The 51,071-nt window shown below is 66.7% G+C and carries 42 protein-coding genes and 1 pseudogene; 27 read left to right on the plus strand and 16 right to left on the minus strand.

What is annotated here, in order from left to right:
• Positions 1-1,870 (minus strand): YadA family autotransporter adhesin (locus tag WBB14_RS08225; protein WP_424239394.1); only part of this gene is annotated, 1,870 nt, incomplete at its 3' end.
• Between the two features lie 668 nt (positions 1,871-2,538).
• Here WBB14_RS08225 and WBB14_RS08230 point away from each other — a divergent pair.
• The 16 genes from WBB14_RS08230 to WBB14_RS08305 all read left to right on the plus strand — a co-directional run bounded on the left by WBB14_RS08230 (position 2,539) and on the right by WBB14_RS08305 (position 15,853).
• Positions 2,539-3,447: a LysR family transcriptional regulator gene (locus WBB14_RS08230; RefSeq protein WP_424239395.1), complete on the plus strand. Its 909-nt coding sequence runs from the start codon at positions 2,539-2,541 to the stop codon at positions 3,445-3,447.
• Positions 3,448-3,683: 236 nt separating this feature from the next.
• Positions 3,684-3,842: a periplasmic nitrate reductase, NapE protein gene (napE, locus tag WBB14_RS08235; protein WP_013393095.1), complete on the plus strand. Its 159-nt coding sequence runs from the start codon at positions 3,684-3,686 to the stop codon at positions 3,840-3,842.
• A 23-nt stretch (positions 3,843-3,865) separates the two neighbouring features.
• Positions 3,866-4,183: a chaperone NapD gene (locus tag WBB14_RS08240; protein WP_332014771.1), complete on the plus strand. Its 318-nt coding sequence runs from the start codon at positions 3,866-3,868 to the stop codon at positions 4,181-4,183.
• A complete protein-coding gene (gene napA, locus WBB14_RS08245; RefSeq protein ID WP_424239396.1) occupies positions 4,167-6,662 on the plus strand; it encodes a periplasmic nitrate reductase subunit alpha in 2,496 nt (831 codons plus the stop codon). The genes WBB14_RS08240 and napA overlap by 17 nt, the downstream gene beginning before the upstream one ends.
• Before the next feature lie 20 nt (positions 6,663-6,682).
• Positions 6,683-7,159, plus strand: coding sequence for a nitrate reductase cytochrome c-type subunit (locus tag WBB14_RS08250; protein WP_332014769.1), 477 nt, complete (start codon positions 6,683-6,685; stop codon positions 7,157-7,159).
• 16 nt (positions 7,160-7,175) lie between these two features.
• Complete coding sequence (locus WBB14_RS08255; protein ID WP_424239397.1) at positions 7,176-7,814, plus strand: cytochrome c3 family protein; 639 nt, start codon at positions 7,176-7,178, stop codon at positions 7,812-7,814.
• Positions 7,801-8,475 carry a heme ABC exporter ATP-binding protein CcmA gene (ccmA, locus tag WBB14_RS08260; RefSeq protein WP_424239398.1) on the plus strand — a complete coding sequence of 225 codons (675 nt, stop codon included), beginning with the start codon at positions 7,801-7,803 and terminating at the stop codon, positions 8,473-8,475. The genes WBB14_RS08255 and ccmA overlap by 14 nt, the downstream gene beginning before the upstream one ends.
• Positions 8,441-9,106, plus strand: coding sequence for a heme exporter protein CcmB (gene ccmB, locus WBB14_RS08265; protein ID WP_424239429.1), 666 nt, complete (start codon positions 8,441-8,443; stop codon positions 9,104-9,106). The genes ccmA and ccmB overlap by 35 nt, the downstream gene beginning before the upstream one ends.
• Positions 9,107-9,113: 7 nt before the next feature.
• Positions 9,114-9,902: a heme ABC transporter permease CcmC gene (ccmC, locus tag WBB14_RS08270; RefSeq protein ID WP_424239399.1), complete on the plus strand. Its 789-nt coding sequence runs from the start codon at positions 9,114-9,116 to the stop codon at positions 9,900-9,902.
• On the plus strand, positions 9,899-10,069 hold the full coding sequence (gene ccmD, locus WBB14_RS08275) for a heme exporter protein CcmD (protein WP_332013968.1): 171 nt from the start codon (positions 9,899-9,901) through the stop codon (positions 10,067-10,069). The genes ccmC and ccmD overlap by 4 nt, the downstream gene beginning before the upstream one ends.
• Positions 10,066-10,521 (plus strand): cytochrome c maturation protein CcmE, encoded by a 456-nt coding sequence (ccmE, locus tag WBB14_RS08280; RefSeq protein WP_424239400.1) that lies wholly within the window; start codon positions 10,066-10,068, stop codon positions 10,519-10,521. The genes ccmD and ccmE overlap by 4 nt, the downstream gene beginning before the upstream one ends.
• A complete protein-coding gene (locus WBB14_RS08285; RefSeq protein WP_424239401.1) occupies positions 10,518-12,524 on the plus strand; it encodes a heme lyase CcmF/NrfE family subunit in 2,007 nt (668 codons plus the stop codon). The genes ccmE and WBB14_RS08285 overlap by 4 nt, the downstream gene beginning before the upstream one ends.
• Positions 12,524-13,045: a DsbE family thiol:disulfide interchange protein gene (locus WBB14_RS08290; protein WP_424239402.1), complete on the plus strand. Its 522-nt coding sequence runs from the start codon at positions 12,524-12,526 to the stop codon at positions 13,043-13,045. Before WBB14_RS08285 ends, WBB14_RS08290 begins: the two co-directional genes overlap by 1 nt.
• Complete coding sequence (locus tag WBB14_RS08295) at positions 13,042-13,566, plus strand: cytochrome c-type biogenesis protein (protein ID WP_424239403.1); 525 nt, start codon at positions 13,042-13,044, stop codon at positions 13,564-13,566. The genes WBB14_RS08290 and WBB14_RS08295 overlap by 4 nt, the downstream gene beginning before the upstream one ends.
• A complete protein-coding gene (gene ccmI, locus WBB14_RS08300) occupies positions 13,563-14,897 on the plus strand; it encodes a c-type cytochrome biogenesis protein CcmI (protein ID WP_424239404.1) in 1,335 nt (444 codons plus the stop codon). Before WBB14_RS08295 ends, ccmI begins: the two co-directional genes overlap by 4 nt.
• Before the next feature lie 167 nt (positions 14,898-15,064).
• Positions 15,065-15,853 (plus strand): hypothetical protein, encoded by a 789-nt coding sequence (locus WBB14_RS08305; protein ID WP_424239405.1) that lies wholly within the window; start codon positions 15,065-15,067, stop codon positions 15,851-15,853.
• Positions 15,854-15,984: 131 nt separating this feature from the next.
• Here the strand turns inward: WBB14_RS08305 and WBB14_RS08310 are convergent, their stop codons facing one another.
• The 3 genes from WBB14_RS08310 to dsrO form a co-directional block, all read right to left on the minus strand.
• Complete coding sequence (locus WBB14_RS08310; RefSeq protein WP_424239406.1) at positions 15,985-19,185, minus strand: tetrathionate reductase subunit A; 3,201 nt, start codon at positions 19,183-19,185, stop codon at positions 15,985-15,987.
• 63 nt (positions 19,186-19,248) lie between these two features.
• Positions 19,249-20,283, minus strand: a complete 1,035-nt coding sequence (gene nrfD / locus WBB14_RS08315; RefSeq protein ID WP_424239407.1) for an NrfD/PsrC family molybdoenzyme membrane anchor subunit — start codon at positions 20,281-20,283, stop codon at positions 19,249-19,251.
• 19 nt (positions 20,284-20,302) lie between these two features.
• The gene (dsrO, locus tag WBB14_RS08320; RefSeq protein WP_424239408.1) at positions 20,303-21,073 is read right to left on the minus strand and encodes a sulfate reduction electron transfer complex DsrMKJOP subunit DsrO; all 771 of its coding nucleotides are present in this window, start codon (positions 21,071-21,073) and stop codon (positions 20,303-20,305) included.
• Between the two features lie 369 nt (positions 21,074-21,442).
• Between dsrO and WBB14_RS08325 the strand changes: the two genes are divergently transcribed.
• From WBB14_RS08325 to WBB14_RS08340, 4 genes are read left to right on the plus strand one after another with little or no spacing between them, the layout of a single operon-like run.
• Positions 21,443-22,645, plus strand: coding sequence for a hypothetical protein (locus WBB14_RS08325; protein ID WP_424239409.1), 1,203 nt, complete (start codon positions 21,443-21,445; stop codon positions 22,643-22,645).
• Entirely contained in the window at positions 22,639-32,400 is a 9,762-nt protein-coding gene (locus WBB14_RS08330; protein WP_424239410.1) for a hypothetical protein, read from the plus strand. Before WBB14_RS08325 ends, WBB14_RS08330 begins: the two co-directional genes overlap by 7 nt.
• On the plus strand, positions 32,397-34,685 hold the full coding sequence (locus tag WBB14_RS08335; protein WP_424239411.1) for a S8 family serine peptidase: 2,289 nt from the start codon (positions 32,397-32,399) through the stop codon (positions 34,683-34,685). Before WBB14_RS08330 ends, WBB14_RS08335 begins: the two co-directional genes overlap by 4 nt.
• A 9-nt stretch (positions 34,686-34,694) precedes the next feature.
• The gene (locus WBB14_RS08340; protein ID WP_424239412.1) at positions 34,695-35,258 is read left to right on the plus strand and encodes a hypothetical protein; all 564 of its coding nucleotides are present in this window, start codon (positions 34,695-34,697) and stop codon (positions 35,256-35,258) included.
• 72 nt (positions 35,259-35,330) lie between these two features.
• On the opposite strand, the gene WBB14_RS08345 is transcribed toward WBB14_RS08340, so the two are convergent.
• Positions 35,331-35,861, minus strand: a complete 531-nt coding sequence (locus WBB14_RS08345; protein ID WP_424239413.1) for a DNA-deoxyinosine glycosylase — start codon at positions 35,859-35,861, stop codon at positions 35,331-35,333.
• 168 nt (positions 35,862-36,029) lie between these two features.
• Here WBB14_RS08345 and WBB14_RS08350 point away from each other — a divergent pair, with 168 nt between their 5' ends.
• Positions 36,030-36,893: a pirin family protein gene (locus tag WBB14_RS08350; protein WP_332013797.1), complete on the plus strand. Its 864-nt coding sequence runs from the start codon at positions 36,030-36,032 to the stop codon at positions 36,891-36,893.
• A gap of 47 nt (positions 36,894-36,940) precedes the next feature.
• Here WBB14_RS08350 and WBB14_RS08355 read toward each other — a convergent pair whose 3' ends face one another.
• Together WBB14_RS08355 and WBB14_RS08360 are read right to left on the minus strand one after the other, a co-directional pair.
• Positions 36,941-37,399, minus strand: coding sequence for a hypothetical protein (locus WBB14_RS08355; protein WP_424239414.1), 459 nt, complete (start codon positions 37,397-37,399; stop codon positions 36,941-36,943).
• On the minus strand, positions 37,389-37,856 hold the full coding sequence (locus tag WBB14_RS08360; RefSeq protein WP_424239415.1) for a MarR family winged helix-turn-helix transcriptional regulator: 468 nt from the start codon (positions 37,854-37,856) through the stop codon (positions 37,389-37,391). The genes WBB14_RS08355 and WBB14_RS08360 overlap by 11 nt, the downstream gene beginning before the upstream one ends.
• A gap of 219 nt (positions 37,857-38,075) precedes the next feature.
• On the opposite strand from WBB14_RS08360, the gene WBB14_RS08365 reads away from it, so the two are divergent.
• Positions 38,076-39,104 (plus strand): AraC family transcriptional regulator, encoded by a 1,029-nt coding sequence (locus WBB14_RS08365; protein WP_424239416.1) that lies wholly within the window; start codon positions 38,076-38,078, stop codon positions 39,102-39,104.
• Between the two features lie 12 nt (positions 39,105-39,116).
• Here WBB14_RS08365 and WBB14_RS08370 read toward each other — a convergent pair whose 3' ends face one another.
• Positions 39,117-39,725, minus strand: a complete 609-nt coding sequence (locus tag WBB14_RS08370; protein WP_424239417.1) for a hypothetical protein — start codon at positions 39,723-39,725, stop codon at positions 39,117-39,119.
• A gap of 234 nt (positions 39,726-39,959) precedes the next feature.
• On the opposite strand from WBB14_RS08370, the gene WBB14_RS08375 reads away from it, so the two are divergent.
• Entirely contained in the window at positions 39,960-40,589 is a 630-nt protein-coding gene (locus WBB14_RS08375) for a hypothetical protein (protein WP_424239418.1), read from the plus strand.
• 12 nt (positions 40,590-40,601) lie between these two features.
• On the opposite strand, the gene WBB14_RS08380 is transcribed toward WBB14_RS08375, so the two are convergent.
• The 7 genes from WBB14_RS08380 to WBB14_RS08410 all read right to left on the minus strand — a co-directional run bounded on the left by WBB14_RS08380 (position 40,602) and on the right by WBB14_RS08410 (position 47,260).
• Complete coding sequence (locus WBB14_RS08380) at positions 40,602-40,919, minus strand: hypothetical protein (protein WP_424239419.1); 318 nt, start codon at positions 40,917-40,919, stop codon at positions 40,602-40,604.
• 92 nt (positions 40,920-41,011) lie between these two features.
• On the minus strand, positions 41,012-41,908 hold the full coding sequence (locus WBB14_RS08385; protein WP_424239420.1) for a SphA family protein: 897 nt from the start codon (positions 41,906-41,908) through the stop codon (positions 41,012-41,014).
• On the minus strand, positions 41,905-43,515 hold the full coding sequence (locus WBB14_RS08390) for a phytoene desaturase family protein (protein ID WP_424239421.1): 1,611 nt from the start codon (positions 43,513-43,515) through the stop codon (positions 41,905-41,907). Before WBB14_RS08390 ends, WBB14_RS08385 begins: the two co-directional genes overlap by 4 nt.
• Before the next feature lie 66 nt (positions 43,516-43,581).
• Entirely contained in the window at positions 43,582-44,109 is a 528-nt protein-coding gene (locus WBB14_RS08395; protein ID WP_332013804.1) for a flavin reductase family protein, read from the minus strand.
• Positions 44,106-45,347 carry a styrene monooxygenase/indole monooxygenase family protein gene (locus tag WBB14_RS08400; protein ID WP_424239422.1) on the minus strand — a complete coding sequence of 414 codons (1,242 nt, stop codon included), beginning with the start codon at positions 45,345-45,347 and terminating at the stop codon, positions 44,106-44,108. Before WBB14_RS08400 ends, WBB14_RS08395 begins: the two co-directional genes overlap by 4 nt.
• 20 nt (positions 45,348-45,367) lie before the next feature.
• Positions 45,368-46,156, minus strand: coding sequence for an SDR family oxidoreductase (locus tag WBB14_RS08405; protein ID WP_424239423.1), 789 nt, complete (start codon positions 46,154-46,156; stop codon positions 45,368-45,370).
• A 183-nt stretch (positions 46,157-46,339) separates the two neighbouring features.
• The gene (locus tag WBB14_RS08410; protein WP_424239424.1) at positions 46,340-47,260 is read right to left on the minus strand and encodes a LysR family transcriptional regulator; all 921 of its coding nucleotides are present in this window, start codon (positions 47,258-47,260) and stop codon (positions 46,340-46,342) included.
• Positions 47,261-47,385: 125 nt separating this feature from the next.
• On the opposite strand from WBB14_RS08410, the gene WBB14_RS08415 reads away from it, so the two are divergent.
• From WBB14_RS08415 to WBB14_RS08425, 3 genes are read left to right on the plus strand one after another with little or no spacing between them, the layout of a single operon-like run.
• On the plus strand, positions 47,386-48,294 hold the full coding sequence (locus WBB14_RS08415; protein ID WP_424239425.1) for an NAD(P)-dependent oxidoreductase: 909 nt from the start codon (positions 47,386-47,388) through the stop codon (positions 48,292-48,294).
• A 43-nt stretch (positions 48,295-48,337) separates the two neighbouring features.
• Complete coding sequence (locus tag WBB14_RS08420; RefSeq protein WP_424239426.1) at positions 48,338-49,303, plus strand: Bug family tripartite tricarboxylate transporter substrate binding protein; 966 nt, start codon at positions 48,338-48,340, stop codon at positions 49,301-49,303.
• A gap of 34 nt (positions 49,304-49,337) precedes the next feature.
• A complete protein-coding gene (locus tag WBB14_RS08425; RefSeq protein WP_424239427.1) occupies positions 49,338-49,919 on the plus strand; it encodes an amino acid synthesis family protein in 582 nt (193 codons plus the stop codon).
• 51 nt (positions 49,920-49,970) lie between these two features.
• On the opposite strand, the gene WBB14_RS08430 is transcribed toward WBB14_RS08425, so the two are convergent.
• A complete protein-coding gene (locus WBB14_RS08430) occupies positions 49,971-50,660 on the minus strand; it encodes a FadR/GntR family transcriptional regulator (protein WP_424239428.1) in 690 nt (229 codons plus the stop codon).
• A 174-nt stretch (positions 50,661-50,834) separates the two neighbouring features.
• Between WBB14_RS08430 and WBB14_RS08435 the strand changes: the two are divergent.
• A pseudogene (locus tag WBB14_RS08435) lies at positions 50,835-51,071 on the plus strand (amidase); the annotation flags it as partial.

The following is a 51,071-nucleotide window of genomic DNA, read 5'->3' on the forward strand; positions in this document are numbered from 1 at the left end:
CCCCGCGCGCCAGATTGGTGAGCCTGGTCCCGCCCGTCACGCCCCCATCCGTCGACACGGAGCCGGCCAGGGTGATCAGGTTCTTGGGATCTCCCGACTTGCCGTCGTAGGTCACCGCACGGTCGCCCAGGCTGCCGACGTTGTCGGCCACGGACTTGAGCTGGCTCACATTCACCGCGTCCGTGTCGGCCGCGCCCGCAGCCAGGTTGGTGAGCCGGCGTTCGGCGCCCGCGGAACCTATGCTCACCTCCCCCACCGGCGCTACCCCGGCCACCGCCGCCGTGCCCGACCGGTATGCGGACTCGGCCAGCGTCGCGCCATTGGCGAGCGCGTTGGCGCCCAGCGCCACGCTGCCGGCATGGCTGGCCTGGGCATCGCGACCCAGCGCCAATGCGTTGTCGGCCATGGTCCGCGCGTTGTAGCCCAGCGCCGTGCTGCCGGGGTTCTGGGCGTAGGCGTCGACAGGCGCCAACCCACGTTCGTTGGTGCGCGCGTAGCGGATGCCCAGGCCATTCGCATCCGTGTATGCCACGCTCGTGTCGCCGGTCAGGTTCGCCACGGTGCCGCCGAGGCTGGTGAGCGTGTCGCCCAGCGTCGTCACGGTGCCTCCCATGGTCGTCACCTTGTCCCCGAGGTTTGTCACGGTATCGCCCATGCTTGTTACCGTGCCACCCAGATTCGTCACGGTATTGCCCATGCCTGTCACCGTGTCGCCCAGATTGGTCACCGTATCGCCCATGGTCGTCACCCTGTCGCCCACCCGCAGCACGTCCTGGTTCGTCTCGTGTAGCTGCGAACCGTTCACCGCATCGGTGCTGGTGGCCGATACCGCCCCGCGCGCCAGATTGCTGAGCTTGGTCCCGCCCGTCGCCCCGCCGTCCGACGATGCAGGGCCGGCCAGGGTGATCAGGTCCTTCGGCTCACCAGCATCGCCGTCGTAGGTCGCCGCCCGGTCGTCCAATGCGTTCACCGCCTGATTCGTGGCATGGAGCTGCGAACCGTTGATGGCATCCGTGCTGAGAGCGCCGAGCCGCCCTGCCGCGACATTCGTGATGGAGCGCTCCGCGCCTGTGCTGCCCACGCTGACCGTGCTGGTGGGCGCCGACCCCGCGAACGAATAGGAGCGCCCCGCGATTGCGGCGCTGGACGTCCCGACGGCTGCCGCGGTCGCGGATCCCGCCCCCAGCGCGACGTCGTCCGAATTCGTCGCGACCGAATCGAACCCTAACGCCATGCTCCGCACCGCCAGCGCGTTGGCATCGTTGCCAACGGCCAACGCCGCGGCGCCCGTAGCCGCCGAACTATTGCCCAGCGTGACGGCCCCTGCTCCGGTGGCCCGATTGGCGTTGCCTAACGCCACCGAGTTTTCACCGGTCGCCGAGCTGTCGCGGCCGATGGCCACCGCGGAGAAGTTCCCTGTGGAGCCATCAGCCACGCTGCCGATGCCGATGGCCACGTCGCCATCGCGGCGCGCCTGCGCCCGCGTGCCAAGAGCGACGGAGTCAGCGCCCATGGCGCGAGACTCTCCGGCAATCGCGACTGCGCCAGGGCCCGATGCCTGCGCGCCAGCCGCCGCCGTGTTGGAAGACGTATTGCCGCCTATGGCTATGCTGCCGACCGCCGTGGCACGGGCCCATTGGCCCAGAGCGGTGGCGCCCTCTGCCATGGCTCCAGCTTGCATGCCCACAGCGGTGCTCCGGATTGCCGCGATCGCGGCAAAACCCAGGGCGGTCGCGCCATTGCCTTTCGCCGTCGCGTGAAAGCCCAAGACCTGCACGCCGGTGTAGTCTCCACCGTCGGCCTCGCAGCCGATCACGTTAGACCACTGGCCGGACCCGTCGGTAGCGTTCTTGCCCACGGGGTATCTCACTCCGTCCGGCCCCACGCCTGCTGGAGATTTGCAGGTCCCCGGTTGGTAAACGGCGGCGTTAGCCTCGGGCCCCGCAGCAATCAAGCCCACAAAAAGGGCCACCCCCGCAGCAACCGCCGTCAGGCGCGCAGCCTTCCGAACTGTTTTTCCGCTTGCCGCCGCGTCCGCGCCCCTGCTGATCCATACGTTCCTGAGTATCTTGTTCATGAATGGATGCTCCAGTTCAAAAACTCCAGGGAACCTCTCACCTCCGCGGCAGTTCTCACGGCCATGAAGAACCGGGAACACGCCGCGGCTGCTCTCACCATCCCGCTACGCCGGCGCTCAGGCCGAAACCAGACCGTCGCGCACTGCGCCAAACCAGCGGTCGATCTATTGATGAAGATGGAAAAGGAAATGAGCCGAGATCATCGCGAGACGCCTGGTCCGCCGGCGGAGGAGTCCCGCAGCAACTGCATCGGGTGATGCATTGAGGCCAAGACTACGGCGCGCGATTGCAATCGCACATTGCATTCGGGCCTATGGGACGTATCGGCCTGGACTACCTATACCGGCACGCCACTAGCGGGTATCACACAGAATTCAGATATCTGGCGCCCTGCCGTTACTAAACAAATGGACCGCTCATCCGTCCCAGGGTCGGCATGGGTTTGATGAGGAGCGGCTCCATGGATTTGCTGGCAGCGGTACGCATCTTTCTTCGCGTGGTGGAACGCGGAACGATCTCCGGCGCGGCGCGCGATCTCGACATGAGCCAGCCGTCCGTAAGCGAACGCATCGATAAGCTGGAGCGTTTTCTCAGCGCCCGTCTGTTGGTGCGAGGTTCTCGCAAATTGACCTGTACCGCCGAAGGCCGGACATTCTACGAACAGGGCAAGCATCTGCTGGATGCCGCCGAAATAACAATAAATTCAGTATCATTAAGCAATGATCAGATACAAGGAAGCCTGAGACTCGCCGCACCGCAGTGCCTGGGCGAGATCGTCATGCCCAAGGCTTTGATGAACGTGCGCGCAGCCCATCCTGAGCTGCACATGGACCTCACGTTGAGCGACGCCATCTCCGATCCGGTCATCGAAGGGGTCGACATCTCGCTGCGGCTGGGCCGGCTCGACGAAAACGGGGGCTATATCGCTTTTCCGCTCGGATGGGTGGGCCGCAAGTTGGTCGCGGCCCCCTCCTACCTTGCGGCCCACGGCCCCGTGGAAAGTCCGGCGGACCTGAGCTTCCACCCATTCATCCGCTTGAAGGCCGTTTTCACGAACGACCTGGTGCCGCTGATGGGCGATAGCGGGCTGGCGGTCCAAACGCGAATCAAGACCTCCATGACGGTTAGCCACTGGCGCCCGATGTACGATTTGATCCTCTCGGGCGGGGGCATCGGCATCTTGCAGCATCCCGCATGCGCCAGGGCGCTGGCGCAAGGACGCCTCGTGGAACTGTTGGACGGCTATCGCGTGCCGCCTCTTCCGCTCAATGCCTTGATTCCGCCCCTGCGGCCATTGCCGTTACGCGTGCGGGCAGTCCTCGATCTGCTGAAACGGGACATCCCGGCGCTGCTGCTGCCCGCTGTCTGAACGGGCCCAAGGCCGGCGCGCCATAGGGCATGAACGGCGCTTGCCCCATGCGCCGCCGGACCGTTCATCGGCGATGTTTTTCATCGCTATCCTGCGCGTTTTGCGTCTCGCTATACAGCGCCTGGCGCGCATTGTTACGCCGTGGTGCAACATTGACGCCCGTCAAAGCCATCTGCTAAAAGCTTCGGTATCCGCACGTTAAACGCAATGCCCCAACTGTCGTAGTGAGGTGGTGTGTGCAAAACGAGTCCGATGGCTACACCAAGCCTCAGGAGCTACGTAGTTTCCTGTTCCTGACGGCTGTCATGGCCCCCGTCCTGTCGGTCATCATCGTGGCAGGCTACGGTTTCCTGGTCTGGTTCTATCAGCTGATCGCCGGCCCCCCCGGTAGCTGATGCGACGCGACGGAACCCCTCCCATGTCCGCGTCCCCCCACTCCGCGCCGCTTGCGGCGCCGCCAGAGCTGCATATCGCCAGCATGGTGGTGCACGCCTCGCCGCGCCGCTTGCCCGACGTCCGCCTGGCGATTCTTGCGATCGCCGGCGCGGAAATCCATGGCGCCTCCGACACCGGGAAACTGGTGGTCACCCTGGAAGCCCCCTCCACCGACGACATGATGGCCCGGATCTCCGAGATCCAGCGCCTGGATGGCGTGCTGGCTTCGGCGCTGGTGTACCAGCATGCCGACTCGCTGGACGCGATGAACGAGGAGATTGACGATGGCAATGGCTCGTAGAGACTTCATCAAGCAATCCGCCGCCGCCGCGGCCGCGACGGTGGCCGGCATTCCCATCGTCGGCTACACGCAGAACATCGTCACCGAATCCGAGGCCGCCAAGCTCAAGTGGTCCAAGGCGCCCTGTAGGTTCTGCGGGACAGGCTGCGGCGTGAACGTCGCGGTGAAGGACAACCAGGTCGTGGCCACGCACGGCGATTTCAACGCCGAAGTAAACAAGGGCCTGAACTGCGTCAAGGGCTATTTCCTGTCCAAGATCATGTACGGCAACGACCGGCTGACCACGCCGCTCCTGCGCATGAAGGACGGCAAGTACGCCAAGGACGGCGAATTTGCCCCGGTGTCCTGGGACCAGGCCTTCGACGTCATGGCGGACCAGTTCAAGCGGGTGCTGAAGGACAAGGGTCCGGAAGCCGTGGGCATGTTCGGCTCGGGGCAGTGGACCATCTGGGAGGGCTACGCCGCGCTCAAACTGATGAAGGCCGGCTTCCGGACCAACAACCTGGACCCGAACGCGCGCCACTGCATGGCCTCGGCCGCGGTGGGCTTCATGCGCACCTTTGGCGCCGACGAGCCCATGGGCTGCTACGACGACATCGAAAACGCCGATGCCTTCGTGCTGTGGGGCTCCAACATGGCGGAGATGCACCCCATCCTGTGGACCCGCGTGACCGACCGCCGCTTGTCGGCGCCCAAGACCCGGGTGGTGGTGCTGTCCACCTTCGAGCACCGCTCCTACGAGCTGGCCGACAGTGCGCTGACGTTCACGCCGCAGACCGACCTGGCGATCCTGAACTACATTGCCAACCATATCATCCAGACCAAGCGCGTGAATCGCGACTTCGTCGACAAGCACACGGTGTTCCGCGAAGGCAATACCGACATCGGCTACGGGCTGCGCCCCGATCATCCCCTGCAAAAGGCTGCCAAGAACGCGGGCGACGCCGGCGGCTCCAAGCCGATGACCTTCGACGAATTCGCCAAGTTCGTCTCCAAGTACGACCTGGACTACACCGCCAAGCTGAGCGGCGTGCCCAAGAAGCAGCTGGAGGAGCTGGCCGAACTCTATGCCGACCCGAAGGTGCGCGTGACCTCGTTCTGGACCATGGGCTTCAACCAGCACACGCGCGGCGTATGGGCCAACAATATGGCCTACAACATCCATTTGCTGACCGGCAAGATCTCCACTCCGGGCAACAGCCCGTTCTCGCTGACCGGCCAGCCCTCCGCCTGTGGCACCGCCCGCGAAGTGGGCACGTTCTCGCACCGTCTGCCGGCCGACCTGGTGGTGACCAATCCCAAGCACCGCGCGCATGCCGAGGAAATCTGGCAACTGCCCGACGGCACCATCCCCAGCAAGGTGGGCGCGCATGCGGTGTTGCAGAACCGCATGCTCAAGGACGGCAAGATCAACGCCTATTGGGTGATGGTCAACAACAATATGCAGGCGGCAGCCAACCTGATGAACGAGGGGCTGCCCGGCTATCGCAACCCCGAGAACTTCATCGTGGTCTCGGACGCCTACCCCACGGTCACGACGATATCGGCCGACCTGATCCTGCCCACCGCCATGTGGGTGGAAAAGGAAGGCGCCTACGGCAATGCCGAAAGGCGCACCCAGTTCTGGCACCAGCTGGTCAACGCGCCGGGCGATGCCCGCTCGGACCTGTGGCAGCTGATGGAATTCTCCAAGCGCTTCAAGGTCGAGGAAGTCTGGCCCGCCGATCTGCTGGCCAAAAAGCCCGAGTACCGCGGCAAGACGCTGTTCGACGTGCTGTACGCCAACGGCAAGGTCAACCGTTATCCCAACACAGAGCGCGCCAAGGACTACGCCAACCAGGAGGCCGAGGCTTTCGGCTTCTATGCGCAGAAAGGGCTGTTCGAGGAATACGCCGAATTCGGCCGCGGCCACGGTCACGATCTGGCGCCGTTCGATACCTACCATGAAGTGCGCGGCCTGCGCTGGCCGGTGGTCAAGGGCAAGGAAACGCTGTGGCGCTACCGCGAAGGCAGCGACCCCTACGTGAAAGCGGGCGCCGGCTTCGAGTTCTACGGCAACCCGGACGGCCGCGCGGTGATCTACGCCCTGCCCTATGAACCGCCCGCGGAATCGCCGGACAAGGAATACCCGTTCTGGCTGTCCACCGGACGCGTCCTGGAACACTGGCACTCCGGCTCGATGACACGGCGGGTGCCGGAGCTGTACCGCGCCTTTCCCAACGCGGTCTGTTTCATGCACCCCGATGACGCCCAGGAAATGGGCCTGCGGCGCGGCGTCGAAGTCGAGGTCGTATCGCGCCGCGGCAAGATGCGCACCCGTCTGGAGACCCGCGGCCGTGACAAGCCGCCGCGCGGCCTGGTCTTCGTGCCCTGGTTCGACGCCGGCCAGCTGATCAACAAGGTCACGCTGGACGCCACCGATCCGATCTCGTTCCAGACCGACTTCAAGAAGTGCGCGGTCAAGATCGTCAAGGTCTGAAAGGCGAACCGGAGACAGCCATGAACCTACGCGCCCTTACTCTCGCGACGTGCGTCATCCTTGGTTCGGCCGCCTGGGCGGCGCCGCCGCTGGAGGTCGAAGACCCCATGCGCGGCCCCACCCCGGTCGCGCAGGAGACCGATCCGCCGCTCATCAGTCCGGTCGAAAACAAGGACATCAAGCGGATGCGTACCTATTCCATGCAGCCGCCCACCATTCCGCACAAGATCGACGGCTACCAGATCGACAAGGATTTCAACCGTTGCCTGGCCTGTCACGCCCGCGTGAATACCGAGGAAACCCAGGCCCCGCCCCTGAGCGTGACCCACTACATGGACCGCGACAGCAACGTGCTGGCGGAAGTCTCGCCGCGCCGCTACTTCTGTGTGCAATGCCACGTGCCGCAGACCGAGGCCAAGCCGCTGGTGTCCAATACCTACCAGGACATCGATGTGATCCTCAAGCGCCTGACCGCCCCGGCGCCCGCCAAGAAGTAAGCGACCGGAGGCAGCCATGCTCGGACTCATCAAACGCTACTGGAACATCATCCGACGGCCCAGCGTGCATTTCAGCCTGGGCTTCCTGACGGTCGGCGGATTCATTGGCGGCATCCTGTTCTGGGGCGCCTTCAACACCGCCATGGAACTCACCAACACCGAGAAGTTCTGCACCGGCTGCCATGAGATGCGCGACAACGTGTACGCCGAGTTGAAGGGCACGATCCACTTCACCAACCGTTCCGGCGTGCGGGCGCTGTGCTCGGACTGCCACGTGCCGCACAACTGGACCGACAAGATCGCGCGCAAGATGCAGGCGTCCAAGGAAGTGTGGGGCAAGATCTTCGGCACCATCGACACGCGCGAGAAATTCGTCGAAAAGCGCCTGGAACTGGCCCAGCACGAATGGGCGCGCTTCAAGGCCAACGATTCGCTGGAATGCCGCAACTGCCACAACTACGAGTACATGGACTTCACGCGCCAGAGCCCGCGCGCGCAGAACATGCATTCCACCTATCTGGCGGACAAGAGCAAGACCTGCATCGATTGCCACAAGGGCATCGCCCACAAGCTGCCCAATATGGGTCCGGGCCCCACCTCGATGGCGCCCGACCCGGCCGGCCCGGCCAAGGAAGTGGCGCATGCGGCCCGCTGACGCGCCGCTGCCCATGCTTTGCGCGCGCGGCCTCGCCAGCCGCCGCGGCCATTGCGCGCCCGTGGATTTCGACCTGCATGGCGGCCAGCTGCTGCACGTGCGCGGCGCCAACGGCAGCGGCAAGACCAGCCTGCTGCGCACGCTGGCGGGGCTGCTGCGGCCGATGGCGGGCAGCGTGCTGTGGCGCGGCGGCGATGCGCGCCGCAATCCCGCGGACTACCGCGCCTGCATGACCTACCTGGGACATGGCAATGGCCTGTGCGGCGAACTGAGCGCGGCCGAAAACCTGCGCTACGCCCTGCACGTCGCCGGCACCCCGCAGGCGGAAACGCGGCTGTCGGACACCTTGCGCGCATGGCGCCTGGAGTCCTGCGCCGATGCTCCCGCCCTGCGCCTGTCCCAGGGCCAGGGCCGACGGCTGGCGCTGGCCGCCGTGGTGCTCGGCGCCAAGCCGCTGTGGCTGCTGGACGAGCCCGACGCCGGCCTGGACGCTGCCAGCCTGGAGCAGTTGCGGCGGGCGCTGGCAACCCACCTGGCGGCCGGCGGCGCCGCCGTGCTCGCCTCGCACCGCGAGCCGGGCACCGCCACCGCACACACCCAAACCCTGAACATGGATGACTACGCGGATGCTGGCTACGCTGTCGCAGTTGGCATTGCGTGAAATCCGCCTGGCCTGGCGACGGCCCGCGGACACGCTGGGCGCCACCCTGTTCTTCATCGTGGCCGGCACGCTGTTCCCCCTGGCGGTCGGTCCCGACCCCGCGCTGCTGCTGGCCATCGGGCCGGGTGTGCTGTGGGTCTGCGCCCTGCTGGGCATCCTGCTGACGCTGAACCGCCCCTTCGCCCAGGATTACGACAGCGGCGCGCTTGAGCAACTGCTGGTGTCGCCGCATCCGCTGCCGCTGCTGGTGGGCGCGAAGCTGGCGGCGCATTGGTTCAGCAGCTGCCTCCCTTTGATCCTGGCCAGCCCGGTGCTGGCCCTGCAGTTCGGCCTGTCGCCGCAGGCCATCGGCATCCTGGCGCTGTCCCTGCTGCTGGGCACGCCGACGCTGGCGCTGGTGGGCGGACTGGGCGCGGCGCTGACGCTGGGCCTGCGCGGCGGCGCACTGCTGCCGCTGCTGGTGCTGCCGCTGTACGTGCCGGTACTGATCTTCGGCGCGGGCGCGGTGTCGGCCTCGCATGCCGGCATGGGCGCCGGGCCGCAATTGTCGCTGCTGGGCGCATGCCTGTGCCTGGCCATCCTGTTGTGCCCCTGGAGCGCCTCGGCGGCGCTGCGCGTGGCGCTGGACTGAGGACGCCATGCACAAGCACCCTGCACTGGACGCCTATCCGCCCGCCGCCGCAGCGGGCGCGGGCTGGCTGCGATACGCCGCGCCCGCCGCCTTCTATCCGCTGGCCGGCCGGATGATTCCCTGGCTGGCGCTGGGCGCCGCGCTGTTCGCAGCCGCGGGCCTGTACGTGGGGCTGGTGGTGGCGCCCACCGACAGCCAGCAAGGCGAGGTCTACCGCATCCTGTTCATCCACGTCGGGGCGGCGTGGATGTCGATGTTCCTGTACCTGGTCATGGCGCTGTACGCCGCGCTGGGGCTGATCTTCAATACCCGCTTGTCGTTCATGATGATGCGGGCGCTCGCGCCCACCGGCGCGCTGTTCACCTTCCTGACCCTGTGGACCGGCGCGCTGTGGGGCAAGCCCACCTGGGGCGCCTGGTGGGTCTGGGACGCGCGGCTCACGTCCGAACTGATACTGCTGTTCCTGTACCTGGGCTTCATGGCCTTGCAGGCGGCGGCCGATGACGACACGCAGCGGGCCGACCGCGGCGGCGCCATCCTGGTGCTGGCCGGCGTGATCAACGTGCCCATCATTTATTTTTCGGTGCGCTGGTGGAGCACCCTGCACCAGGGCGCTTCTATCAATCTCACCACCGCACCCAGCATGGCCCACATCATGGTGACGTCGATGCTGCTGATGGTGGCGGCGTTCTGGCTCTACAGCGCGGCGGCGGCGCTGGCGCGCGTGCGCGGCATCATCGCCGAACGCGAGCCGGGCGCAGTCCGCGCGGGCCGCACACGGCGGGAGGCACCATGAGCTGGGAAGCGCTGTTCTCGCTGCAGGGCCACAGCCCCTACCTGCTGGGCGCCTATGGCGTGACGCTGGCCCTGATCGGCCTGGAAGCCGCGCTATTGTGGCGCCGCAGCCGCGCGCGGCGCGCAGCGCAGCAAACCGCCAGGCGCGTGGACGGGACAGCGCCATGAGCCCGCGCAAACGCCGCGCCTTGGCCATCGTCGGCGGCCTGGGGCTGCTGGCCGCCGCCGCAGCGCTGGTGCTCAACGCCCTGCAATCCAACCTGGTGTTCTTCTTCAGTCCCACACAGGTGGTGGCCAGGGAGGCGCCGACCAGCGGCAGCTTCCGCGTCGGCGGCCTGGTGGAGCAAGGATCGCTGCGCCGCGAGGCCGACGGCCTGACGCTGCGCTTCGTGGTGACGGACACCGCGCACACCGTGCCGGTGACGTACCAGGGCCTGTTGCCCGACCTGTTCCGCGAGGGCAAGGGCGTGGTGGTGGCCGGCAAGCTGGGGCCGGACGGCGTGTTCCGCGCGACCGAGGTGCTGGCCAAGCACGACGAGAACTACATGCCGCCCGAGGCTGCCGACGCGCTCAAGCGCGCGGGCGCCGGGGCCAACTCCATGCGCGCGGAGGCGCAATGATTCCCGAGATCGGCCTGTTCAGCTTGATCCTGGCGCTGCTGGTGGCGCTGGCGCAAGGGGTGCTGCCGCTGGTGGGCGCCGCCACCGGCTGGCAGGCGGGGCTGCGGGTGGCGCGGCCGGCCGCCATCGGCCAATTCGGCCTGACCACGGTGGCCATCGGCTGCCTGGCCTGGACTTTCGTGGACAACGATTTTTCCGTGCTGTACGTGGCCGCCAATTCGCATGCGGACCTGCCTGCCGCTTACCGCTTCGCGGCGGTCTGGGGCGGGCATGAAGGATCGCTGCTGCTGTGGCTGTACCTGCTGACCGCCTGGACCCTGGCCGTGGCGCTGTGCAGCCGCCGCCTGCCCCTGCCCTTCATCGGCCGCGTGCTGGCGGTGATGGGCTGGATCAGCGTGGGCTTCCTGCTGTTCCTGCTGTTCCTGTCCAATCCCTTCGAACGCCTGATGCCGCCGGCCATGGCGGGCCGCGATCTGAATCCGCTATTGCAGGATCCAGGGATGATCGTGCATCCACCGATGCTGTACATGGGCTACGTGGGCTTTTCCGTGGCCTTCGCCTTCGCCATCGCGGCGCTGCTGTCGGGCGAACTGGACGCCATGTGGGCGCGCTGGGTGCGCCCCTGGACACTGGCCGCATGGACCTTCCTGACCATAGGAATCCTGCTGGGCAGCGCCTGGGCGTATTACGTGCTGGGCTGGGGCGGCTGGTGGTTCTGGGATCCGGTGGAGAACGCGTCATTCATGCCCTGGCTGGCGGGGACCGCGCTGATCCACTCGCTGATCGTGACCGAGAGGCGCGGCGCCTTCCGCAGCTGGACCGTGCTGCTGGCCATCTGCACCTTCTCGCTCAGCATCCTGGGGACTTTCCTGGTGCGCTCCGGCGTACTGACTTCCGTGCACGCGTTCGCGGTGGATCCGGGCCGCGGCCTGTACATACTGGGATTCATGCTGGTGATCGTGGGCGGATCGCTGGCGCTCTATGCCTGGCGCGCGCCCACGGTAGGCTTGGGCGGCGGATTCTCGCTGCTGTCGCGCGAGTCCCTGCTGCTGTCCAACAATGTGGTGCTGACCGTGGCGGCCGGCTCGGTGCTGCTGGGCACGCTCTACCCCGTGGTGTTGGACGTGCTGGAGTGGGGCAAGATCTCCATCGGCCCGCCCTATTTCGAAGCCGTGTTCGTGCCGCTGATGACGCCCGCGATATTCCTGATGGGCGTCGGCCCGGTGGCGCGCTGGAAGCAGGCGGAACTGCCCGACCTGGGCCGCCGCCTGCGCATCGCCTTCGCGGTCAGCGTGGCGACTGCGCTGCTGCTGCCGCTGGCCATGCCGGGCCCGGCGCGTCTGGGTTCGCCCAAGGTGATGCTGGGGCTGTGGCTGGCAGCGTGGTCGGTCGCGAGCGCCGCCGTCCATGCCTGGCAGCGCCTGACGGACGGCGACGGCCATTGGCTGCGCCGGCTGGGCCGCCAGCCGCGCTCCTGGTACGGCATGCTGCTGGCGCACGCGGGCGTGGGCATCTTCATCGCCGGGGTCACGCTGGCCAACGGCTACGAGGTCAAGCAGGAGCTGCGCATGGAGATAGGCTCCACCCAGGAAGCCGGCGGCTACGCGTTCACCTTTGCCAGCATCAGCCCGGCCGCCGGCCCCAACTACAGCGCCCAGCGCGCCGCGTTCCCGGTGACCCGCGACGGCAAGCCGGTGCTCACCCTCTATCCGGAAAAACGTCTCTACACGGTGCAGGACATGGCCTTGAGCCAGGCCGACATCGACAGCGGCTTTACCCGCGACCTATTCGTGGCGCTGGGCGACCCTGTGGGCGACAAAGCCTGGACGGTGCGCCTGCAGGTCAAGCCCTTCATGACCTGGATCTGGACTGGCTGCATCCTGATGGCGCTGGGCGGCCTGCTGGCGGCCGGCGACAAGCGCTACCGCCGTGCGCAGGAACAGGCGCGTGCGCCGCAACCGGCCATGGCCGGCGCCGCGCGGGCCACGCGGGAGGGAGCCTGATGCTGCGCTACCTGGTGCCGCTGGCAGCTTTTCTTGCAATGGCCGTGTTCCTGGCGATGGGCCTGTCGCGCGACCCGCGGGCAGTCCCCTCGGCCATGATAGACAAGCCCGCCCCCGCCATCGGCCTGCCCGTGCTGCTGACGCCCGGCCAGAAGCTGGAGGTGCAGTCGCTGCGCGGCCAGGTGTGGCTGCTGAACGTATGGGCGTCCTGGTGCGGGCCGTGCAAAGACGAGCTGCCCGTGCTGCGCGAGGCCGCCCGCCGCCACGGCATTCCGCTGTACGGCTTGAACTACAAGGACAAGCCGGAAGACGCCGAAGCCTGGCTGGCGCGCAACGGCAATCCCTACATCGCGTCCGCCAGCGACATCGACGGCCGCGTTGGCATCGAGTATGGCGTCTACGGCGTGCCCGAGACCTTCGTGATCGACCGCGACGGCCGCATCCGCTACAAGCAGCTGGGCCTGATCACGCCCGAGATCTGGCGCGACCGGATCCAGCCCAAGATAGAGGCGCTGCGATGATCCGGCTGCCCGCCCTGCTGTGCCGCCTGCTGCACGATCCGTGCCGGGCCAGGCTCTACACCCTGATACGCGCTGGGCTCTGCGCCCTTCTGCTGGCCCTGCCCGCCGCCGCTCGCGCCCAGGTCCACGCCGCCGCCGCGCAGCCGTTGCCGCCTGTCCTGGAACAACGCGCCGACAAGCTGGCCCACGGGCTGCGCTGTCTGGTGTGCCAGAACCAGACCCTGGCCGAGTCGAACGCGCCACTGGCCCAGGACATGCGCAAGCTGATCCGCGATCAATTGGCCGCGGGCCGCAGCGACGCGCAGATCATGCGTTTCTTCGAAGACCGCTATGGCGACTTCGTACGCTATGACCCGCCCTTCAAACCCATCACCTGGCTGCTGTGGCTGGGGCCGTTCGCCCTGCTGGCGCTGGGTTTCTTCGTGCTGCTGCGCACCTTGAAGCGCCGCGCCGGCGCGCGCGCGCCCCTGACCGCCGACGAACGCGAGCGCGCCGCCCGCTTCCTGGATACCGGATCATGACGTCGCTCTGGCTCATCGTGGTGCTCTTGCTGCTGGCGACGCTGCTCTGCCTGATCCCGCCCTTGCTGCGCCGCGCGCCAGCCGCGGAACCGGCCTCCGAAGCCAACGTGCGCGATTTCTATCTGGCGCAGCGCGAACAACTGCGGCGCGACCTGAACAACGGCAGCCTCAGCGCCGCCGCAATAGTGCGCGCGGAGGAAGAGCTGCAACGCGACCTGCTGCAGGATCTGGAATTGCGGCGGACCCGCAGCGCATCCTGGGCCGGGCAGCGCGCGGGAGTCGCGGCCGCCTGCCTGCTGACCGTGCTGATTCCGGTGGCCGCCGTGCTGCTGTACGGCCATTTGGGCAATCCGCGCGCAGCGGCCAGCGCCGGCGCGGGGCAGCTGGTCGAACCGCATGCCGCGGAAACCGCCAATGACATGACACTGGCCATCAATGCGCTGGCCCAACGGCTGCGGACAGCGCCGGATGACGCGGACGGCTGGTACGTGCTGGCGCGCTCGTATGAAACCCTGGGACGCTACACCGACGCGGTGGCCGCCTATCAACAAGTGCTACGCCTGGTGCCGGGGCAGCCCGCGGTCCTGGCCGATCTGGCCGACGCGCTGCTTTCAGCCAACCAGGGCAATCCCGACGAAGCCTCCATCGCCGCGGTGGCGCAAGCGTTGGCCGCGCAGCCGGACCAACCCAAGGCCCTGGCCCTGGCCGGCATGATGGCGCTGCGCCGCGGCGACGCAGCCGAGGCGCTGGCGCACTGGGAACGCCTGCAAGCTCAATTGCCGCCGGACTCGGAAGCGGCGCGGCAGATCCAGTCGAACATCGCGCAGGCGCGCGCCATGGCGGCCGCGCCTGCTGGAGCATCCGCCGTGAGGCCTGCCGGAGCATCTGCCGGGACGGCGGCGGCGCCATCCGCAGGCTCCGCGCCAGCTTCGGCCTCCACGCCCCCCGCCGCCGGCTCGGCGCCCGCGCCTACCGCCGCCGCGTCCGCCGCCCGCATCAGCGGACGCGCAAGCATCGCCGACGCGCTGCGCAGCCGGGTTCAACCCACCGATACCGTGTTCATCCTGGCGCGTCCCGAGGAAGGGTCGCGCATGCCGCTGGCCATCCTGCGCATGCAGGTATCCGACCTGCCCCGGGACTTCGTGCTGGACGACAGCAGCGCCATGTCGCCCGACGCGCCCCTGTCGCGCGCCGGCAAGGTGCGAGTGGAGATCCGGGTCAGCCGGTCCGGCACGGCGGCGGCCCGGCCGGGCGACCTGGGCGGCGTGCTATCCGGCGTCGGCGTCCATGCCAGCGGGCTGGAACTGGTGGCCGACGCCGTCGTACCCTAGGCCGGACCGTCATTCGGGACAGGCCAGCCGCGCATTTTCATGCCAGGTGAAAAGGCGGACTTGGCCGCCAGTTTGCATGTCGATGCAAACTGAGGCGTGTTATAAGACTCGCGCCACTTCAGCGACGCCGATAAGCATGCGAATGCCAGGAATCAAGCCTAGATAATATGGATCTCTTTAGTGAAGTGTTCTTTTTCGTGCCCTATTCGTGGAAAGTTCTATTTGGCACGTTCGTCGCCCTGCTGGTTTCAAGCCTAGGCGGCGCCAAGCTGGTCAAGCAAATACGGAGCGCGGAAACGCAAACCAGCGATGATGTGCGCATGGTGCTGGGCGCAACGCTCACCCTGCTGGGGCTTGCAGTCGGCTTCTCATTTTCCATGGCGATCAGCGGATACAACGCCCGGCAAGCCAGTGAATCGGCGGAGGCGGCGGCCATCGGTTCGGCCTACGCCAAGGCTGACCTGCTACCCGCGCAAACCACGGAAAAAATGAAGCTGGTCCTTGCCGAGTACGTTGCGCAGCGCATTCAGTTCTATACGGCAAGATCGGAAGAGACACGCCAGGCCGAAGAGCGCCAGGCGGCTTCGCTGCGCCGAGATGCCTGGCAAATTGCCGTCCAAGGCTCGCTATCCCAGCCCAACTCCCTGACGGCCCTGGCGGTGGCGACGGTTGGAGATCTGCAGAAGTCCTACGAAACCACAAGCTCCACCTGGCGCAAGCAGATACCGTCCGCGGCCTGGGGGCTCATTGTCATACTCGCGGTGTTTTGCAATGTTCTGGTCGGATACAGTGCCGGGGCGCGCGGACATCGCGGGCTGCTGATCGTGTTCCCGTTGGTCATTGCCATTTCCCTTGCCCTGATCAACGACATCGATGTTCCGGGCCATGGCCTGATCCATGTCAGTCCGGTCAATCTTGAGCGCATGGCAAGTGAACTAGCGGTTCCGTCGAAATGACCGATCGGCCTCAGGCATTTCGGGCGCTCCGGAAAGGCTGCTAGCGCTTCGCCGCAGCGGTGGCGAGAGCGCGCCATCCGACCATGCCGAAGACACGGGGCAAGCTGGATCGCTCCAGCCCGCCCCTCGGCTCAGACCCGTTCGATTCGCGCCGGTAGCCCCTGGCGCACCGCCGCGCCGGACACCCAATCGATCCAGACGTTGGCGTGCTCGCCCCGCGTGGCATCGCCGAACCCCAGGTCGTTCAGGTTCACGCCCGCGGCCAGCGCCGGATCGTGCGGCATGGGCTTGCCATCCACCACGTGCGCGCGCGCGCCCAGTTCGGTGTGGCCGTAGCCATGCTCGATGCCCACCGCGCCTGGCTGGATGCCGTCGCGCAGCAGCGCCAGCCCGGCCACCGCGCCGCCCGGCGTCACGATGCGCACCGCGTCGCCGTTGCGGATGCTCAGGCGTTCGCCATCCTGCCGGTTGATCGACACCGGGTTGTGCGGGTGCACCTGGCGCAGGCGGTTCACGCCGATGGACATGGAGCTCATCAGGTTGGACTTGAACGAGCTGAGCAGAAAGGGCCAGTCCTGCGGCGTGTATTGCGCCCGCATGTCGCTGCCGTCGGCCAGCCGCGTCGGATACCAGGTCGGACAGCCGCTATAGCGCTCGCCGGTCATGGAATGGCGAAAGCCCGCCAGTTCCTCGCTCCAGACCTGCAGCGGCTTGGCGTAGGCGGCGCGCGTCTGCCGCGCCCCGCCTCCTTCCACCCAGGCGTCCTGCATCTTGTCGAAGCGCCCGCCACGGCTCATCAACATGGCGACCTGGCGCCATTCGCCCGGCTTGAGCTTCTGCTGCAGCAGCGCGCCGTAGCGGTCCACCCCCGTCATCGCCATGTCGTCGTCGCTGGCCTCGGGCACGGGCTTGCCGGCCGCGAAAGCGATGTTGGCCATGCCGCGCAGGAAGAAGTCCTCCGGCGTGTCCAGCGCGTACTTGGCGCCGTCCTTGTCGGAGATGGCGCCGGCGCCGAAACCAGGCATGTCCAGCCGCTTGGCGCAGGCGATCAGGAAGGTTTCCAGGCAGACCGGTTCACCGGCGGCCGTGCGCGCCACGCGCGGCTGCACGGCGGGCCAGCGCACGGTGGAGGCCTTGGCGACCACGTCCGCCCAGGGCGCCGACACGCCCCAGCTTTCGTACGTGACCGTGTCCGGCACGATGTAATCGGCCAGCGCGTTGGTCTCGTTGATGAAGGGGTTGATCGACACTGACAGCGGCAACAGGCGCGGATCCTTCATCTTGTCGATGATGACGCTCTTCAAGCCGGCGATGCCGTAGATCGGGTTGCTCATGTGGTTGAACCAGACCTTGGCACGGTACGGATAACCCGCCAGCGCCGATGCCAGCATTTCCGAGCTGAGCCCGCCGGTGGCCGGATACCAGGGCGCCGCGGCCGGATAGGCCGGCTGGCCGGCGGCCTTCTTGCGCTTGAACTCGCTGGACTTCTCGTACGGAAAACGGTTGCGCGACAGGCCCACGCCCTTGGGCGTGGCGCGGTTGGCAAATCCGGCGATGTTGTACCGCGGCCCCTGCCCGTAGGGCGGGAACGGGCCGGCATCCAGCACCAGGCCGCCTTCGACGTTGAGGTTGCCCACCAACGTGTTCAGCATGGCGATGGCGTAGGCGGTATAAAAACCCGAACCGCTCATCGTGCCGCCGTGCGCATCGACCACCGCGCGCTTGCCGTAGCTGGTGAAGCGTTCGGCCAGCGACGCGATCTTGGCGGCAGGCACGCCGCTCAGTTCCGCGTATTCGTCCAGAGTCTTGCGGCGCGCTTCCTCGCGCAGCAGCGACAGTGAACTGCGCACGCGCAGGGCTTGGGGCGCGCCGTCCATGCCGGACGCGGCCACCGTCTCGTCCACGAACAGCGTGGCGGGCGCGGCCATGGTGTGAGGCGCCAGCGTGCCGTCGTCCAGGCGCACGACATACACGTCTTCCCACTTCTCGCCGGCATCGGCCGGACGCGGCCAGCCCAGGTCGGCGCCGCGCAGGAAACTGCCCAGCCGCGCATGGCCAGGCTCGGCCACCACCAGATGGGTGGCGTTGGTCCAGGCCGCTTCGCCCGCGGCCTTCATGGCCTCGGGGCCAGGCTGCGCCAGTGCGCGGGCGTCGTAGCGTTCGTGGTCCAGGATCCAGCGGATCAGGCCCATGGCCAGGCCCAGGTCGCCGGCCGGATTGACGGCGACCCACTCATTGCCCGATCCGGCCGACAGGCTGGACGAAGCCGGCAGCATCGGCGACACGACCACGTAGGTGAAGCCAGTCTCTTCCGGCCGCACGCGGGCCTCGGCCAGTTGGCGGGCCTGGCGCTGGAACGGGTTGCCGGCCTGCGCCGGGGCCGCGCCGATGAACAGGCCGAAGCGGGCGTTGTCCCAATCCGGCTTGCCGTGCGGCATGCCCTTCAGGTCACCCAGCGCGGCGCCCGCGCCCACGCGGAAGCTCTGCCCGCAATAGGAGCCGTGGTTGCTGAAGTTGACCGTGCCGAAGGATTGCCCGGCGAAGCGCTGGATCAGCGGGGTGCGGCCTTCATTGGACGCGTCGGTAAAGAGGAACTGGTTGACCTTGGCGCCGTACTCGGGGTTCCGCGGATCCAGCGGCGTGTCGCGGTCGAAGATGGCGCGCAGACCGTCCACCTGGCCTTCGCCGAACAGGTCGCCGCCTTCGCAGACTTCCTGCACCAGCTGTTCAAAGGAGATGGTCTGCCACTTGCCCTCGCCGCGCTTGCCCACCCGCTTGAGCGGCTGCAGCACGCGGAAGGGGCTATTCATCTGTTCCAGCATGGCCGAGCCGCGGGCGCAGGAAGTGGCGCGCCCTTCCAGGCCGTTGTCGCCGCCCAGCTGCGCATAGACCTCGCGCACCGGCGTTTCCATGGCGGCCGGGCGCGTCGTGGCCAGCGGATGATAAGGATTGCCCGCCACCCGCAGGATGCGGTTTTCCTTCGTGTCCACGCGCAGCCGCACGCCGCACTGGGTCCAGCAGCCCAGGCAGCTTGAAGGGCTGACGGTCTGGCCCGGCTGGGCGCTGAGCACGCCGGTCAAGGGATCGATGCGGAACTCCGGGGTCAGCGAGTTGCCGCGCACGGCATGCGCCGTGGGCACGCCGGCCGTGCCTTGCGCCAGGCCCTTCACCGCCCGGACCACGGTTTCGCCGTAGCCCGCCGCGAAAGCCGCCATGCCGCCGGCGACCACGCCGCCGCGCACCATCAGCTTGCGCCGCGCCTCGTCGCGCGGCTGGTCGGGGGCCTCGTCCGGCGAAGCGCCGAGCTTGTCGTCTTGGTGTTGCTTGTCCATTGCTTCCATTCCAGGTTCTTTCGTCCAGGGCCTGTGCACACACACAGGACCATGCGGCGGCGCTCAGGCCGCCAGGCCCCGCGTGCGCGCCGGGAACAGCTCCAGGGCGTAGGTCACGGCGGCGATCAGCGCCACGCACAGGCCCAGCACGCCCACCATGCCGAGCAGGCCGTCGCTGCCCCAGGGCATCTCGTACAGGTAGAGGCCTGCGCCGTACTTCGGTACGCCCTGCACGCTCATGAAGACGACCCAGCGGAAGATCCACGCCGCGGCCAGCATCGTCAGCGCCAATGCGGCCGAGGGCAGCGGCGCGGCCAAGGTGCGCGCCGGGCGTTGCAGCAGCGCGATCATGCAGAAGCCCGTCGCCACCGCGCCCGCCAGGCTGACGCGCCAGATCGGAAACTCCGCGAACAGGCGCAGGGCGGCGTCAAACGACGGGTCCATGTCCAGCAGGCCCAGCAGCGTCCAGGCGCCGGCGCCCAGCGCCATCATCACCACCGCGGTCAGGCTGAGGCTGCGCAACAACTCCACCGGCATGGCCTGCGTGCCGCCGCGCAGCCAGCGGCCCACCAGGAACATGGCGCCCAGCGCGCCCAGCCAGGCGGTCAGCGCAAAGTTCACCGGCAGGAATACCGTGTGCCACAAGGGCCGCGAACGCAGCACCATGACTTCGGCGCCGGTGTAGACCAGGATGGACAGCGCCGACAGCGCCAGCGCCATGCCCAGCACGCGCACCCAGCCGATGCGGCCCCACCACCAGGCGGCGCAGAACAGCAGCGCCAGGGTCACGAATACCGGCAGCAGCAAGGCGCCCAGCCACATCCACGACCAGGGCGTGACATGCGCATAGAAATGCCAGAAGCGGCCCGGCTGGTGCAGGTCCGCCAGCAAGGACACGGGCGCGGCAATGGCGCTGACCAGCAGCACCGTCACGGCCGCGGGCAACAGCCGGCGCGCGGGCGAACCAGCGCCGCCGAAGGCCGCGAAGGCGGCGGTCAGCGCGGTAGTGGCGCTGATGCCGATAAGGAAGAAATACTGCACGGCCCACGGCAGCCAGGCGGCGTCGTAGACCGGCGTCAACAATTCAGAGATCTGCATGCTCATCCCCTTCGATGGCTCAATGGCCGCCAGCCAGCCGCACACCGGCCTGGCCGTCGACCTGATGGACGAACGCATCGGGCAGGCCGATGTAGTAGACGTGGGGATCGGTCTTCATCTCGGGCTTGAGCACCTTGATGTCCGCTTTGTGCTCGACCAGCAACTGGGAAATGGCGCTGTCGGGATCATTCAGGTCGCCAATGACACGGGCGCCGCCCACGCAGCTTTCCACGCAGGCCGGCAGCAGCCCCGCCTCCAGGCGGTGCTCGCAGAAGGTGCATTTGTCGGCGGTCTGCGTTTCGTGGTTGATGAAGCGCGCGTCGTAAGGACAGGCCTGCACGCAATAGGCGCAGCCCACGCAGCGTTCGTTGTCGACCAGCACGATGCCGTCTTCGCGCTGGAAGGTGGCCTGCACCGGGCAGACCGGCACGCAAGGCGGGTTGTCGCAGTGGTTGCACAGGCGCGGCAGCATCACCATGGAGGCCGGGCCGCCGGCATCGGGCAGGACTTCGTATTGCAGGACGGTGGTGCGGAACTGGCCGATGGGGGGCAGGTTCTCCATGGAACAGCTGACCGTACAGGACTGGCAGCCGATGCACTTGCGCATGTCCACGACCATGCCATAGCGCTTGCCGGCCATGCCCGGGCGGCGCGGCGGCTGGCCGTTGATGCCGGTGGCCTCGGCGCGGATGGGAATGACGCTGGCCGCGGCCCCCAACCCCAACAAGCCCTTCAGAAAGCCTCGTTTACCCGGGAGTGGCGGTTCCGGGGGGCTGGCGGGGGTATTCATGGTGCTTCTCCAAGCGTTAATTCCGTTACAGGAATTAACTTATCACCTGGGGTTATATAGAGGGTTGATAAGGATCAAACTGGGGACGGATTGCGTCCGCGCCGTCGTGCTCCCCACCGCCTCACCCCGGAACCGGATATGGCGTCCTGGCGTCTTGCGGCGCGGCCGGGTAGCTCAAATCTACGTTAACCACATACCCCATTTGCAGGATGCCAGGGACCTTGCTCCCTGATAGCGTGTCTCCAACAACAATTTGCTTGTCACTCCGTTCGCGGTCAGCCGCTATCGAACCGATACCTCCAGCAGTGCTTTTCAGCAGGAATATCGTCAGCACCACCTTGAAGCGACTTTGAGGCGAAGGGGAAACACGTGCGATCGACGTTCACCGCCGCAGTGGCAGCATGCTCGTTGACTCTCGGGGGCTGCGCTTCCGGGCCTTCCAATTTCCGGATCGTGCCGACCGAAAAGACGACCGGCGACCAGCCGCTGAAGAACTTCCTGGTGCTGGCGCCCGGGGTCCGCGCAAAGGGCGCCGGCCTCTACTCCATGGACATCCCCATTGCGTCGCCGCCTTGGCGATGCCCATCGAGCGAAGCCGGTGATGCCGACTTCCGCGCGCGGGTGGTCACCACCGGATTCAACACTGCCGTGCTGCGCGTCACCAGCGTCCTCTATGACAAGGAGGCGCAATTGCGCCAGGCGTGGGAGAACTGGACCAAGAGCCCGCAGGCCACGCCAGTCATCCAGTGCCTGAGCGCGCAGGATATCGCTGCAATCCCCAACCGTCTCGCGGCTGCGCGCCCGGTCGATGGCGAGCAATCTCTCGAGTCGGCGTTGGGCCTGTCCGCGACGCGGCTCGTCATTCTCGAACCAGGGATGACCGTTTGCGCATCCGATGGTTTCATGCGCGACGCGACCGCAGACGGGCACATCCCTACCGGTCCCTTCTGCGCACGGGTAGCGGACAGCCCATTCGGAGGCCAGGTGCTCGACCCAATCCGTCATTCAATGGACGGCATTACCGGCGGATCCGACAGCGGCGCGGGCGCCCCAATCCGCAGCATCGCGTCCTGGGCAGAGGTTCCGCGCGATACGAACCCCCGCGAATACGTCGTGCGCTACCCGACAAAGCTGCCACCGGCCGGTCGTCCGCTGCCGAAGGACGTCTCACTGCTCGTAAGCCTGGACGCCAGACTCCCTTTCAAGGTTCGCCAGGCTGCAATGAGTTGCATCGCCGACGAGGGCCGCGTCGTCGACTTCTGCGAATCGCCCATCAGCCAAATTCCCAAGAAATGCGGAAACCCAACCCTGGCGCAGATGACAGTCCAACCTATGTGCTATCGCTTCGGCGAGCGGGGCGTCATGAACCTCTCCATCCCGGTCATCATCAACGGGACGCAGGCGGACGTCGGTGTAGGGGCGTTGGTGCGTGACGCAGCCGCGCAGCTTGGACGCCCCCCGACGACTACACCCGGCATGACACGGTGGTACGGCGCCAAACAGCACCCAGTCGAGTTCGAGACCAAGGCATTCGATTTACCCCTCTTGCCAGGAGACACGCTGTCATGGTGACCTTCGTCCGCATCGCCCCCCGGCTGCACGTGCCGGAACGCTGGGAAGCCAACCCCGCACATGCACGCATGTATTTCGTCGGACCGGACACGCTGCCCGAGAAAATTGATCCTTCCAAGGACATTACCCGCGGCACGCTGGTCATCGCGCCGCGCCTAAGGCCAGACGCTTGGGACCATGCTGCCGCCAATCTCCCCGCAGAAGTGAACCAACTCAAAGAGGGTCCCTACCAACTCGCGTTCCTGGGGCCAGGTGGAGGCCTGCGCAAGCAGGAGGCCGTTCCCGTAAGAACCGGCGGGACCGTGGTCTCCAGCAAGTCCATTGCGGTCGGTTCACCGGAGTTTTCACCGGTAGTCGGCTCCCTCTGGGAGCTGGTGATTCCGGACGGAACGGTCTTCAGCGCCGACGCTACCCGCATGACGTTGACACTTCCTCCAGACAGAGCAAAGTTGCTGCTTTCCGAGCGCATCACTGTGCTGATTCCCGAGCTCGACGGCCGCTGCGCAATCGACATCGACTGGGATGGGCCGGCACGTGGCGCTCTGCGCTTCCGGGCGCCGGTGACCGCGTCCCAACTCGAAGCCCTCGGCGTGGGCCCGCGATACTTCGCAGCGCCCCAGGGGAAGAACGACGAAGGCAAGCTCGCCATCGAGTCGTACGCCTATCCACTGCTTGCCCTCGCCGGCACGCCGGAGGTCTTCGGCTTCCAGATTGACTGCGCATCGCCCTACGAGGACGAGCCGGACGACGCCGCCGAATCGCCTTTCGCGCGGCCGCGCAGCATCCTGACTCCACCCGACCATGGCCTGCGCTCGCATCTGCACCAAGTGCGCGCAGGCGAAGTTCTTCTGGCGCCGGCGCAGGCTGCCGGCCAGCCGAAGGGGTGTTTCGCCCTCACCTCATCGCCTGAAGTACTCAAGACCACCGATAGCGGCCTGGCGCTGCAGCGCGGAGGGCATTACTTCACTCCGCTCGGCGCCTTTGCGGCCAAGACGGAGGACTCTGGCCAGGAATCCATCCGCCTGACCCTCGGTCTGTCGCACCTTGAAAACGTGGCTGTCCGCAAGACGGATCTCCTTGTTTTCGAGCGATCGCAACCGGCATTTGAAAACCGCCGCGCGCTGCTGGAGGCCGCCGCTGACGCGGAGGAGACCGTGACCGCGCTCGTCCCGCTGGATGGGCACTGCACGACCTCCTGGATGCGCCTGGCTCCGGGTGCGGGCGTCGAAGCCGATGCCGAACCCTTCTCGCTGCAGCCCGAGGGCATGCAGGCCTACGTGCCGCTGGCGGAAAGCGCGCAGGTGCTCGAGTTCCACGCGGTCCGCTATCCCAATGCGGGCCAGCCATTCCCGATAGCGCCGCTGCTCGGGATACGAGCCGGCGCGGATGGCAGCGGCAAGGCCGATGCGGGCCGCCGCCTCATGTTCGAACAAAGCGTGATCGCCCTGGCGCGTCGGCGCGAGATTACGACTGACGTGACGATTGCGCGGCCAGCGGGCGCGGAAGCATCCGGGACGACGATTGCGCGCACGCCGCAAGGCTATCTAGCTTCCCGCACGGGATCCGCGCGAGCCTGGAACGACATCGTTTTCACCCACACGAGCCTGCGCGAGGCGGACGGCGGCTTCCCCGAATTGACCAAAGTCGGCATTTCCGCGCCTGAAGGCACCCCCGCTGCGTCTCACCTCGCCAACGTACTGGCGCAAAACCGGCTGATGCTCGTGACCACGTGGAAGACGTTGGAGCGGCTGCAATTCAATCTGGACGCCTTCAAACGGCTTCATGTAGGAGGATGGGGAGTTCACATCGGCGGGGAACTTCCGCTGTCCGGCCCCGCCGAACTCGAGGCGGAATTCGATCCGCTGGTGGTCATCAAGTACGCAGACCGCAGTATCGCGGACCTCGCCCAAGATGAGAGTCAGTGGATCCTGCGCGACACGTTCAGCGATGACAGGACGCGAAGCCGCTTCCACCTGGCGATCGGCGAAGCAGAGAAGGATCCCTTGCGCCAGCCGCTCAAGCGCCGGCTTCTCGATCCGAACTGGAACGGGCTGCTCCTGCTCGACGCCCTGCTCCCGCTCACAGGCATCCCGGAGCAGATGCGCGCCATCGCGGGGGGGCTGCCGCCATACATAGACGTCCGGTATGCCGGGCTCGACATCACGGGCCTCGACCCGAACCAGAGCGACGACGAGCCTTGGAAAAGCGCCCTCTTCGGGCTGGTGCAACACAACAAGGACAATATCGCCTTTTCCACCGACGGCAACTCCGGAATCGGCATGCGTGTGCCAGAGCTCGTCGTGCGGGTCGAAAACGATGGGATCGACCGCTTCGACTGCAAGCTGGAATTGCGGCTCCCTGGTCTGTTCGATGTGAAGGCTGACAACCCCGACGCGGACCTCGGTCTGGAGGGCCGCTACGAGTCGACGGTCATCGATGGCCGCAGGCGCGAAACCTATACCTTCGAGGCCACACAAGAGGTCACCAAGACGTTCGACACGTCGAACGTCGTGAAATCGGCGACCTTCCGGCGCATGCGTCTCGTCACCCATTCGGCCCAAGACAAGCAAACGCAAGGCAGCTTCATCATCGATGGCTCGATCGCCTTCAACAAGGTGCTCGACTCAGACCTGTTCGGCATCGATGCGCTGGATTTCGCCGACCTGGGGATCGATCTCGCCTTTCTTGTTGGAAACCTGGCCAAACTCGAACTGAACCTGAACTATCAGAAGCTCAAGTTCGACCTCGACCTTTTCAACTCGGGTAGCGGGCGCCGCAATCAGCCTGGCTTCATGAAGGCCTTCCCGCTGAAGCTGCGCGGCTTCCGCGTCGGCGAGTTCAAGCTGCCCGAGCTCGGCTTCTTCAGCCTGGGAAGCCTCACGGCGATCGATAGCTTCGAACTCTCGGATGCATTCAGGTTCGGCCTCGATTTCGACATTGATCTTGGCTCTCTAGGCGCGCTGGCCGAGAAACTCGACAGGTTCAAGCTGCAGATCGTGCTGGGGTGGAAGCCGAATTCCAAAGGGGCCAAAGGATGGACCGACATCGCTGCCGGCTTCCGCATCGACTTCGGCAAAGGCGGAGGCGGCTTCGATCTCGGTGTTCAAGGCATCCTGCGTCTCTGGGCCGAGAAGTTCAACCTCAAACGCGTAGGGGATATATTCGTGTTTTCGGCCGACGACTGTCACATCGACATCCTCGGCAAGACTCTGCCGGAAAAAGACCAGCAGTTCTCGCTGTATCTCTTCGCCAACCCGAAGGGCGGGGAACCGTTGGAGCGGCTCGGCTGGTTTGCCAGCTTTAGGGACACTGCCCCGCAGGCCCCTATCGCGATCGAATCGCTCGCGCTGGGACAGCGCGTGGACGTACGCTTCTCCGAGGGCGGGGGACGGGTCGACACGCTCAACTCCACCAGCACTGCGCTGCAGTGGCTGACGGACGTGCAGAACTTCAAGAACGAACGCCAGTTCGTGGACTTCGCGGGCAAGCACATCGACTATGACCGCAACCGCGAATGGTTCCTCGCGCTCAAGGGCGATTTCTACAAGGTGCTGCGCCTGGGGCTGGTGCTGAAGGACCCCGATATGTACGGGGTGTACCTGGGCTTCCTCGCCAACGACAACAACCCGAAGGCAGCCCCCTTCTCCTTCGACCTCCTCTACCAGAAGCTCGCCAATGGAGTGGGCCGGTACTCGGTGGAAATCGGCCTGCCGCCGGGCTACCGCAGCTTCGAGTGCGGGGCAGCCTCCGTGACATTGGGGATGCTCCGCATGGAGGTCTACACCAACGGAGGCTTCCTGTTCGACCTCGGCTTTCCGGAGCACGTCGACTATACCCGCTCGTTCGCGCTACAGGCTGCGATCTTCATCGGCAAGGGCGGCCTGTATTTCGGAAGCGTGCCGCCCGTCACCGTCCCGGACATGCCCGGAGAGCAGGACGCCTACCTCCAAGTATTCCGCGCCGGCTTCGCACTGAAGGCGGGCTTGGGACGCGAACTCGAACAGGGCCCCTTGCGTGCGGGGCTAACCATCTGTGTTTTCGGACGCATGGAGGGCTATTTCGCCATCGCCGACAAGGATAAGCCGGGGCCAGGCCGCAAGTTTCTCGCACCCTACCCCTACTGGATGCGCCTGCATGGCGAACTGGGATTGATCGCCGAGGTCGAGGGCTACGTCGACCTGCGCCTTATCCGCGCCCGGGTACTGGTGCGCGTGTGGATCGCCACAGGCATCGTTCTCGAAACCGCGAAGCCCATCGTCCTGTACTGCGAGGCCGGAGTCAGCATCGCCATAGAGTTCGAGATCGCATCATTCAAGGTGTTCGGCAGCCGCATCAGCATCACTGTGATGCTGCGCTACAGCACCACGCTGCACTACGAATTCCAGTTGCCCGCGAAAGTACCGGTGTTCGAGCTCCCGGGCAGCCCGAAAGTCGAAGCGCTCGCCCCGCCGCCGGAAGCCGCGCGGCAGCTAGGCGGCTGGCCCTCGCCGACCGCCGCAGGCCTTGGCGTTGAAGCGCGGCCGATCGAACTCTTCCTCGGCTACGACTTCACTGTCGCCGGACGCGACGGCGCGCCCGGAGAAGCACCCGTGCGTACCGTGCTGGTGCCGACGGTATTGTGGCTTACTGGTGACGACTACAACAAAGGCACAAGGCCATTCGAGCCTATCGTCCGTGCGCTCATCGCGTGGGCCGCGCTGCGCGCGCGGCCAAAGGAGAACGACGCGAGCGAAATCAAGTTGCGCAAGGACCTGGGCGACGAACTCGATCTTGAGCAACTCGAAAAGAGCATCCGCGGCCTGGACGACTTGCCGTTCGAGATCCTTGAGGCCTTTTTTGCCGAGATCGCGCCGGGTAGCCAGCTACGCCACATTCCCGAGGGCAGGGAGAAGGCAACGGGCTTCCTTTTCCCGGTTCCACCCAAGCTCGCGATCGAGAGGAAATGGAACGGCGGCGGCGGCGTCCAAGACTTCACCCAACTGGGCCGTGTGACCGAGAGGGAGGCCGACGCGGTCTTCTCCGACCTGCAACACCAGTTCGCGGAAATCTCGGCGCGTCCCCGCCATTCGGCGGGCGTCGAGTCCGAAGAGAGGCAGCCTCTCGTGGACTACATCTTCCGCAGCTGGTGCGCCGCGCTCGCGCTTTGCGCGTGCGATGCTGCGCGCACCGCGTGGCGGACCGAGGCGGGCACCCCGCGCACGGTGCGCGCGTTCCTCGACGCCCTCAGCGCCGCGCACTGGAACGAAATCGCCTCGCGCGCTGGCCGCCTGCTTCTGTCAGGGGCCCGGACAAGCTCGTTGGGTCCCGACCGCCCCCTCGTGGAGGCGGCGGGTCTTTTCATGGATTTCCCCGCAGACGCGACGGGCGCCCAGCTTGCTCCCGTCGAGGGAATGAGCCCCTCCTGGCTCAATGTAACGGCGGATGCTATGGCCGTCGCCTGGGCGGACCTGAACGCCGCCGCCACGGCCCCGGTGACCGTGGAGAAGTGGTCCGAGATCGCACCTGCGTTTCGTCAGGTACCCCGCAGGTTCTACCAGCCTCCTCCGCTCCAAGTGCGCGATGGCACCGCGCCCGCATCACTATGCCTTCTGAGCAGCGACCTGCTGGCGAGCGGAGCAAGACGCCGTTATGACGAGCTGAAGTTCTCCACGGTCAAGACATCGGATAAACCGGGCCAACAGCCGCTGGAAGGAGACAAGCTCGGCCGCTCAAGCGCGGCGCTCGTGTTCGAGATGACGCTAGCCCCTCTGCCCGTGGAAGAAGGCATGAGGGACGACGGCAAGCCCTCCACGCCCGCCGCATTCCGCATCGCCGGCGCCTCAGAAGCCGACCGCCTCGGACTCGACGCCTTGGTCGAATACATGGAGAACGGAGACCCACCGCCCACGCTCGCCGGAACCCGACTGCTCGTGGGATGGCGCGAAGGCGTTGAGCCTAGGGCCTCCCTCGAACTGCTGCCGATTGCCGACCACCTGGGCGACTGCGTGGTGGCCCGCAGCACCGTGTCGATCGAACGACGCCCCTACGATGATCCAGAGCTCGCCACGGCCGAAGCGCAGACGCGAGAGCGGCCCGAAACGCACTTCCTCGCCACGTTCGAGCCCGTGTCCCGCTATCGGCTTCTCTACATGCTGCGCCGCGCCGCCATCGTCAACGCGGAGGGTACCCATCTGCTGCTGCCCGAAACGCTCGCCGCGCTGGTGCGCAAAAAGTTCGAGGCAGACGGCGCCACCCGGCGCACGGTCAAGCTCATGGTGGCCGTGATCTTCGAGCCCGGAACCGAACCACCCAAGGGCGTATGCAACGCGGCGCTGTTCGAGGATTCCGCCGATCTGCAGCTGCTTGCCCAGTCCGAACGCCGCGTGGTGGCGCAGCTTGCGGCGCTTCCTGACGAGACAGCCGCTGACGATCCGATGATGGAAGTCGTCTCGACGCGCCCTGCGGGTACCGATCTGGTGCGAGTGTGGCGAAAGCGCGCGGTTAGCGACGGCACGGGCGCGCCATCGGCCGCCGGCTTCGGCGCGCATCTGGCGCAGCGCTTCGACATGCTCGAATTCCAATTGCGGCGCGCGGGAGAAACCGGGCAGCTCCTGCCCTTCCAGAAATCGCTGCCACTCGGCTCGGAAGAGGCGGTTCCTCCCCCTAAGGAAGAGGGAGCGCCGTCCGAGGGATATCCGCAAGCGCTCCGCGAGCAGTTGTCAGCCGAACTTCCGAAGGGATACGAGGCTACCGACCTTCGGTACGACCTTATCGTGCCCATATCGACACTCGCGTACCCGGGTCAAAACCGCTATGCCGCGATCGGCCAGAAGTTCGAACTCGACATCGGGTGGCGTGATGTCTGGGGCAACCGTCTCGGCGCTGAGGGCCAGGATGCCATCGCTCTCACGCCGACCTATACCGATGCCGTCGTGCCTTTGGCCTCGTGGCCTTGCCTCAAGGCGCGCGTCCATCCGGGCGACGCCGGCACCTGCGAACTCGTGCTGGAGTTGGCAGTGGATCCTCATGCCGTACCGTCTTCGGAACAAGATCGCCTCGCTGCGGCCAACGAATTGAGCCGCATCATGGATCAGGTCTCGGACCCAGGAGCAAGAGCGCTCTTGCAATGCGGACTCGGCGCCATTGGCACGCAGCCCGATGCAACAGCGCTGCACGGCTTCCTCGGGCAAATCGAAAGGGCGCTGCGCGCCAACCTTCTCCCGGCCAACGATAAATGGTCGCACCCGACGCGCGTGAGCATCGATGCCGCGAAGGACTTTCTGCCAATTACTCTTGATTTTTCCGTGGTTCGGCCCGATGCGCTCGTCGGCAAGGATGGTCAGCTCAAAGCGCCCGGCCTCGCTTCGGCCTGGTCGCCCGTCCGGATGGACTCGATCGAGGGAAAGCCCGACTTTCAGCGTGCCTTCGCAACCGAGTTCCAGGACGCCTTCAGCTTCGACAGCGGCGGCGAGCCGCAGCGCTTCTGGGCCGCGCTCGGCACGTCGAAGAATGGTCAACAGGAGTGGTGGGCCATGAACGACCGCATGATTCCCGCCGCCACAACGACGCCACCGCAGGCGTTTGCCGTGCCGCCGATGGCGAGGGCGCTCATGAGCGCAAACGTCACGCCTCGGATGCGACAGCTGCAGAATTCAGAACCCATTAAGGCCACGCCACAGCTCATGGAGCGCCAGGACGTCGACGCATTGCTCGCGGACTTTTTCGACCGAATCGAAACGTTCCTCTCGCCGGCGCATGCGCACAACACGGCGCTCGCCAGAGCACCGGCGGAATCAGACCCGCCACCGTTCGAGCGCGTGGCGCGCGCGAAGGCGAAGCTGTTGGGCGATGAGGATTTCCCTTCGCCCTTGCTTGACAAGTTGCAACCTGTCTTTGCCCCCACTTCCGCGGAAGACGCTGACTCAGATCGCAAGAACGCCGCGATAGCTGAACTCCGCGAGGCCTGCGCACCGGACCTGCGCCGGTTCTACGAAGTAGCATGCGTCATAGTGAAGGATCTGCAGCCGCGCATCGATCGCGCGTGGGTGGCTGCGAAAGGCCATCGTCGCCCTAAGCTCTACGGCCAGCTCAAGGTAGAACTGGCCAGCGCCTCGGCGGCTCCATTTCGGACCATGACGCGAGGGATACCGCTAGATCCCGAACGAATGCAGATCGCCTTGCCTGTCTTGCCTGATCTCAAAGCGGACGCGATCGAAGCAAACCTCGGCCAGATCGACTACGAAGTCACACACGTCGAGCGTGAGGTGATGTCGCCCACACCCGGGGTGCTGGTCGGATCCAGGTGGTTGACGCTCGTACCCACTCTGCGGCGCGATTCAGGCTCGCGTCTGCCTACGATCTCGATCGCAAACGACGACAAAGCGCCCCTGCCTCGGCGGCGCGTCCCGGCGCCACCCATTTGGGGGGACACTCATGCGCAACCTTACTCGCGCGATAGGGAAGGCAAGGAATACGCCGAAAAGATCCTGGCGGCGCGGCGCTGGGCGTACCGATTCGACATCGAGGCGGAGTTCAAGTCGTCTGACGAAATCTGCGGCCGATTGCTCTACAACCTGCCAGCCGGCAATACATCGGCCGCGGGAGAAGCGCCGGAGAGCGCTGCGCGGCCGTTGTTCCCCAACCTGTTCACTAGTCTTGCCGAGCATAGCCTGGAGGCCGCGGTGTACTGGCGAACAATAGTGGACGAGAGCAAGCGCCGCCGCGCCCCCGGCGAATCTGTCAGCGATGTGTTCACCGAGGCCTGCAATTTGTTTGCGGAGTCCGTCGAAAGAGTGATAGAGACATTTACTCCCGCGCTGGCAGAGAGCGCAATGGCAGTGCAGGATCAAGATCGCTTCATCCTTACCGACACGTTTTTGGAGGAAAAGTCAGCGCACAAGACGACAATCCGCTTCGCCGATCACTTCGAGAACGATGCCCCCCTGCCGGTGCAGGCGGGCGATGGCCTGCCGTGGCTGCGCATACAACGAGTGCTCGAGGGCAAACGCCCTCCGGACGACACCAAAGGGGTCGGCGTTGACGGCCTGGACCTCGATCGCGATGATGTACGCGCAGAATTCATGTGCGAAGGCAAGGAGGAAAAATCGCAGGTTGGCGCTTGCCGCGAAGTCATGGTGGGGCGGCTCGATGCCCTGCGACAGCAAAGCGTCTGGGTCGCAGCGTCGGTACGGCGTAACCGCCTCATCGGCAAGCGCGCGCTCAGTGAGAGTTTTGTCTATCGCACACCCGAATCATTCCTGCACGCGGCGACATCGCCTCAGATCGTCCATAAAGAAGCGATTTACCTGGCCCCCCAGTCGCCATCCACACTCGAGGCGCTGATTGCGGACGGGCTGCGTCCGGTCATCCAAGACGTGCATCCCAATCGCGGAGCCTACATCCAGGTAAGCGTCAACTACGAGTCGGGCCGACTCACACGGCTGGTGGAAGAAACCTTCGGCGCCATAGGTTCGCCTGAGGGCCTGGGCCTGCAGCCCGACCCGATCTTGCTCATCGCCGCAACCAAGGTGAACAACGGCGAGGATGCCTCGATCCAACTCGCACGCATGGCGGCGGCCCAATTGCGCTCGCAGTTCGCCGCGGAACCGGTCGGGCGGGCGTCCGACCATTCCCGAGGCCGCATCGTGCTCAACGTCACGGTCAGCGCCGCGGTCGGCACGGTGCCGGCGACAACGCCAGGGCAGACGATCCTGCAGCTCGAAAGGCTGGTGCTCGATCTCGGTCAAGTGACTGATCTCACGAAAGGACCGACATGACCGACAAACTACAGATCACCCCGCGACGCGCCGCCGGTCTCGAACGCAGCAAGACGAAAGGCGGGCGGGATGTCAGCCTCGCAACTACGACGAAAGGCGGGCCGGACCTAGGCTCGGCCAGCGAATTCGTCACTCTTGACCAAAAAAAAGCCCGGCGCAGGGACGTCGAGCAGTACGAAGCGCAAGGCTACCGCGTGAAGGTGCTCAAGGACACGAACCTTCTCACCGTGGGGGATTACGTCATCAACACGGAGATTGCGCCGCCTGCCTTGCCCGTTGAAGTCCGGCTGGAAGCGGCGGATGTGGCGCCCTGGACGCACCATCTCGTGCAACTGCAGGCGCCGCCCGAACCCGAGGACATCCGGAAGATCGAGGCGGAGGGCGTGGAGGTCGTCGAGCCCCTCGGACCGTACGGACTCTTCGTGGTGGGCCCGAGCGAGACCGTGAGCCTGCTACCGAAGAAGCTCGGATGCGTCGCCTGGACCGGTCCTTTCCAGCCCGCCTATCGGATCTCCGGCGCCTTGCGCAACATGACGGGGCGGATCAGCAATGTGGCCATCGGCGTCTACCCAGCCGAGGAGGGTCCCGCCGTCGCCGCGCTTGTGCTGGACACGGGAGGAGATATCCTCGCGCAATCGCCGCCGATCGAACATGGCGGCCGCTACTGGCGCATCGTTGCGGAGGTCGATGCGGCCGCTGTTACTACGATCTCGCGACAACCATCTGTGCGCTGGCTGGAGTACGCGCCACCCAAACCGTCTCTCGAAGGCGAGCGCGAGGCGCAGATCGCCGCTGGCAACCTGCGCGGACCTGTCCCGCCGGAACTGTCGCCGGGCTATCTCGCATGGCTGGGTACGCTTGGCCTGGACGGCACAGGCGTCAACATCGCCATCTGCGACACCGGCGTGGACAGCAATGCTTCGAACAACACAATCACTGCCCACCCTGACGTCATGGGACGCCAACTCGCGTTCATCGACTATTCGAACGGCGCAGAGCCGAACGACTCCCATGGCCACGGCACGCACGTGGCGGGCATCGCACTAGGCAACGCGGGGACCGGGCAGAACGAGGGAGGCGCGGCGCCTTTCGCCTGGGGCCAAGGCGTGGCGCCAGGATCGCAGTACGTCACGCAGAACGCATTGCGTTCGAAAAGCTGGCCGCCGCAGGACTGGGCGATCCTCACGGCGGATGCGGTGAAGGCCGGCGCGCACGTAATGAACAACAGCTGGGCCGACATGGCGCCGGGCGTGGGCTACACGGCCACGTCCAGGCGCTTCGATCAACTGATCCGCGACCCGGTCCCTGGCTCCGCCGACCCGCAGTACCTGGTCATCGTCTTCTCCGCCGGCAACAGCGGCCCCGAACCCGGCACGATCACGGGCCCGAAGGAGTGCAAGAACGCCATCGTGGTGGGCAATTCGCTCACATGGCGGCCCGGCTGGGGATCTCCTGACGACGTGCGCGGCATCAGCACGAACTCCAGCCGCGGCCCCGCCCGCGACGGCCGCCTTGCGCCTATCGTGGTCGCGCCGGGGACCGACGTCTCGTCCGCACGCTCGAACTGGAGCACCCGGCCGAAAATCGCCGCCACCGGCAACCCTGTGGGGCAGAACGCCTACACCTACATGTCCGGCACGTCGATGGCGGCGCCGCACGTAAGCGGCGCCTGCGCCCTGATCATTCAATGGTGGCAGGCGCGAACCGGCACGCGGCCCAGCCCGGCGTTGCTCAAGGCCCTGCTGGTGAACTCGGCGGAAGACTGCAGCGGCGGCCCCGACGGCCGCGGCGGGGTGGTCAAGCCGGTTCCCAATAACATTCAGGGGTGGGGCCGGGTGAACCTGGTCAACCTCTTCCGCGGCCCGGACCTGCCACAGAGGACAGTGATCGACGGCGGTCCTCCATTCACGGCCAACGGCCAAGAACGCGTCCATCGCCTCACCGCCATCCCCGGCAACCGCCCACTGCGGATTACGCTCGCATGGACTGATGCCCCCGCAGCCGCCAACGCGAACCCGGCGCTCGTCAATGACCTCGACCTCGAGGTCATACACCTGCCCACAGGCCGCGTGTACAAGGGCAACCACTTCACCGGCGGCTACTCGGCGGAAGGCGGCGATTACGACAGCCTCAACAACGTCGAATGCGTCTTCCTCCGGCGTGCGGCAACAGGCGACGAATACGAGGTCCGTGTGATTGCCTCGCATCTGCGCGCCGACGCGCGCCCGCCGTATGAAACCGCGCGACCCTGGCAGGACTTCGCGCTCGTCATCGACAACGCCTGAGGACTTCCCATGACATCCATCGAAAAACTCTCCCGCATGCGCATGCGCCGGGCCTCGCGACGCGTCGCCCGCGATCCCGCGCACCTGCAGGTCGACGCCACGGAAGGCGTCAAGAGCATCGCCGAACTTGATCTCACGCCGTCGGCCAAGGCCGGCGCTGAAGCCTTACTCGCGCAATTCCCCTCCCACGTGAAGTTCACGAGCGGCCGGCGCGACATCGCCGACCAGGCGCGAGCGATGGCGCCCAATGTCTTGAAAGAGCGCAGGTGGATCGAAAAAACCTACAAAGACACCCCCCAACGCGCAGCGCTTCAGGCCTGGGTCGACGCGAATCTCCAGGCGACGGACGCCGCCACCATCGCTGCAGGACTCGAGGCGATCATGAGGTCCTGGACTGCCGCCCAACAGCGTAATTTCTCCCGCCATTTCCTTGGGGATGCATTCGACATCGCGCCCATCGCGGGCGACATAGGCAAGCAGATCAAGGACGCGATTCCGAAGCTGCCAAGGTACCAATGGCACACGTTTGACGAAGGCGGTCTCGAGATTTGGCACATCCAGTTCCAATCTTGATGCGGGAGGCGGCGTTTAAACAAATTATTACATTTCAAGTTCGTCGACCAGACTTGGGTCTGCAATGAACCGCTACCCCTGGAGCTTGAGCGCCCTGCTCCAAGCCGCCAGCTTGCATTCGAACGACGCCGCCGCGTGCGCCGGGCTGGTCGATGGCAAATCCATGTACTCCAGCGGGGCGGCCAGCCCGGGCAGCACGTGGCGGCGGTACAGCGCCGCGGCCTTGGCGCCGTTGAAACAGATCCGCACGATGGCCGGGTGGCGTTCCAGGAATGCGGCGAAATCGTTGGCGACCAGGGTGTCGCCGCGGATGTCGGCGTCCAGGCTGCCGGGGCGTTCGCAGGCTTGCAGCACGTCCCACAGGGCGACGCCGGCGGCCTGCAAGGCCTGCAGGCGCTGCGCATAATCCAGGGCGGGATCGAAGCCGAAGACGCTCGCCGCGATGGGCCAGAAGGCATTGCGCGGATGGGCGTAGTAACGCCCCTGCCTCAGCGATGCCACCCCCGGCAACGAACCCAGCACCAGTACGCGCGCGCCCGCCCCCGCCACCGGCGCGAAACCCTGGACCTGATCGTTGTTGCCGCCCGCCAGGGCGGTGTGCATGCCATCTTCCATGCCCGAAGGATACGCCAGCAGCAAGTTCCGGCCCCACTGTCCGATGCATGGAACAGTGCTTATCAATGCCAGGGACTACCGCCAGAGGGGTTGCGCCCTTATCTTATTACCTATGACGAACGGCCCCGCTGGGGCCGCGCAACAGGAAACACGACCATGAAGAAGATTCTCGGATTGCATGCCAGCCCCCGTCCCCACTGGGTGGGCGACGGCTTCCCGGTGCGCTCCATGTTCTCCTACAACGACAAAGGCAAGAACACCAGCCCGTTCCTGCTGCTGGATTACGCCGGCCCGGCGCAGTTCGAGCCGGCCGAGCATCCGCGCGGCGTCGGGCAGCATCCGCACCGCGGCTTTGAAACCGTGACCATCGTCTACAGCGGCGAAGTCGAGCACCGCGATTCCACCGGCAACGGCGGCGTCATCGGGCCCGGCGACGTGCAATGGATGACGGCGGCCTCGGGCATCCTGCACGAGGAATTCCATTCCCACGCCTTCACCCGCCAGGGCGGAGAGCTGGAAATGGTGCAGCTCTGGGTCAACCTGCCCGCCAAGGACAAGATGGCGCCGGCCGGCTACCAGGGCATCCTCAACGCGGACATCCCGGTGGTGGACTTGCCGGACGGCGCGGGTACGCTGCGCGTGATCGCGGGCAACTACGCGGGCCATGCGGGGCCGGCGCGCACCTTCACGCCGATGGACGTGTGGGACGTGAAGCTGGCCGCCGGCAAGTCGGCGACCTTCCCCGTCGCCGCCGGCCGCAACAGCATGCTGGTGGTGCTGCGCGGCACGGTGCTGGTCAATGGTGAAACCGTCGCCCGCGACGCGCAGCTGGCGCTGTTCTCGCTGGAGGGTGAGGACATCACCGTCGAAGCCAACAACGACGCGATGTTCCTGGTGTTGAGCGGCGAGCCCATCGACGAGCCGGTGGTCGGCTACGGCCCCTTCGTGATGAACACGCAGGCGGAAATCGTCGAGGCCATCCAGGACTTCAACGCCGGACGCTACGGCAAGATGCACTGAGGCGACAGGGCCGGCTGCTGTGCCGCCCCGCAACGCGGGGCGGCATACTAGGCCAGGATCCGCTCCTCCGGACGCTGCCGCAAGCGCCCAAGCTTGATGCCGTCGCGGATGTTCAAACCGATCAGCGCAAGGTTGGCGGCGCCCGCCGCCAACTCCAGCGCCTGCACCCCGTGAAACACCCCGTCGAACAGCCCTGCCTGCGCCCGCAGCGCCAGGAACAGCGCCGCGGGCACAAGAATCAACAATCCATTGGCCGCGATAAAGGGCATGCGCCTGCGCTTGGCCAACAGCAGCGGATGCCTGCCCTTGCCGGCCATCATGAAGCCGCTGGCGGCGGTCAGCATCATGACCGGCACGAAGCCCAGCAACGCGTAGGCAATGGCCAGCTTGACCTGCGCCACCGCCGAGGCCGCCAGGAACAGTTCGGACACCGCCGTCGATATCCAGAATGCCGCGAGAAACAGCAGCGTCAGCACGGCCGCGGCCGCATGGATTCTATGTTTCATGATCTTGCTCCGATGGCGCGGGAACGTGCGCGGCCAGCAAGCCGGTCAGCACCCTCCCCGCCGTTTCCAGTTCGGCCGCGCTGAAGCCGCCGGCCAGTTGCCGAGCGCGCTCCTTCCAGCGCGCGTCGATGGCGCCATACACGCGCCGGCCCTCGTCAGTCAGCCGGTACAAGGGCGAACGCTTGTGCTGCGGATTGGCGCGGACCTCCACCAGTTGCGCTTCGGACAGCAGATTGAGCTGCTTCTGCGCGCCCTGGCGCGTCACGCCCATGGCGGCCGCAAGCTGCGGCGCGCTCAGGGGCTGACCGGCCAGCGCCAAAGCGCCCAGCATCTGCCAGCGCGCGCTGGTCAGCGCCTGCGGCGCGACGAAGGCATCGCCCCAGTCGAGCAGCGCGCCGTTCAACTGGAACAGCGTCAGGATCAGCCCGGTGAGCCGTTCTTCCTTGGTCGGATTCATGCCTGGTCTCCTCGATGGTCCGTTATATTGACAACCAGTTTCCATTAATGAAAACCGGTTGTCAATATGAATTTGCCATGGTTTTCTGCGCTTCGCGGACACCCGCCGCAAAAAATGGATAGAACTCCCCGCTCCTGGACGGGTTTTCCACCAGTCCGCCCGGTCCGGCGCAGCTTTACTATCAAAACCTTCAAGACCCCGCCAGTGGAGTCCCCCGCCATGCCCGACACGACGCAGTCCGCCACCAGCACTTCTTGGCCGCCGGCCGGGCCGCGGATCGAGTCGGTCCTGGGCCTGCCGGCGCAGCAGCTGTTCGCCTCCGGCGACCTGGACGAGGCGCGCTCCATGGTCGGCCGGGTGATGCGTCCGCACCACCTGGGCGTGGTCGGCGCGCAGCAGCGCCTGGACGCCCGCATGCACCACCAGCCGCTGGGCGAGGTCTCGCTCAACCGCTTGCGCTACGGCGCCAATGTCGAGATCCGGCCCGGCCCGCTGGAGGATTTCTTCCTGGTGCAAATGCCGCTGTCGGGCTGCGCCCGCATCAGCAGCGGTCCCCAGCAAGTGGATTCGACACCCGACGTCGCCTCGGTCGTCAGCCCGGACGACGACCTGGCCATGCGTTGGGCCGAGGACAACGACCAGTTCATGCTGCGCGTGGGCCGCTCGCTGCTGGAGCGCACCCTGGTGGGTCATCTGGGCTGTGCGCTGGATCGGCCGTTGCGCTTCCAGCTGGGGTTCCGCTGGCGCGAATGCGCGGCCTGGCGCTGCCTGATGAGCTATCTGCTGGACTGCTCCACGCAGCATGCGCACCTGGCCGAGCACAAGCTCATCGTCCATCAAATGGAACAGCTGGCCGCCGCCACCCTGCTATCGGCCCAGCCCCACAACTACACCGGCGCCCTGCCCGGCCGCCGCGGCGCAGTGCTGCCGCGCCACGTGCGCAGCGTCCAGGACTATCTGCAGGCGCACGCGCATGAAGCCGTCAGCGCCGAACAGCTAGCGCGCATCGCCGGCGTCAGCGTGCGCAGCCTGTACGCGGGATTCAAGGAATTCCTGGGCGTGAGTCCCATGCACTACCTGCGCGACCTGCGCATGGAACGCGCGCACGCCGAGCTGGTCTCGGGTGAAAGCCGCAATATCGCCGGCGTGGCGCTGCGCTGGGGCTTCGCGCACATGGGACGCTTCAGCGCCGGCTACAAGGAACGCTACGGCGTAAGCCCCAGCCAGAGCCTGCGGCGGCGCGACTGAGGCGGCGCCGCTTCAGGGCCTGGCTGGCGCAGCCGGCTTTGCCTTGGCAGAAGAATCCTGCGCCATGACCTCGCGCGCAAGCTGATTGATCTTGGGAGCGGCCTTCATGGCGCCGTCCTTGTGCTGCATCAGGAACTGACGCGCGTAGTACCGCTCGAGTTCGCAGGGATTCGGATTCTTGCCCGTAAAACCCACGGAGGCCTCTATCAATTTGCCGGCATGCGCCTGCTCGGCAAGAACGCGCTTGCGCATCGCCTGGATTTTGTCCGCCGCGTCCTTGCGCCCTTCCGGGGAGTTCAGGCGCTGGGCGAGCCTGGCGCGCAGCGCGGCCGGGTCTGTCGGCGCGCGCGCCAGGTCCACGCCCAGGCTGGCTTGCGCCAGGGCCATGGCCACCAGCCCTTGCACCTCCGGCCCGTCCGCCGGGTACAGCTTGCAGGCGGCGATGAAACCCATATGGGCGACAGCCCTGTCACCCAGCCACTCCTGGCCGCCGTCGCTACCCATCGCAAAACCCAACGAATTGCGCATCGGCTCCTGCACTTCAAAGCTGCTGCTCGTGTTCTGCGCCGCGGCAAGTCCGCTGCACAAGCAAAGCGCCAGCGCCGAAATTGTTCTTTTCATGATGTTCCCCGTGAGCGCTCGCCGGCGCGGATATCTCCACGCCGGATGCTATTCCAGCATCAGCCAGAATGGTGAGCGAGGTCCCAAAACGCCCGCGGGAGCAGGCCTACAGTTGCATCCGAACAACGCCTGCTTTCCTCATCCGTTGGCCGCTATGGCATGGAAGGTGCATTTCCACGAAACTCGCGCAACAGGGGGGCCGCTGGTCTGGCGCAGCCCAGGGAAGGAAACTCGATGAAAACGCTAAAAAGCAGCCTTCTCCTTTGCGCTTCGCTATCCGTCGGGACGGCATGCGCTTCGGACGATATCGACATGCAGGCGTTCGAGGCTTCGAGCCAGGCCTTGCGCTCGGCCGATGCGAAGGCCGAAGCCAGGCGTGCAGCCGTCGCCGCGCTTTCACCCCGCCTGCAGAAAATCCCGCTCGGCGAGCGGGCCGGCGCGCACATCGCGGCCGCCGGCGCTTGCGCCATCGACGTTCCCATCGACGACATCAATAAACTGTCATCGCTGGCCGTGGCGGAAGCGGTCCTTGGCAAGCCTCTTGCCCAAGTCCCCTATGAGTCCAAAGCGATTTTGAAAGCGACCACAGACGCAATCCGAACGCCGGAAGCAGTCGCGGCGGCAACCAAGCGCCAACAGCGGCTGCAAAAATTGGCTCAGACCGAACGCGACTGGGTTTCCCGAATACGGGTCGAAGTAAAAAAGATCAATCCCAAAGGCGAACCCAGCGACTGCCGGTATCTGCGTGGACAGATCGACGATCTGCTGGACAATGCGGACCGCGACAACTCTCTCAACAAGGCCGAGCTGGTTCTATTTGCCGTCCAGGAGCTTCAAGGCCAAGGCAAGCCGTCGTCCCGCTGAGCGGCCTCGCGCCTAGGGCTGTTCGACCCAGGGCGCCGCTGCCTCGGCCCGGCTCCAGAGACGCCAGCCGTGCCGGTAGGCGTGCTGCAAATAAGGCCCGCGCAAGATGCGTGGCTGGCTGTCGGTGGCCTGTTCCGTACCCAGCAGGTGCAGGACCTGGGTCCAGTCCGCCAGCCTGCCCCGGGCGCCGCGCAATGCTGCATCCGCGAGCTGGCCGGCCTGCTCCACCGAGCCGGCCCGCACCAGGTAGCAGGTATCCGCCCCGTTCGGGCCGCCGGTGTAGGGGTCCTCGGATTCGTTGCCCCAGCGTATCGCTTCGTACAGATTCATGTCCCTGCCCCGTCCAATCGACAGCGGAACGATACCAGCAGACACGCCCTGGAAAGTGACGGCCGGCCAAGGTGCGCGGCGGGACGGCAGCCCTAGAACGGAATCCCCAGCTTCACATACAGCTGCGCGCCCTCGGGCCGGTTCTTGACCTTGAAGTCCTGCTGCCACTTCGCCGTGAACAACCAGCCATTTTCATTCATGTAGCGTACCGAAGGGCCAAAGCCGAAGGCGCGGGCGCGGCCGGCGGCGCTGTTGGGGCCGCTGTCATCGGTGACCTGCTGGAAGGCATAGCCGCCCACCCCCAGCACCCAACCCTTGCCCACGCCCCAGCCCAGCGCGTAGTCGGCGTGCAGCGCCTGGCCGGAGCGGGTGTCGGTGGCGGAGTTGGTGAAGTTGAAGTCGTACATGACCTTCAGGTCGGCGTTGAAGCCGTCCGGACTGATGCGGCTCAGCGCGAACACCGGCTGCGCGGTCCAATAGTTCTTGCCCAGGCTGGACGGGTCCTTGCGATCGTATTCGCCAGTGGGCGCGTACATGTCCAATCCCACCACGTAGTGCAAGCTTTCGGACGGGTGATAACCCAGCGCCACGCCCAGCGTCATGTCGCCCAGCCCGGTGCTGCGGTTGCGCTGGCCGGCGGCCTTGGCGGTCACGTCCAGCAGCGGCGCGATGGCGTGGAAGGCCAGCTGTCCGCCCATGACCTGCTGCTGCGTCACCCAGATCAGGCGCGGCGCCAGCACGTTGACGTCGACCTTGAAGCCGGGCACCGGCACGCGCTTGCCGTCGTTGCCGCGCAGCGTGTCGTAGCGCGCGCCGCCCGCATAGACGAGCATGTGCACGCCGGGCGGCGGCAGCGCGCCCGACATGAAGTTCTCCAGGCCGTCCGGGTAGATGCCCAGGCCGCCGCCCTCGGTGGCCTGCGCCCCCGCGCTGGCCAGCGCCAACGCCGTGGCGCTGGCCAGCCGCCGGAGTTTCAGGTGTCCGCTCATGTTCCCCTCCTGCCTATTTGTTGTGCGACGAGATAGCCGGAGCCGCCGCCCAGCCCGGGACCCGGGTGGGTGGCGGCGCCGATGTGAAAGAGATTGCGCAGCGGCGTGCGGTGGCCGCGCGCGCCATGGCCGCCGGCAAAGGGCCGCAGCCAGAAGAACTGGTCGGGCGAACACACGCCCGAATAAGGATCGCCTCCGACCAGGTTGCAGTTCAGCCCTTCCAGGTCCGTCGGCGAATAGGCGCGCCGGCCGACGATGCGCCGCGCCAGGCCCGGCATCACGCGCTCCATGCGCGCTTGCACCCGGTCGGCCACCGCCTCGCGCAAGGCTTCGGTCCAGCGGCCGTCTGCGGGTGTGGCGATCTCGCCTGCGGCGTCGCCCTTGATCCGCACCGGCAGCTCCTGCATCTGCACCCACAGGATCCAGCCGCCTGGCGGCGCGCGCGTGGGATCGACCGCGACCGGCTGGCCGATGGCCAGCGTGGGACGCGCCGGCAGCAGGCCGTTGTTCGCCTCGGTGACCGAGGCGCATACCTGCTCCATGCTCTCGGTCAGGTGCACCAGCGGCACGTGGCGCAGTTCTGGCGTGAGCCAGTCCGGCGGCGCATCCAGCGCGAAATGGATCTGCATGCCGCCGCGCCCGTAGCGATAATTGGCGGCGCGTTCGCGCACCGCGGGCGGCGCGTCGGGCAGCATTTGCCCGTACAGCATGCCGGGTGGGACATTACAGACCACCGCCTCGGTCGCGCGGTACTCGCGCCCCGCCGCCACCACGCCCACGGCTCGGCGGCGCCTGCCCTCGCCGCTGGCGACGATGCGTTCGACGTGCGCGCAGGTCTGCAAACGGCCGCCGTGCCGTTCGATGACGGCGGCCAGCGCATCCACCACGCCGCTGCCGCCGCCCTTGACCACCGGCATGCCGCCCGCCACGACTGCGGCGAATGTCAGCTTGCCGATCAGCGCGGAACAGGCGTCGTCCGGACCCAGCCCGGTATGCAGCACCCAGGGCGCGATCAGGGCGCGCGCGGCGTCCGACTGCAGCGCGCGCTCGGACCAGCGGCGAAAGCTCTCCATCGAATCGGCGGCGAAGGCGGCCAGGCCGTCCATGCCGCGCTTGCGCCATTCGCCGAACAGCAGCTTGAGCATGCCCGCGCCGTAGGGGTTCTGCCCCAGCAGGCCGAAGGTCAGCGCGGCGTCCGCGCCGAACAGGCGCTGCGCCATGGCGGCGAAAGCCACGCCGTCGCCGGGCGCCCAGGCGTCCAGCCGCCGCGCGCTGTCCGCCAGGTCCTGCTTGAGCGCCAGGCCCGAGCCGTCCGGCAGCACCAGTCCGGTGGCGTACTCGCCCTGCATGAATTCCAGTCCGGCCTCGCGCAGCGCAGGCTTGAGCGCCGCATAGGCGGGGCTGCCCATGAACAGCGGATACCAGCAGGACAGTACGTCGTGGCGGTAGCCGGGGAACAGTTCCTCGGTGCGGATGCAGCCGCCGAGCCTGTCGTTGCGTTCCAGCACCAGCACGGACTTGCCGCGCTGCGCCAGCAGGGCTGCGCAGACCAGCGAGTTCATGCCGCTGCCGACGATGATGACCTGCGCCTCTGACTCCAGGGGCATGATGCGCTCCGATGAGAGATAGGCCGCCAGGGCCTGTTCACACTAAAGAAAGGCCTTGCACGAGCTCTACGCGGCGGTCAGCGCGGTGAAGCGCCCCGCATGGAATACCAGCGGCGTGGCCGCCACGCTCGCCACCCGCAACACCCGGCCGAACAGCAGCAGATGGTCGCCCGCGGGACTTTGCTGGTCGTTGGCGCAGACCAGCGTGGCGACAGCCCCCGCGATGGCGGGCACGCCTTCCGGCACCTCATGCACCGGCGCCCCCGCGAACTTGTCCGGAACAGAGGAACTGGCGAAACGCATGGCCAGTTCTTCCTGGCCGCAGGCCAGCACGCTGATGGTGAAGTGGCTGCAATCGCGGAAGGCCGCCAGGTTGGGCGAATGGTTCACCAGGCTCCACAGCACCAGCGGCGGATCCAGCGACAGCGAGGCGAAGGAGTTGATGGTGAGCCCGACCTGGCGGCCGTCCGGGCAGCGCGTGGCGACGATGGCGACGCCCGTCGGATAGCTGCCCAGCACGCCTCGCAGGACCTTGGGGTGCAGATCGGTACAGCCCCAGTCCAGGGGCAGCCCCGCCGCGCAGCCCGTGGTCATGCCGCCGCCCGCGCCGGCTGCGCCGCGATGAAGGCGTCGCAGGCCGTGGCATCGCCCCACCAGGGGAACAGCGACGGCGGATGGTTGAAGCCGTTGGCGATGGCGCTGGCGATCGCCGGCGTGTGGTCCGCGGCCTGCAGCAGCTTGAGCAGGTGCGGCGGCGGTGGCAGCAGCATGGAGTTGGTCCATTCCACCACCGCCCCGCCATAGTCCCAGAAGCGCTCGAAAGTGCGCTGCATCCATTCGGCGGTGAAGGTCGCATCGCCATGCGCCAGGATCGCGTCCAGGTAGACGGCGCAGGCCTTGGTGGCGTTGTTCGAGCCTTGCCCCGTGATCGGGTCGTTGGTCACCACCGCGTCGCCCAGGCCGAACACCAGCCGGCCCGACGGCAGGGTCAGCACCGGCTTGCGCACCGTCGGCGCGAAGCTGCCGGCCAGGATGCCGTTGGCGTCGGTCAGTTCCACCGAACCGCAGCGCTCGGCCTCCCAGGGCAAGTAGGTATGCAGGATGTGCAGGCTTTGCGCCAGATGCTCCTGCGGCGACTTGATGTCGCGCCAGCAATCCATCGGACCGCCAGGCACGCCCTCGAACACCATGATCTCGCAGGGGCCGCTGGTGGTCAGCGCCGGGAACACGAAGTACTCGCCCACGCCCGGAATCAGGTTGAAGGCGACCCGCGAATGATCCGGCGCGGGGCGCATGCCGTGCACGTAGGTCAGCGCCAACGCGCGCTGCGGCCGGTCGAAGCGCGAGCGCAGCGCGTCGCGCTCGAACAGTTTGACCACTTCGCCCTTGCCGGCGGCCAACAGCACCAGGTCGTGCGAAGCCGCCAGCAATTCCAGTTCGGCCACGCCGCCGTCCTGGATCAGCAGCCTGCCGCCGCGCGCGGCGAACAGTTCCATCCAGGCCGGCATCTTGATGCGCTGGTCCACCGCCTGCGCCGGCCGGTCCAGGCGCGCGACCCAATCGATCAGCTTGTGACCAGGCCGCTCCGGATGCGGCAGCGCCAGGCCGATGCCGTCCACCGTCGGGCACTCGGCTTCCCACTGGTTCAAGCCCAGGTCGCGCTCTACCTGCAGCGAGGCATCGAACATGCATTGGCTGGACATCACTTTGCCGCGACGGATATGGTCCGGCTCGCGGTTGGTGACCACCGTCACCTCATAGCCTTTGTCCAGCAGTCCCAGCGCCAGGGGCAAGCCTGCCTGCCCGCCACCCACGATTGCGATTCGACGCATGATTGATCTCCTTTGTATGTCTAGGCGGCCAGGCGCGGAATCGCGGGCTTGGCCTGTTCGGGACCCATGGCCGAGTAGCCGCCGTCCACCGCGTAGTCGGCGCCGGTGACGAAGCTGGCATGGTCTGAAAGCAGGAACGCGACCACCTCGGCCACTTCGGCCGGATCGCCAGCGCGCCCCAGCAAGTGGTAGTCCGCGGCCACGCGGTCGGTCTTGGCGCGGTCGCCCTGCGTCAGCTCGTCCATCACGCGCGACCAGGTCCAGCCCGGCGACACCGAATTGACGCGTATGCCGTCGGCGGCATAGTCCATCGCCAGGCTGCGGGTGACCTGCAGCAGCGCCGCCTTGGAGACCGGATAGAGCCAACGTCCGGTCTGCGCGACGCGCGAGGAAATGCTGGTGAAATTGACGATGGCCCCGCCACCGGCCGCGACCAGATGGGGATGGACCGCGCGTGCGGCCATCACGGCGCTGACCACGTTGACGTCCAGCGCGCGCAGCCAATCGGCGCGGCCCGACGCGGCGCCGTCGTCCAGGTAGGTGGCCGCCAGATTGACCAGGAAATTGATGCGGCCGAAATGCGCCGCCGCGTCGGCCACGCCGCGCGCCAGCTGCGCATCATCCGCAATGTCCACCGGCCAGAAGCGCGTGCCGGCCGGATCGGCGGCGGCCACGCGTTCGCCGCCGGCGGCATCGATGTCGAACAGCGCCACGCGCACGCCCTTGGCCCGCAGCGCCGCAACCACGCCCGCGCCGATCAGCGTGGCGCCGCCGGTCACGATGGCCACCTTGTTGTCCAGACCCTTCATCGCATCACCTCACCGTTAGCTGATTGAGTGAGGCGAATACTGGCGCCGCGCGCCCGGGCCGCGTTAGCCGGATCCGGCCAACGCTATCCGCAAACTGCGTTTATTCGGGAGATAGTTGCGCCAGGTCCAATTGGCGTATCCGGAAACTGCAGCGCCTGTCCGTTGCGTGCGGATGCGGCAGGACTATGAGGCCGGCCGGGCGCGGCCCGTCTTGCGCGTGGCGCGCGCATGTTCCTTGATGAGGCGCACGAAGCGCTGCACCTGGCGGCTGGGGCGGTCGAAGCGCGAACGCACCAGACTCAAGGACAACGGTATCGACTCCCGCAGCGGCCGCGTCACCACGCCGGGCCAGCCCTGTTGCCCGACCGAGAACTCGTCGACGATGGCCACGCCCGCGCCCACCCGCACCAACGCGCAGGCCAGTTCCGCGCGCACGATTTCCACTGCCGGATTCCAGCTGACGTCGGCGCGCTGGAAGGCCGCGGCCACGAGTTGTCCGAACGGGATGTTGCGGTTGTAGAGGATCAGCTTGCACTCGGCCAGTTCAGCCAGGCTGACCGCGCGCCGCGCAGTCAGGGGATGGCCTTGCGGCAGGATGCAGACCATCTCGCCGGTAGCCAGCGGCTCCACCACCAGGTTGGGATGGTCGATGGGCAGCACGGACACCGCCAGTTCCGCCTTGCGCCCCAGCAGTTCGTGTGCCATGTCGGACAGCAGCGTGGTGTGGAACTTGAGCCTGACGTTGGGGTAAAGCTCCAGGTACTGCGCGATCACGGGCGGCACGAAGTTCAGCGCCAGGCTGGGACTGGAACACAGGGTCAACGCGCCTTCAGGCCGTTCGGCCAGGTCGCGCGCCAGTTCATCGATGCGCAGGGCTTCGTCGAACAGCGGCCCCACTTCCTCGAACAGGCGCTGCGCTTCCGGAGTGGGCGTGAGCTTGCCCTTGTCGCGTTCAAACAGCAGCAGACCCAGGCTCTGTTCGGTGTGGGCGATGAGGCGGCTGATGGCCGGCTGCGATACGAACAGCAGCTTGGCCGCGCCATTCATGGACCCGGTCAGCATCACCGCCCGGAACACTTCCATCTGCCTGAGCTTGAAACGCATGGCTGATCCGATAATCGTTTGTTATATCCCCTGGCCAACTTAGCATAACCGCTGGATTCAGGCATTCATTAGCATTCCGGATGGCTCCTGGCGCATATTCCAGGACGATTCGATAAAGGGAATGCATGACACTGACCGTAGGATTCGTCGGCCTGGGCATGATGGGGCTACCCATGCTGGAAAACCTCGCCGGCGGCGAAGAAGGCTTCAACATCCTGGCATATGACCGCGACCCGGCGCGCCTGGGGCGCCTGGCCGGACACCCCGCCTGGAACCAGACGCTCAAGCCGGCCGCCAGCCTGCAGGCCTTGGCCGCTTGCGACGTGGTCATCACCATGCTGCCCGACAGCGCCATCACCAACGCCGTGATCGAAGGCGAGCACGGACTGGCGAGCGCGATGCGCCCCGGCTCCGTGCTGCTGGACATGGGTTCGTCCAACCCGGCCGAAACGCTGCGGCTGGCGCCGCGGCTGCGCGAAGCTGGCATCACGCTCATCGACGCGCCAGTGTCGGGCGCGGTGGCCAAGGCCGCCGCCGGCACGCTGGCCATCATGGTGGGCGCCGACGCGGACGGACTGGAACGCGTGCGTCCGCTGCTCTCGCGCATGGGCGCTTCGCTCATCCACACCGGGGCGGTGGGCTCCGCGCACGCCATGAAGGCGCTGAACAATTATGTCTACGCGGCCGGCCTGCTGGCGGCCAGCGAGGCGCTGCTGATCGCTCAGGGCATGGGCCTGGACCTGAATGTGTTCACCGACGTGCTCAACGCCTCCAGCGGCCGCAACGTCGCCACCGAGACCAAGCTGCGCCAGTTCATCGTGCCCGGCACGTACAACGGCGGCTTCGCCCTGGCCTTGATGGCCAAGGACCTGCGCACCGCCGACGCGCTGCAGGCGCTGGCCGGCGTTCCGGCCACGCAACTGTCGCTGTGCACGGAGCTGTGGCAGCGCGCGCTTGCGGACATGCCCGCTGGCGTGGACAACACCGAGATCCACCGCTACCTGGAACGACTGCAAGCCTGCGCGCCGGCCTGACCCCGCGCCACCCCAACAATAAAGACATCCACAGGAGACAAGCATGAAACGATCCGCCGCCACGCTCGCGCTGGCGCTGGGGCTGGGCGCGCCGCTCGCGCCCGCCGGCGCAGCGGGCTATCCCGACCACCCCATCCGCATGGTGGTGCCCTTCCCGCCAGGCAGCATCACCGACGTAGTGGCGCGCAGCCTGGGTAAAGCCATGGCCGACGATCTGGGCCAGCCCGTGGTGGTGGAGAACAAGCCTGGCGCCAACGGCATCATCGGCACTCACGATGTGGCCCGCGCCAAGCCCGACGGCTACACCCTGGTGGTGGTGGGCGTGTCCACGGCGGCCAGCGGCGTGAGCCTGTTCAGGGACCTGCCCTACAACCCCGCCACCGACCTCACGCCCATCGGCGCCGTCGCCGAAACGCCCTACCTGCTGGTGGGGTCGCCGCGCATGCCCGGCACCCAGGTGTCCGATCTGTTTGCCTATGGCGCCCAGCATCCGGGCAAGCTGACCTATGCCTATGGCTCGGGCAGCGCGCAGGTGTTCGGCGCCAAGCTGGCGGCCATGGGCAAGATCAACGTCACGCCGGTGCCCTACCGCGGCGGTCCGCAGGCGCTCACCGACGTCATCGGCGGCACCGTCGATCTGACCTTTACCGACCTGGCCAACGGCCTGCAACAGGCGCGCGCCGGCAAGGTCAAGACCTACGGCGTCAGCACGCCCGAACGATTTCCGCTGGCGCCGGACATTCCCACGCTCAACGAAACCGGCGCGCCCGGCTTCGACCTGACCGTATGGTTCGGCCTGATGGGTCCGGCCGGCCTGCCCGCGCCCGTGGTCGAGCGCCTGTCGCAATCGCTGGGCAAGGCCCTGGCCAATGGCGAACTCAAGCAGACCTATGAACGCCAGGGCCTGAGCGTCAAGCAACAGACCCCGGCCGAATTCGGCGGCTTCGTGCGCGCCGAGATCGACAAATGGGCCGCCATCGTCAAGGAAACCGGCATTCCGCCGCAATGAACGCCCTCTTCAACCGCAACCAGGAATTCCCCGCATGTCGCTGATCGATATCCGCAAACGCTGCCTCATCGTCGAGACCACCTGCCACGAGAACGGCCCGGCGCCCGAACGGCCGCTCAAGCTCGCCGCTGCCTGCGCCGTCATCCGCAATCCCTATGCCGGCCGCTACGAGCCGGACCTGATGCCCTTCATGGCGGAGCTGCGCAGCCTGGGCACGCTGCTGGCAACCGAACTGGTGGATACGCTGGGCGGCAAGGACCAGATCGAGGTCTACAGCAAGGCCGCCATCGTCGGCCTTGACGGCGAAATGGAGCATGGCGCGGTCTGGCACGAAGCCGGCGGCTGGGCCATGCGCAGCGTGCTGGGCGAACCCCGCGCGATGGTGCCCGCCGTCAAGGCCGTGGCCGTGGCCGGCTACCGCATGATGGTGCCGGTGCACTACATCCACGCTTCGTACGTGCGCAGCCACTTCAACAGCATCGAGATCGGCATCCAGGACGCGCCGCGCGCCAACGAGATCCTGTTCGCCCTGGTCATGGGCACGGGCGGCCGCGTGCATTCGCGGCTGGGCGGGCTGACCAAGGAAGCCGTGGCAGTGCACGACGGGCAGCGATAGCGGCCGCGCTGCCCTGCGGCCTGCGCGCGCCTACAGGAGGCGCGCGGAGCCCTAGGCGCCCGGGATGGTCAGCGACAGGCCCGCGCGATCGGCCACATTGCAGATATGGGCGCGCATGGCGCGGCGCGCGGCTTCGGCCGAGCCGGTGGCCAACGCGTCGATGATGGCAGCATGTTCGTATATCGGTTCGCGCACGCGCGCGGGGTCGGCGAACGCGACCTGCCGGCTGCCGTCGACCACATCGGCGATGCTCTCGGCCAGGTCCAGCAGCATGGGGCTGCCGGCGATCTCATACAGGCAGGCGTGAAAGGCGCTGTCGCCTTCCGACATGGCCACCAGGTCGCCGGCGTCGGCGGCCTGGTCCATGTGCGTGATGGTGGCGCGCAGGCGGGCCAGTCCCGCCTGGGTGACCACGCCCGCGGCCAGGCCCGCCGCCAGTTCCTCCAGCTGGTTGCGCACCAGATAGACGTCGCGCAAGGCATAGCGGCCCTGGAAGCGCCAGCGGCCGTAGGCGCTGCCCAGGCCTTTTTCACCAGGCCGGGAGATGAACACGCCACGGCCGGCTTCGCTGCGCAACAGCCCCAGTCCTTCCAGCATGGTGATGGCCTCGCGCAGCGAGGCGCGGCTGACGCCCAGTTCCTCGGCCAACTGGCGTTGCCCGGGGAGTTTGCCGGCCTCTGCCCAATCACGCTGGCGGATACGGGCCTGCAACTGCTGGGCTATGTGTTCGACGGTGTTCATCGCGGAATTCTCAAGGCGTGGGCGCGCGGCGGCCGCCCGGTTTGGCGTTGACAGCCATATACTGCCTGGGCATTATGACATTCAACTGGTCTGACCGGTTAGGATAAAGCCGTACTGCAAAGCGCCCCGGCACGGCCGCGGGCCCCACGCCCCTTCTTGTTCATAGCGCCGCTCATGACCGACCTCTACGACCGATTTGCCCGCGCCGTCGACGCGATGGCCCGACTGGCTGACTACCCCTATTCCGAACGCCGCCAGGCCTGGCTGGACCGGCTGCGCATCAACCTGCCCGAGCTGACCGTGCTGGACTCGCTGGCGCCGGAAGCCGAACTGGGCTATCTGGCGCCACCTGCCGCGCCGGCCGACAAGCTGCCTGCCGCGCAGGCCGGCCGCGGGGTCGCGGTGTCGCGC

It is taken from the genome of Achromobacter sp., assembly GCF_049647645.1.
Lineage (GTDB): Bacteria > Pseudomonadota > Gammaproteobacteria > Burkholderiales > Burkholderiaceae_B > Achromobacter.

What these genes read in the sequence shown, in the direction of transcription:
- WBB14_RS08230 (WP_424239395.1), top strand. Translation starts at nt 2,539, where the DNA reads ATGGATTTGCTGGCAGCGGTACGCATCTTTCTTCGCGTGGTGGAACGC.
- WBB14_RS08240 (WP_332014771.1), top strand. Translation starts at nt 3,866, where the DNA reads ATGTCCGCGTCCCCCCACTCCGCGCCGCTTGCGGCGCCGCCAGAGCTG.
- napA (WP_424239396.1), top strand. Translation starts at nt 4,167, where the DNA reads ATGGCAATGGCTCGTAGAGACTTCATCAAGCAATCCGCCGCCGCCGCG.
- WBB14_RS08250 (WP_332014769.1), top strand. Translation starts at nt 6,683, where the DNA reads ATGAACCTACGCGCCCTTACTCTCGCGACGTGCGTCATCCTTGGTTCG.
- WBB14_RS08255 (WP_424239397.1), top strand. Translation starts at nt 7,176, where the DNA reads ATGCTCGGACTCATCAAACGCTACTGGAACATCATCCGACGGCCCAGC.
- ccmA (WP_424239398.1), top strand. Translation starts at nt 7,801, where the DNA reads ATGCGGCCCGCTGACGCGCCGCTGCCCATGCTTTGCGCGCGCGGCCTC.
- ccmB (WP_424239429.1), top strand. Translation starts at nt 8,441, where the DNA reads ATGCTGGCTACGCTGTCGCAGTTGGCATTGCGTGAAATCCGCCTGGCC.
- ccmC (WP_424239399.1), top strand. Translation starts at nt 9,114, where the DNA reads ATGCACAAGCACCCTGCACTGGACGCCTATCCGCCCGCCGCCGCAGCG.
- ccmD (WP_332013968.1), top strand. Translation starts at nt 9,899, where the DNA reads ATGAGCTGGGAAGCGCTGTTCTCGCTGCAGGGCCACAGCCCCTACCTG.
- ccmE (WP_424239400.1), top strand. Translation starts at nt 10,066, where the DNA reads ATGAGCCCGCGCAAACGCCGCGCCTTGGCCATCGTCGGCGGCCTGGGG.
- WBB14_RS08285 (WP_424239401.1), top strand. Translation starts at nt 10,518, where the DNA reads ATGATTCCCGAGATCGGCCTGTTCAGCTTGATCCTGGCGCTGCTGGTG.
- WBB14_RS08290 (WP_424239402.1), top strand. Translation starts at nt 12,524, where the DNA reads ATGCTGCGCTACCTGGTGCCGCTGGCAGCTTTTCTTGCAATGGCCGTG.
- WBB14_RS08295 (WP_424239403.1), top strand. Translation starts at nt 13,042, where the DNA reads ATGATCCGGCTGCCCGCCCTGCTGTGCCGCCTGCTGCACGATCCGTGC.
- ccmI (WP_424239404.1), top strand. Translation starts at nt 13,563, where the DNA reads ATGACGTCGCTCTGGCTCATCGTGGTGCTCTTGCTGCTGGCGACGCTG.
- WBB14_RS08305 (WP_424239405.1), top strand. Translation starts at nt 15,065, where the DNA reads ATGGATCTCTTTAGTGAAGTGTTCTTTTTCGTGCCCTATTCGTGGAAA.
- WBB14_RS08310 (WP_424239406.1), bottom strand. Translation starts at nt 19,185, where the DNA reads ATGGACAAGCAACACCAAGACGACAAGCTCGGCGCTTCGCCGGACGAG.
- nrfD (WP_424239407.1), bottom strand. Translation starts at nt 20,283, where the DNA reads ATGCAGATCTCTGAATTGTTGACGCCGGTCTACGACGCCGCCTGGCTG.
- dsrO (WP_424239408.1), bottom strand. Translation starts at nt 21,073, where the DNA reads ATGAATACCCCCGCCAGCCCCCCGGAACCGCCACTCCCGGGTAAACGA.
- WBB14_RS08330 (WP_424239410.1), top strand. Translation starts at nt 22,639, where the DNA reads ATGGTGACCTTCGTCCGCATCGCCCCCCGGCTGCACGTGCCGGAACGC.
- WBB14_RS08335 (WP_424239411.1), top strand. Translation starts at nt 32,397, where the DNA reads ATGACCGACAAACTACAGATCACCCCGCGACGCGCCGCCGGTCTCGAA.
- WBB14_RS08340 (WP_424239412.1), top strand. Translation starts at nt 34,695, where the DNA reads ATGACATCCATCGAAAAACTCTCCCGCATGCGCATGCGCCGGGCCTCG.
- WBB14_RS08345 (WP_424239413.1), bottom strand. Translation starts at nt 35,861, where the DNA reads ATGCACACCGCCCTGGCGGGCGGCAACAACGATCAGGTCCAGGGTTTC.
- WBB14_RS08350 (WP_332013797.1), top strand. Translation starts at nt 36,030, where the DNA reads ATGAAGAAGATTCTCGGATTGCATGCCAGCCCCCGTCCCCACTGGGTG.
- WBB14_RS08355 (WP_424239414.1), bottom strand. Translation starts at nt 37,399, where the DNA reads ATGAAACATAGAATCCATGCGGCCGCGGCCGTGCTGACGCTGCTGTTT.
- WBB14_RS08360 (WP_424239415.1), bottom strand. Translation starts at nt 37,856, where the DNA reads ATGAATCCGACCAAGGAAGAACGGCTCACCGGGCTGATCCTGACGCTG.
- WBB14_RS08365 (WP_424239416.1), top strand. Translation starts at nt 38,076, where the DNA reads ATGCCCGACACGACGCAGTCCGCCACCAGCACTTCTTGGCCGCCGGCC.
- WBB14_RS08370 (WP_424239417.1), bottom strand. Translation starts at nt 39,725, where the DNA reads ATGAAAAGAACAATTTCGGCGCTGGCGCTTTGCTTGTGCAGCGGACTT.
- WBB14_RS08375 (WP_424239418.1), top strand. Translation starts at nt 39,960, where the DNA reads ATGAAAACGCTAAAAAGCAGCCTTCTCCTTTGCGCTTCGCTATCCGTC.
- WBB14_RS08380 (WP_424239419.1), bottom strand. Translation starts at nt 40,919, where the DNA reads ATGAATCTGTACGAAGCGATACGCTGGGGCAACGAATCCGAGGACCCC.
- WBB14_RS08385 (WP_424239420.1), bottom strand. Translation starts at nt 41,908, where the DNA reads ATGAGCGGACACCTGAAACTCCGGCGGCTGGCCAGCGCCACGGCGTTG.
- WBB14_RS08390 (WP_424239421.1), bottom strand. Translation starts at nt 43,515, where the DNA reads ATGCCCCTGGAGTCAGAGGCGCAGGTCATCATCGTCGGCAGCGGCATG.
- WBB14_RS08395 (WP_332013804.1), bottom strand. Translation starts at nt 44,109, where the DNA reads ATGACCACGGGCTGCGCGGCGGGGCTGCCCCTGGACTGGGGCTGTACC.
- WBB14_RS08400 (WP_424239422.1), bottom strand. Translation starts at nt 45,347, where the DNA reads ATGCGTCGAATCGCAATCGTGGGTGGCGGGCAGGCAGGCTTGCCCCTG.
- WBB14_RS08405 (WP_424239423.1), bottom strand. Translation starts at nt 46,156, where the DNA reads ATGAAGGGTCTGGACAACAAGGTGGCCATCGTGACCGGCGGCGCCACG.
- WBB14_RS08410 (WP_424239424.1), bottom strand. Translation starts at nt 47,260, where the DNA reads ATGCGTTTCAAGCTCAGGCAGATGGAAGTGTTCCGGGCGGTGATGCTG.
- WBB14_RS08415 (WP_424239425.1), top strand. Translation starts at nt 47,386, where the DNA reads ATGACACTGACCGTAGGATTCGTCGGCCTGGGCATGATGGGGCTACCC.
- WBB14_RS08420 (WP_424239426.1), top strand. Translation starts at nt 48,338, where the DNA reads ATGAAACGATCCGCCGCCACGCTCGCGCTGGCGCTGGGGCTGGGCGCG.
- WBB14_RS08425 (WP_424239427.1), top strand. Translation starts at nt 49,338, where the DNA reads ATGTCGCTGATCGATATCCGCAAACGCTGCCTCATCGTCGAGACCACC.
- WBB14_RS08430 (WP_424239428.1), bottom strand. Translation starts at nt 50,660, where the DNA reads ATGAACACCGTCGAACACATAGCCCAGCAGTTGCAGGCCCGTATCCGC.